This window comes from Rhodococcus sp. MEB041 (genome assembly GCF_030208955.1).
In the GTDB taxonomy this organism is placed as follows: domain Bacteria; phylum Actinomycetota; class Actinomycetes; order Mycobacteriales; family Mycobacteriaceae; genus Rhodococcoides.
Genome location: NZ_JARVSZ010000001.1, coordinates 276,959 through 334,629, shown reverse-complemented (window position 1 = coordinate 334,629; position 57,671 = coordinate 276,959). Strand labels below are relative to the sequence as shown.

29 protein-coding genes (2 of these 29 running past the window's edge) are annotated in these 57,671 nt (G+C 68.7%); 6 read left to right on the top strand and 23 right to left on the bottom strand.

All coding sequences use genetic code 11. From position 1 onward, the window contains the following. The 6 genes from QRN16_RS01615 to eat form a co-directional block, all read right to left on the bottom strand. A protein-coding gene (locus QRN16_RS01615) for a non-ribosomal peptide synthetase (RefSeq protein WP_285184394.1) crosses the window boundary here: on the bottom strand, positions 1–20,189 show its 5' portion. It extends 4 nt beyond the left edge of the window; 20,189 of the gene's 20,193 nt are visible here — the first part of the coding sequence; it begins with the start codon at positions 20,187–20,189; its stop codon lies beyond the left edge, outside the window. 211 nt (positions 20,190–20,400) lie between these two features. After that, positions 20,401–28,983, bottom strand: coding sequence for a non-ribosomal peptide synthetase (locus QRN16_RS01610; protein ID WP_285184393.1), 8,583 nt, complete (start codon positions 28,981–28,983; stop codon positions 20,401–20,403). A gap of 500 nt (positions 28,984–29,483) precedes the next feature. Further along, a complete protein-coding gene (locus QRN16_RS01605; RefSeq protein WP_285184392.1) occupies positions 29,484–30,971 on the bottom strand; it encodes an amidohydrolase in 1,488 nt (495 codons plus the stop codon). Positions 30,972–30,997: 26 nt separating this feature from the next. Beyond that, entirely contained in the window at positions 30,998–31,723 is a 726-nt protein-coding gene (eutC, locus tag QRN16_RS01600; RefSeq protein ID WP_056441804.1) for an ethanolamine ammonia-lyase subunit EutC, read from the bottom strand. Further along, complete coding sequence (locus tag QRN16_RS01595; RefSeq protein WP_285184391.1) at positions 31,720–33,132, bottom strand: ethanolamine ammonia-lyase subunit EutB; 1,413 nt, start codon at positions 33,130–33,132, stop codon at positions 31,720–31,722. The genes eutC and QRN16_RS01595 overlap by 4 nt, the downstream gene beginning before the upstream one ends. After that, the gene (gene eat / locus QRN16_RS01590) at positions 33,129–34,559 is read right to left on the bottom strand and encodes an ethanolamine permease (protein ID WP_027504632.1); all 1,431 of its coding nucleotides are present in this window, start codon (positions 34,557–34,559) and stop codon (positions 33,129–33,131) included. Before eat ends, QRN16_RS01595 begins: the two co-directional genes overlap by 4 nt. A gap of 166 nt (positions 34,560–34,725) precedes the next feature. Here eat and QRN16_RS01585 point away from each other — a divergent pair, with 166 nt between their 5' ends. After that, positions 34,726–35,589, top strand: coding sequence for a type IV toxin-antitoxin system AbiEi family antitoxin domain-containing protein (locus tag QRN16_RS01585; protein ID WP_285184390.1), 864 nt, complete (start codon positions 34,726–34,728; stop codon positions 35,587–35,589). Positions 35,590–35,610: 21 nt separating this feature from the next. Here the strand turns inward: QRN16_RS01585 and QRN16_RS01580 are convergent, their stop codons facing one another. The 4 genes from QRN16_RS01580 to mftF all read right to left on the bottom strand — a co-directional run bounded on the left by QRN16_RS01580 (position 35,611) and on the right by mftF (position 40,577). Then, the gene (locus QRN16_RS01580; RefSeq protein ID WP_037184728.1) at positions 35,611–36,105 is read right to left on the bottom strand and encodes a DUF779 domain-containing protein; all 495 of its coding nucleotides are present in this window, start codon (positions 36,103–36,105) and stop codon (positions 35,611–35,613) included. 56 nt (positions 36,106–36,161) lie between these two features. Then, positions 36,162–37,685, bottom strand: a complete 1,524-nt coding sequence (gene adh / locus QRN16_RS01575; protein WP_027504630.1) for an aldehyde dehydrogenase — start codon at positions 37,683–37,685, stop codon at positions 36,162–36,164. Positions 37,686–37,789: 104 nt separating this feature from the next. Next, on the bottom strand, positions 37,790–39,052 hold the full coding sequence (locus tag QRN16_RS01570; protein ID WP_285184679.1) for a sigma-54-dependent transcriptional regulator family protein: 1,263 nt from the start codon (positions 39,050–39,052) through the stop codon (positions 37,790–37,792). Positions 39,053–39,170: 118 nt separating this feature from the next. Next, complete coding sequence (gene mftF, locus QRN16_RS01565; RefSeq protein WP_285184389.1) at positions 39,171–40,577, bottom strand: mycofactocin biosynthesis glycosyltransferase MftF; 1,407 nt, start codon at positions 40,575–40,577, stop codon at positions 39,171–39,173. A 437-nt stretch (positions 40,578–41,014) separates the two neighbouring features. On the opposite strand from mftF, the gene QRN16_RS01560 reads away from it, so the two are divergent. Then, the gene (locus QRN16_RS01560) at positions 41,015–41,716 is read left to right on the top strand and encodes a GntR family transcriptional regulator (protein ID WP_285184388.1); all 702 of its coding nucleotides are present in this window, start codon (positions 41,015–41,017) and stop codon (positions 41,714–41,716) included. Between the two features lie 133 nt (positions 41,717–41,849). Continuing rightward, positions 41,850–43,436 (top strand): NCS1 family nucleobase:cation symporter-1, encoded by a 1,587-nt coding sequence (locus QRN16_RS01555; protein WP_056441786.1) that lies wholly within the window; start codon positions 41,850–41,852, stop codon positions 43,434–43,436. Here the strand turns inward: QRN16_RS01555 and QRN16_RS01550 are convergent. Both QRN16_RS01550 and QRN16_RS01545 read right to left on the bottom strand, forming a co-directional pair. Continuing rightward, positions 43,410–44,156, bottom strand: a complete 747-nt coding sequence (locus QRN16_RS01550) for a GTP pyrophosphokinase (protein ID WP_081821128.1) — start codon at positions 44,154–44,156, stop codon at positions 43,410–43,412. The two genes, QRN16_RS01555 and QRN16_RS01550, sit on opposite strands and share 27 nt — an antisense overlap. After that, on the bottom strand, positions 44,153–44,662 hold the full coding sequence (locus QRN16_RS01545; protein ID WP_197027738.1) for a GNAT family N-acetyltransferase: 510 nt from the start codon (positions 44,660–44,662) through the stop codon (positions 44,153–44,155). The genes QRN16_RS01550 and QRN16_RS01545 overlap by 4 nt, the downstream gene beginning before the upstream one ends. A gap of 65 nt (positions 44,663–44,727) precedes the next feature. Between QRN16_RS01545 and QRN16_RS01540 the strand changes: the two genes are divergently transcribed. Beyond that, positions 44,728–46,230, top strand: coding sequence for a UDP-N-acetylmuramoyl-L-alanyl-D-glutamate--2,6-diaminopimelate ligase (locus QRN16_RS01540; protein ID WP_285184387.1), 1,503 nt, complete (start codon positions 44,728–44,730; stop codon positions 46,228–46,230). A gap of 10 nt (positions 46,231–46,240) precedes the next feature. Here QRN16_RS01540 and nicT read toward each other — a convergent pair whose 3' ends face one another. The 3 genes from nicT to QRN16_RS01525 are packed head-to-tail and all read right to left on the bottom strand — an operon-like array spanning position 46,241 to position 49,418. Beyond that, positions 46,241–47,341, bottom strand: a complete 1,101-nt coding sequence (nicT, locus tag QRN16_RS01535; RefSeq protein ID WP_056441783.1) for a Nickel transporter NicT — start codon at positions 47,339–47,341, stop codon at positions 46,241–46,243. 44 nt (positions 47,342–47,385) lie between these two features. After that, positions 47,386–48,603, bottom strand: a complete 1,218-nt coding sequence (locus QRN16_RS01530; protein WP_285184386.1) for an MFS transporter — start codon at positions 48,601–48,603, stop codon at positions 47,386–47,388. Positions 48,604–48,653: 50 nt separating this feature from the next. Then, the gene (locus tag QRN16_RS01525; RefSeq protein WP_027504620.1) at positions 48,654–49,418 is read right to left on the bottom strand and encodes a glutamate racemase; all 765 of its coding nucleotides are present in this window, start codon (positions 49,416–49,418) and stop codon (positions 48,654–48,656) included. A 113-nt stretch (positions 49,419–49,531) separates the two neighbouring features. Here QRN16_RS01525 and QRN16_RS01520 point away from each other — a divergent pair, with 113 nt between their 5' ends. Together QRN16_RS01520 and QRN16_RS01515 are read left to right on the top strand one after the other, a co-directional pair. Beyond that, positions 49,532–49,816: a hypothetical protein gene (locus QRN16_RS01520; RefSeq protein WP_285184385.1), complete on the top strand. Its 285-nt coding sequence runs from the start codon at positions 49,532–49,534 to the stop codon at positions 49,814–49,816. A 100-nt stretch (positions 49,817–49,916) separates the two neighbouring features. Beyond that, the gene (locus tag QRN16_RS01515; protein WP_285184384.1) at positions 49,917–50,582 is read left to right on the top strand and encodes a hypothetical protein; all 666 of its coding nucleotides are present in this window, start codon (positions 49,917–49,919) and stop codon (positions 50,580–50,582) included. Between the two features lie 61 nt (positions 50,583–50,643). On the opposite strand, the gene tuf is transcribed toward QRN16_RS01515, so the two are convergent. From tuf to QRN16_RS01475, 8 genes are all read right to left on the bottom strand, one after another. Further along, a complete protein-coding gene (gene tuf, locus QRN16_RS01510; RefSeq protein ID WP_027504617.1) occupies positions 50,644–51,834 on the bottom strand; it encodes an elongation factor Tu in 1,191 nt (396 codons plus the stop codon). Between the two features lie 98 nt (positions 51,835–51,932). After that, positions 51,933–54,035 carry an elongation factor G gene (gene fusA, locus QRN16_RS01505; RefSeq protein WP_285184383.1) on the bottom strand — a complete coding sequence of 701 codons (2,103 nt, stop codon included), beginning with the start codon at positions 54,033–54,035 and terminating at the stop codon, positions 51,933–51,935. Positions 54,036–54,125: 90 nt separating this feature from the next. Beyond that, positions 54,126–54,596 carry a 30S ribosomal protein S7 gene (gene rpsG, locus QRN16_RS01500; RefSeq protein WP_027504615.1) on the bottom strand — a complete coding sequence of 157 codons (471 nt, stop codon included), beginning with the start codon at positions 54,594–54,596 and terminating at the stop codon, positions 54,126–54,128. A 1-nt stretch (position 54,597) separates the two neighbouring features. Beyond that, positions 54,598–54,972, bottom strand: a complete 375-nt coding sequence (gene rpsL / locus QRN16_RS01495) for a 30S ribosomal protein S12 (protein ID WP_027504614.1) — start codon at positions 54,970–54,972, stop codon at positions 54,598–54,600. Between the two features lie 291 nt (positions 54,973–55,263). Beyond that, a complete protein-coding gene (locus QRN16_RS01490) occupies positions 55,264–55,785 on the bottom strand; it encodes a DUF3558 domain-containing protein (protein ID WP_285184382.1) in 522 nt (173 codons plus the stop codon). Next, on the bottom strand, positions 55,782–56,315 hold the full coding sequence (locus tag QRN16_RS01485) for a DUF3558 domain-containing protein (RefSeq protein WP_285184381.1): 534 nt from the start codon (positions 56,313–56,315) through the stop codon (positions 55,782–55,784). The genes QRN16_RS01490 and QRN16_RS01485 overlap by 4 nt, the downstream gene beginning before the upstream one ends. A gap of 65 nt (positions 56,316–56,380) precedes the next feature. After that, positions 56,381–57,055: a TetR/AcrR family transcriptional regulator gene (locus QRN16_RS01480; protein ID WP_051613166.1), complete on the bottom strand. Its 675-nt coding sequence runs from the start codon at positions 57,053–57,055 to the stop codon at positions 56,381–56,383. A 5-nt stretch (positions 57,056–57,060) separates the two neighbouring features. After that, positions 57,061–57,671: the 3' portion of an enoyl-CoA hydratase family protein gene (locus tag QRN16_RS01475; RefSeq protein WP_285184380.1), read on the bottom strand. The gene runs 238 nt beyond the window's last position; only the last 611 of its 849 coding nucleotides appear in the window; its start codon lies beyond the right edge, outside the window; the stop codon is at positions 57,061–57,063.

Below are 57,671 nucleotides of genomic sequence, written 5' to 3'. Positions count from 1 at the left end.
CGGCGGACGAACACGTCCCTGAGTGCGGGGCCGATGATCGTCAGGGCTCGGTCGCTCGTCATCTGCCAGTGGCTCACATCGACGGGTATGTCCGTGACCACGTCCGCGAACGGCTCCCACGATGCAGCCGGACCCGCTTCGTCCCCACGCCCTTCCACTGCTGAGAACATCACGATCTCACCGTGGTACCTACCCGGATGATGCTCGGCACCCAGCGCACCGTTGACGGTCGCCGTCGTGATCACATTCCGAATGATCTGCGGATCCACCTGTCCCGCGAGAGCTGTGCTCGTCGAGAGATAGTCGACCAGGGCATCGGCCGACTCGGACGCGGACGCGACATCGTCGGGTGCTGTCAGGGACCCGTCGACGAGCCCGGATGCAGCCAGGAAATCGGTCAGATGATCCGCGTCCTCGGCGTCGTTCGTCGTGTCCAGCGAGTGGGCGTAGGAGTCCAGCATCACCAACGACTCGACGACCGCGCCACGCTGTTGCAGCTGAACAGCCATCTCGTGGGCGATCCTGCCACCGAGTGACCACCCGAGCAGACGGTACGGGCCCTCGGTCTGCACGGAGAGCATGGCGTCGACGTAGGTCCGGGCCAAGGCCGCGACAGAAGTTGCCTGAGCGTCGACGTCGAGTAGGCCGGGCGGCTGCAGTCCGTACAGCGGAACCTCGTCGAGGTGGGGTGCGAGAGCCCCGAAGCTCCAGGACAGACCGGACACAGGGTGCACGCAGAAGACCGGTCGCTCTTCCCCGCCGGCAAGTGGCAGCACGACTCCCAACATGTCCTGCAGCCCCGTGGTCGACGCGGTGGTCGAGCCGTCGCCGACGCTGCGGATGTGATCGGCGATGTCGGCCGGAGTCGGACCCAGGAAGATCTGCCGCAGCGGAATCTCCACGCCGAGGTCGCGTCGGAGTGCTGCGGTGAGCTCCATGACGCCCAGCGAGTTTCCTCCCAAGCCGAAGAAGCTGTCGTCCGGACCGACGGCGTCGGATTCGAGAACATCGGCCATCGCAGCGCAGATCCGGCGCTCGAGCTCGTCGCGTGGCTCCCGCGACGCGAACCTCTGCGTGGTCGGCTCCGGGAGTGCCCGCCTGTCGACCTTGCCACTGGCGTTCAGCGGCAATGCATCGAGCGCGACTATCCGGGCAGGGACAAGGAAGTCCGGGACCGTCTCCGACAACCGTCGTCTCATCTCGGTCTCGTCCGGGTTCGGCTCACTGGACACGACGTAGCCCAGTAGACGACTGCGCCCACCGGTTCTCCGCACCACGACCGCGGCATCGGTGATGCCGTCGAGACCGCGCAGAGCAGACTCCACCTCACCCAGTTCCACTCTGACACCGTTGACCTTGACCTGATCGTCGGTTCGGCCCGAGTAGATCAGCTCACCCTCACCGTCCCACCGCACGACATCGCCCGTGCGGTACATGCGCGAGCCCGGAGTGCCGCTCGGATCGGCAACGAACCTGGTGGCGGTGTCGCCGGGCCGCGAGGCGTATCCACGTGCGAGCTGAGGTCCCGCGAGGTACAGCTCGCCGTGCACCGAGGGTCCGACCAGTCGGAGTGTCGTGTTCCTCACCGTCGCCGCGGTCGTTCCCATGGGAGGACCGATCGGGACAGCACCGGATTCGGAGCCCGTCGAGCGGTGCCGAGCAACGGACAGTGTCGTCTCCGTGGGACCGTACTCGTTGGTCGGCCGCACGATCCCGAGCGCCGCGACCGAGGCCACCAGATCGGTCGGGAGTCGCTCACCTCCACTGACGAGCAGGCGAAGTGAACTGCACCTCCCCGGCGCGATCGCGTCGACGAAGAGACGCAGCACCGAGGGAACGAAGTGCATCACCGTGACCTGTCGTTCGTCCACGACGTCAGCGAGATACCGCATGTCGAGGTGGCCACCGGGTCGTGCGATCACCAGCCGGGCGCCGACCAGCAGCGGCCACCACAATTCCCTCACTGATGCGTCGAAGGTCATCGGCGTCTTGTGGAACACGACGTCGCTCGCGTCGAGCGAGTACTCGTTCTGACGCCATTCCATACTGGTCGACACAGCATCGTGAGGCACGACGACGCCTTTGGGACGACCGGTCGATCCCGAGGTGAACATGACGTAGGCGGGCGTCGAGGGGTGGATCTCGCGCTGGCGCCGCAGAACCTGAGCGAGCGCGGTGTCATCGTCCGTACCGGACATGGCATCGAGATCGAGACGGGTTCGCCCGTCCGCGACGGAATCCAGTCCGGACTCGTTCATCGATTCTCGGTCCGAGAGAAGGTAGCGCGCGCCACTGTCCAGCACCAGGACCTCGTTGCGGTCCACTGCGTGACTCGGGTCCACCGGAACGTACGCAGCACCGGCCGCCACCACGGCGTGGAACGCGACGAGCTGTCGTGCCGATCGTGGAAGGACGACCGCGACCGTCGATTCCGGGCCGACTCCCGCAGCCATCAGTTCGGACGCCACCGAGACGATCTCCTCGGAGAGCTGTCCGTAGGTCAGTGTGGTCTCGGAGGCGTCGCAGAAGACTGCGACGTCGTCAGGCGCGGCGAGCACGGTCCGACGGAACTGTTCGAACAGAGTCTCTGTACCGCCCGATCCTCGACGATCGAGCCCGCCGAACGCGGTGACCGTTCGGATGTCCTCCTCGGACGGAGCAATGAGGGAATCGATGCGGGCAGTGGGATCGCCGACCGCAGCGTCGAGGACGCTCGTGAACTCGTCCGCGATACGCCTGACCGTCTCCTCGTCGAACAGGTCGACGGCGTAGATGAACCGTGCGAGATATCCACCGATTCCGTCGGGATCGTCCGCCATGGTCAATTGCAGGTCGAACTTGGCGATGCCAGGGTCGATCTCGAGGCCCTCGACCGACAGCTCGGGGAGCGTCAGGCGCTCGTTCCTCAGGTTCTGGAACGCGAGCATGACCTGGAAGAGAGGGTGCCGTGACGTGGCCCTGGGCAGGTCCATCATCTCGACCACCTGCTCGAACGGGACGTCGGCATGAGCGAACGCACCGAGTGCACGCTCCTTCGCGTGACCGAGAACGTCCGCGAAGGTGGCCGACGGTGCCATCTCGGTTCGCAGAACGAGTGTGTTCACGAACATGCCGATCATCTGATCCAGCTCGGCGAGGCCTCGTCCCGCGTACGGAGTGCCGATCGCCACGTCGTTCTCCCCGGTGAGACGGTGGAGAGTCACAGCGAGGGCTGCGTGCACGACCATGAACGGGGTGGCATTGGCGGCCCGCGCCAGATCCCGCACTCGCGATCCCGTGCCGGCGTCCACTCGCACGTCCACGGTCGAGCCGCGGTTCGACGGTGTGGCAGTGCGAGGACGGTCGAAGGGCAATCCGATCTCGTCCACGAGGCCCTCGAGTACAGATGTCCAGTAGACACCCTGCGAGGCCAACAACGAGGACGGGTCGTCGGGCGCCCCCAACACAGCACGCTGCCACAGCGTGTAGTCGACGTACTGCACATCGAGCGGTTGCCACGTCGGACTGTTCCCCAGCGCTCTCGAGACGTAGGCGACAGCGATGTCACGAGCGAGCGGACCGGCACTGAATCCGTCCGCAGCGATGTGGTGCACCACGACCACCAGGACGTGCGACCTCGAGTCGACGGTGAGCACCGCCACCCGCAGCGGCGGAGCAGTCGTGACGTCGAAGGGTGTCGAGGCCATCGACGTGACCATTCGAACGACCGCACTCTCGGCGTCGTCCTCGGTCCGCAGGTCGACCTCCGTCACGTCGACGCCTCGACCTGCAGGCAGCACGACCTGTTCGGGCGCCCCACTGTCGGCGGGATACACGGTCCTGAGGCTCTCGTGTCGGTCGACGACGTCGTCGATGGCATCGCGAAGCGCGTCCACGTTCAGATCGCCTGTGAAGCGCACCGCGATCGGAATGTTGTACGAGGACGACTCCGGCTCCAGACGGTTGAGGAACCACATGCGCGACTGCGCGAGCGAGAGTGGCACGTGGGCAGGACGTTCGACGGGCACCAGCGGTGCACGGGTGTCCGACGTCGACGCCGACTCGGCGCGCGCCGCGAACGTCGCGACGTCGGCCGACTCGAACATCTCGCGGATGCCGATGCGGGTGTTCAGCCGGGCGTTGACCCGCGCCACCACCTGCGTCGCCGACAGCGAGTTGCCACCGAGCTCGAAGAAGTTGTCGTCCATGCCGACTCGCTCGACACCGAGCACCGCGGCGTACGCGGCGGCGACGATCTCCTCGACCGGGGTGGACGGCGCGCGGTACTCCCGCGCCACGTCCAGATCGATCGACGGCAACCGGCGACGGTCGAGCTTGCCGTTGACGCTCAGCGGCAACTCCTCGATCACCACGATGCGCGCGGGAACCATGTAGCCCGGAACCGCTTCGGCCGCAGCAGATCGCACCGCGTCGACGTCGAGGGTGACGTCTTTCTCGGGCACCACGTAGCCCACCAGCAGCTCGCCGCCGGCGGTACGGGCGACGGTGGCGGCCGATGCGGCGACACCGTCGGCGGTGGTCAGCGCGGCCTCGACCTCGCCGAGTTCGATACGGAAACCGCGCACCTTGACCTGGTCGTCGGTGCGGGCGACGAACTCGAGCACCCGCGCGTCTCCGCGGGTGACCCAGCGGACCGCGTCACCGGTGCGGTAGAGCCTGCCGGACCCGAACGGATCGGCGACGAAGCGCTCCGCCGTCAGGGTGGTGTTGCCGAAGTAGCCGAGCGCCAGCTGATCGCCCGCGAGGTAGAGCTCACCCGCGACACCGACGGGTACCGGCCGCAGTCGGGAATCGAGAACGTAGACCTGCACGTTCGCCTCGGGTCCACCGATGGACACCGGACCCGTCTCGTCGGACGCGATGTGGTGCACGGTGACCGAGACCGCAGCCTCCGTCGGTCCGTAGAGGTTCACCACCGGAGCGTCGGACAGTCGGCCGAACGCGGTGACCACATCGCGCGGCAGCGCCTCGCCGATGCACAGGACCGCTCGCAGTGACGCGACGTCCTCGGCCGACGCCACCGAGGCGAACGCACCGAGGAGCGACGGCACGAAGTCGGCGACGGTGACGTTCTGCTCGCGCATCAGTCGCGCGAGTTCGGCGGGGTCCCGGTTCGCCTCGGGCGAACCGATCACCAACCGGGCGCCCGCGGTCAGCGGCCACCACAGCTCCCACACCGACAGGTCGAACGTGGACGGTGTCTTCTGCACCATCGCGTCGTCCGCCGTGAGTTCGAACTCGTTCTGGATCCACCAGAGCTGGTTCGCCACTGCGCGATGCGGCAGCGCGACGCCCTTGGGACGTCCGGTCGACCCCGAGGTGTAGATGACGTACACGGGGTCCTCGGCCGACAGCGGGCGGCTGCGCTCGTCGTCGGTGACGGGAGCGTCGGAGAATTCCGAGAGCTCCGCCGTGAGCACGTCGATCGTCGGGACGTCCGAGGGCGCCGACAGAGCTCGCCCGCCCAGCAGGATCAGCGACGGCCGGGCATCACCCAGCACGTACTCCGTGCGCTCGGCCGGGTGGTCGAGGTCGATCGGCAGGTAGGCCGCACCGGCCTGGACCACCGCGTACATCGCGACCATCGACTCGGTCGACCGCGGCATCGCCACGGCGACGAGATCACCGGTCCGCACGCCGTCGGCGAGCAACCTGCGCGCCAGACGTGCGACGCGAGAGCCGAACTCGCCGTACGTGAGTGAGACGTCACCCTCGGTCAGGGCCGCGACGCCGGGACGCTCGGCGACGCGGTCGGCGAACATCCGTGCGACGGAGGTGGGCGAGCCGACGACACGAGTGTCGTTGATGTCCACCAGGATCGACCGACGCTCGTCCGCACTCAGGACGTCCGCGGTGTGCACCGGTGCGTCCGGACGGGCGATCAGCGCGTCGACCACGCGGCAGAAGCGCTCGGTGAACGACTCGGCCGTGGCGCGGTCGAACAGCGCCTCGGCGAAGGTGAGCACCGACTGCAGCGAGCCGTCCTCGGCTCCCTCACTGACGATGAGGTGCAGATCGAACTGCGAGACCGCGGCCTCGAGTCCGACGTCCCCGACGGTGAGGTCGGGGAGCTCGAACGTCACCGGCGCGAGGTTCTGGAACGAGAAGCCCACCTGGAAGATCGGGTGGTACGCGGTGGATCGACGCGGATCGACGGCCTCGACGAGCTGCTCGAAGGGCACGTCCGCATGACCGAACGCGGCCAGATCGACCGAGCGCGCGGCCGCGACCAGATCGGCGAACGACGCATCCGGGTCGACGTCGAGACGCAGTGCCAGCGTGTTGACGAACATGCCGACCATGTCGTCCAGTTCGCGCTCACCACGTCCGGCAATGGGGGTTCCGACGGCGATGTCGCGCGAGCCGGACAAGGCGCCGAGCAGCACGGACCACGCCGCGTGCACGGCCATGAACACCGTGCCCTGACGCGAGGCGGCGACGGCGCGCAGGCCGGCCGTCTGCTCGGGGGTCAGCGCGAACTGCACCGAGTGGCCGAGCATGGACTGCACCGCGGGTCGCGGCCTGTCGGTCGGCAGCTCGATCGGATCGTCCAGACCGGCGAGCTGCTGCTTCCAGTACGCGATCTGCTGGGCGGTCAACGACTCCGGGTCGCTCTCCGATCCCAGCACCTCGCGCTGCCACAGCGCGTAGTCGGCGTACTGCACGGGCAGGGGTGCCCACTCCGGGATCGCTCCGGCGACGCGCGCCGAGTAGGCGACCATGACGTCACGTGCCAGCGGGCCGAGCGAGAATCCGTCCGCGGAGATGTGGTGCACGACGATGGACAGCACGTACTCCGCCGCGTCGCCGGCCGGGTCGACGACCTCGAGCAGCAGACCGCGCACGGGCACGGCGGCAGTGACGTCGAACCCGGACGCGATGAACTCGAACAACGCGCCGGGCACACCGGCGGTCTCGACCGGACGTGGCGCCAGGTCGAGGGGAACGTCGTCCACACCCAGGATGACCTGGTAGGGACCTTCTTCCGACCCGGGGTACACCGTGCGCAGCGTCTCGTGCCGGGCGAGGACGTCGCGGACGGCCTCCTCCAGCGCGGCGACGTCGAGCGTGCCGGTGAGGCGCACCGCCAGCGGGATGTTGTACGCGGGCGAGCTGGTGTCGAACTGGTTGAGGAACCACATGCGGCGCTGTGCGAGCGACAGCGGCACCGGATCGGGCCGCTCGCCCGCGACGAGCGCGGGGCGACGACCGACTCCACCCGAGAGTGCGCGCGCCGCGAGTTCGCCCACGGTCGACGCGTCGAAGATGTCGCGCACGCCGATGTGGGTGTCCAGTGCCGCGTTGATACGCGCGACGGCCTGGGTGGCCACGAGCGAGTTGCCGCCGAGATCGAAGAAGCTGTCGTCGACACCGACCCGCTCCACGCCGAGAAGATCGGCGAACACCTCGGCGACGGCCTGGTCCTCGGGCGTCTCCGGGGCGCGGTACTCGGCCTGCTGCCGCACCAGGGTGGGCTCCGGCAACGCGGCGCGGTCGAGCTTGCCGACCGGGTTCAGCGGCACGGAGGTGAGCGGCATGATCACCGCGGGCACCATGTGCGCGGGCAGGCTCTCCTTGACGGAGGCGTGCACGGCCGCGACGTCCAGGGTCGCGCCCGCCTCGAGCAGGGACGCCGCCGGCAGGACGTAGGACACGAGATCGGTGACGCCACCGACGGATCGGTGGCCGACCGTCACGGCGAAGTCCACGTCCGGGTGCGCCGCGAGCGCGGCGTCGATCTCGCCGAGCTCGATGCGCTGGCCCCGGATCTTGACCTGGAAGTCGCTGCGGCCGATGTACTCGACGGTGCCGGCCTCGGTCCAGCGGACCACGTCGCCGGTGCGGTACAGACGGCTCCCCGCGGGACCGTACGGATCGGCGACGAAGCGCTCGGAGGTGAGCGTCGGGCGGCCGAAGTAGCCGCGCGCGACACCCGGACCTCCGGCGTAGAGCTCACCGGAAACGCCGACGGGCACGGGCCGCAGTCGGCCGTCCAGCACGTACTCGCGAGTGCCCTTGCTGGGACCGCCCACCGTGATCGGATCGCCTGCGGAGAGGGGCACCGACGCGTTGATCATGATCGTCGTCTCGGCGGGTCCGTACCCGTTGACGACGGTGCGGCCGGACGTCGCCCACGCCGCCATCAGATCCGGCGGAAGAGCCTCGCCGACGGGCATGACGGCGCGCACGGACGGCACCGCGTCCGGCTCGACGGTCGCCAGCGCGGACGGCGTGATCACCATGTGGGTGACACCCTCGTCGGTGACGAAGCGCGCCAGATCGGGTCCGCCGTAGAACCCGGCGGGCGCCGGTGCGAGCGGAACCGCGTTGCCGGCGGCCAGCAGGATCTCGAAGATCGACGCGTCGAAGCTCGTCGACGCCACGGCCAGAATGATCGACGCGTGATCGATCCCCAGCGAGTCCGTCTGTGCGGCGACCAGATTGGCGAGACCGGTGTGCGGGACGACGACACCCTTGGGACGGCCGGTCGATCCGGACGTGTAGATCATGTACGCCGCGTTGCTCATGCGTACTGTGCCGAGACGCTCACCGTCGGTGAGGCGCTCGGGCGAGCGGGAGTCGACGTCGGCCGCGAACTGCTCGTCGTCGAGGACGAGCCACCGCAGCCCGTCGACGTCGGCGGGGCGGTCGGCGACCGTCGTGATGCCGAGCGCCGCCGTCGAGTCGTGCACCATGTAGTCGATGCGCTCGGCAGGGTGTGCCGGGTCGACGGGCACCACGTAACCGCCCGCCTTGGCGACCGCCCAGACGCAGAGCACGAACTCGGGCGACCGCGGAACCGCCACGGCCACCACGACGTCCGGTCCGACACCCGCGTCGACGAGGACGCGCGCGAGGCGCGTGGCACGAGCGTCGAGCTCCTCGTACGTCCACTGCACCGATCCCTGGCGGACGGCGAGTCTGCTGGGAGCGTGATCCGCGGCGTCCTCGAGGATCCGGACGAGCGTGCGCTCGTCGACGTCGGCGGATCCGCGGCGCGACAGCAGGTCGGTGCGCTCGTCGGCGAGCAGCGTCTCGATGCGGCCGACGGGTGCACCCGGTGACGTGGCGAACGCCGCGAACACGGCCTGCAGGCGACTGCCCAGTGCGGACACGTACTCGTCGGAGAACAGGTCGCGCAGGTAGCGCAGCGTCATGCGGATCTGCGTGTCCGCGAACGTGACCACGTTGATCGGGTAGTGCGTCGCGTCGAGCACCTGAGCGCCGGTGACGGCCATGCCGTCGATGGACGCGGCGGCCTTCAGGCCCTCCTCGTCCACCGGGTAGGACTCGAGAACGGTGATCGAGTCGAACACCGCGCCCGGGCCGACAGCGGTGGTGATGTCCGCCAGCCCCAGGTAGTGGTGGTCGAGCAACGCCGTCTGCTCCTCCTGCAACCGGAGCAGGAAGGACTCGATGCTGTCGGACTCGTCGATGCGCACGCGGACGGGCAGCGTGTTGATGAACAGGCCGACCATGGTCTCGACGCCCTCGAGGTCGGCGGGGCGACCGGAGACCGTCCCACCGAACGCGACGTCGTCGCGGCCCAGCTGGCGCGCGAGCACGAGGCCCCACGCCGCCTGCACGATCGTGCTGAGCGTGACACCGAGACGCGACCCCAGATCGGTCAGCTCGGACGTGACCTTCTCGTCCATGACGACCTCGACCCGACCCGTGTCGGTCGAGACCCCGGACGTATCGGTGATGCCCGACAACAGTGTCGGCTCTTCCGCCCCGGCGAAAGCCGTGGTCCACGCCTTGACCGAGACGGCGCGGTCGCGGACCGACAGCCACTCCAGGAAGGAACGGTAGGACCGGACCTCGGGAAGCAGCGACGCATCTCCGCGCAGCGCGTACAGCGTGAGGAGATCCTTGAGCACCAGCGGCATCGACCATCCGTCGATGACGATGTGGTGCGCCATGAACGACAGCGTGACCGCGTCGTCGGCGGTGCGGATCATCCGGAAGCGCACCAGCGGCGCGCTGTCCATCGCGAACCGGCGGTCCCGCTCGGTCTCGAGCTCGACGCGCAGGTCGCCCTCGATGTCGTCGTGGCCGCGCAGGTCGACGTCGACCCACGGGACCTCAGCGGAACTCGGAACCAGTTGCACCGCACGACCGTCCGCGGTGGTGCGGAACGAGGTCCGCAGCCCGTCGTAGCGCGCGAGCAGCGCACCGGCCGCGGCGACGAACCGGTCCCGGTCGACGTCGCCGGTCAGGTCCATCACGACCTGCATGACGTAGACGTCGGGAGCGCCGGCCGGCTGCATCGACGAGTGGAACAGCAGACCCGCCTGCAGCGGAGCAAGGGACCAGACGTCCTCGAGATGGGACCCGGCATCGGACATCTCGTTCTCGAAGACCTCGATGTCCTTCTGCGACAACGGCACCAGCGGTACGTCCGACGGCGTGAGGCCGCCGACATCGCCGCTCCCGACGTGCTGAGCGAGCGCCGTGAGTGCCTCGACCCAGTAGGTGCCGAGCGCGGACACGTCCTCCGACGACAGGATGCCGCGGGGGAAGGCGAACGTGGCACCGAGCTGCTCGTCCGCGAGGACTGCGTTGATGTCGAGCACGGCGATCGCCGGCATGTCGGCATCGAGAGGCACGTCCGCGAGGGTGGTGATGTCGGACGACGGGAGGAAGCCCAGACCCTCCGCACCCTCGGGCAGCTCGCCCGCGGACAGGCGGCCCAGGTAGTTGAAGCTGATCTGGCCGACGGATCGCGCGAGAACCGAGCGTCCCGTCTCGTCGAGGTAGCGCAGCATGCCGTAGCCCATACCGCGATCGGGCACCGCGAGCAGCTGTTCCTTGACGACCTTGACAGCTCGGCCGGCCGCGGCGCCACCGGCGAACGCGTCGTCGAGGTCGACGTCGGTGAGGTCGAGCAGCACGGGGAAGATCGACGTGAACCAGCCGACGGTCCGCGACAGATCCGCGAGTCCGGCGTCACCGAGCACGTCCTCCTCGCGGCCGTGGCCCTCGAGGCGCAGCAGCAGCGACGACGTCTCGGTGCCGCAATCACGGCGCCACTTCGCCACGGCCAGAGCCAGTGCGGACAACAGTCCGTCGTTCACGCCGCCCCGGAACACCTGCGGCAGAGCGGTGACGACGGCGGTCGTGACGTCCGCCGGAACGGTGACGCGCACCTTGTCGAGCGTGGCCTGCACGTCGACGGCGGGGTCGAGATCGCGGTCGCCGAGCAGTACGTCCTCGGACCGCACGACGGAACTCCAGAACGGCAGTTCCGAGCGACGCGACGGCGCCTGGTCCACGAGCGCGTGCGCCCAGGTACGCATCGACGTGCCCACCGGTTGCAGAGTCGGCTCGGTCCCGGAAGACACGCCGAACCACGCGGTGACCAGGTCCGGCACGATGATGCGCCACGAGACACCGTCTACGGCGAGGTGATGGCCGGCGACGACGAGGTGGCCGCCGGTCGACGGCCCCCGGTCCAGCCAGACGAACTGCACGAGACGACCGTCGGCCGTCGAGAGGCGGTCCAGTGCCGAGTCGAGTGCCGTGCGGGCCACCTTCTCGAGGTCGTCGCCCGTGACGTCGGCATCGACGTCGACTCGGGTGAGCAGCGACGCGGCGTCCACCGAACCCGGTGCCGCGGTGACGATCTCGAAGCCGTCGTCGAGCGACCCGGTGAGGCGCGCGCGGAACATGTCGTGACGGTCCAGCACGGCCTGCAGTGTCGCGGTGATTTCGGCCTCGTCGATACCTGTCGGCAGGTCCAGTACGACGCTCTGCGAGAAGCGCTCGTAGGCGCCGCCGCGGCGGGTCATGAAGTGCTCCACCGGGGTCAGCGGACGCGATCCGACGCCGCCACCTTCGAGCTCGGGCAGCATGCGGACGGCGTTCTCCCCCGACGACACGACGGCCGCCAGCGCGGCGACGGTGCGCCGCTCGAAGACGTCACGCGGGCTGAGGGACAGTCCGGCGGCGCGAGCACGCGATACCAGCTGGATGGAGACGATGGAGTCGCCGCCCAGGGCGAAGAAGTCGTCGTCCGCGCTGACCCGATCGACGCCGAGCACGTCGGCGAAGACCGCTGCCAGCGCGCGCTCGGTCTCTGTGGCCGGCTCGCGGTAGGTGTCGGTGTCGGTACCGAACTCGGGCATCGGCAGAGCCCGTCGGTCGACCTTGCCGGTGGCACCCAGCGGCACCTCGCCCATGACGACCACGGCGGACGGGACCATGTGCGCGGGAAGTGATTCCGCTGCCCACTCGGTGACGTCCGATTCCCGCAGACGAGATCCGGGAGTGAGCGTGACGTACGTGACCAGCACCGTCGCCCCCGCTGCCGTGGTGAACGGCGTGGTCAGCGCGAACTGCACCTCGGGGTGCGAGGACACGACGGCGTCGATCTCGCCGGGCTCGATGCGGAACCCGCGGATCTTGATCTGCGAGTCACCTCGGCCGACGTACTCGAGTTCGAGCTCGTCCGTCCCCGGACGTCGCCACCAGCGCACGACATCGCCGGTCCGGTACATGCGGGTTCCGGGCTGACCGTACGGGTCGGCGACGAAGCGCTCGGACGAGAGTGCCCGGCGCTCGTGGTAGTGCTGCGCCACACCGGGTCCCGCGGTGTAGAGCTCACCCGGAACACCGACCGGAACGGGGCCCAGTCGACTGTCGAGCACCATGGCACGACCGCCGCGGATCGGGCCACCCATGGACACCGGGCCGTCCGGACTCAGCGGGCCGCCCAGGTGCGAGACGATCGTGGTCTCGGTGGGGCCGTACGCGTTCAACATCCGACGGCCCGGCGCGAACCGAGCCACGAGATTCCGATCGAAGGATTCTCCACCCACCGCCACCGTCTGCAGCGACGGAAGGCCCTGGTGATCCATCGACGTCAACGCCGCCGGGGTGATGAACGCGTGCGTCACCTCGTGTCGGCGGATGAACTGTGCGAAGTCCTCTCCACCGTAGATCGACGTCGGTGCGACCACCATCGCCGCGGACGACGAGAACGACAACAGCACTTCCAGCAGGGAGGCGTCGAAGCTCGGAGAGGCGAAGTGCAGTACCCGAGAGTGCCGATCGACCCGATACGTCTCCGCCTGGGTGGCTGCGAGATTCGCCAGTCCACGATGGGACACCGAGACGCCCTTGGGCAGACCGGTGGAACCGGAGGTGTAGATGATGTACGCGCGGTCGGCCGGCGTGACTGCCGTCCGACCGTCGGCGTCGGTGATCGCATCCGCCGGAGCGGCCGAGACCTGAGCCCGGATCTCCTCGGAATCGACGACGAGCCAGTCGATCTCGCCGGGCAGGGACGCCCGGTGCACGCCGAGCGTCAGGCCGACACGGACGCCCGAGTCGGTCACCATGTGTTCGATGCGATCGGCCGGGTAGTTGGGGTCGATCGGGACGAAGGCCGCACCCGTACGGGTCACCGCCCACATCAACGCGACCGACTCCGCGGAGCGCGGGACCGACAGCGCCACGGCGGATCCGGCCCCGATGCCACGGTCGATCAACACTCGGGCGAGTCGAGCCGAGAACTCGCCGAGTTCGCGGTAGGACACCGACGTCCCGTCGAACAGGACCGCGGAGTCGAAGACCAGCGCCGGACCGTCGGGGTTGGTCGCGACGGCATCGACGAGGAGGTCGCCGAGCGTCCGCTCCGCCACCGCGTCGTCCCCGGTGACGGGTGCCAACGACGCCGCCTCCTCGGAGTCGAGCAGTGGGATGTCGCCGACGGCGCGGTCGGGCGTCTCGATCGCCGCGGCCAGCACGCGCTCGAAGCGCTCGCAGAACAGCGTGACGGTCTCCGCATCGAACAGGTCGGTCGAGAACGTCACCTCCATCGTCATGCCCGCGGCCTGTACGTCACCCGACCGGCCTCCGGCCTGCCCGCCGTCCTCCACCGTTTCCGTGATCTCGATGGACAGGTCGAACTTCGCGGAGTGGATGCCGGCGTCGTACCGGGCGACCTCGAGGCCGCCGAGTTCGAACGTCGTGCGCTCGAGGTTCTGGAACGCCAGCGCCACCTGGAAGAGCGGGTTGTGCGATGTCGAGCGCTCCGGAGCGAGGACCTCGACGAGCCGCTCGAAGGGGATGTCCGCGTTGCCGAAGGCGCCGAGGTCCACGGTCTTCGTCTCGGCCAGCAGCTCGGTGAACGTGGCGTGCGGCGAGACATGCGTGCGCAGCACGAGCGTGTTGACGAACATGCCGACGAGGTCGTCGAGCGCTTCCTCGCCGCGACCGGCGATGGGGGCACCGACGGCGATGTCGGTGGTGTTCGACAGTCGGGCGAGTACGACGGCGAGCGCACTGTGCACGACCATGAAGAGGCTCGCGTCGTGGGCGCGTGCGAAGTCTGCCGCGCGAGTGTGGATCTCGGCATCGATCGTGTGGTGGACCGCGGACCCGGCCCCGGTGGACACCGCGGGACGCGGGCGGTCCGACGGGAGCGTGAGCACCTCCGGCAGATCGTCGAGCTGCGTCACCCAGTACGACTCCTGCTGCGACGCCAGTGATTCCGGGTCGGACTCGGAGCCCAGCATCTCGCGCTGCCACAGGGAGAAGTCGGCGTACTGCACGGTCAGCGGACGAAGCGGGCCGTTCTCGGACCACGCCGGCGTGCCGGCCTGACGTGCCGCGTAGGCGGTCATGACGTCGCGGGCGAGCGGGCCCATCGAGAATCCGTCGGCACTGACGTGGTGCACGACGAACGCCAGCACGGCCTCGGTGTCCGACGTCCGCAGCAGTGCGCCGCGCAGCGGCACCTCCGCGGTGACGTCGAAGCCGGAGGTCACCATGTCGAGGACGCGCGCCTGCACGTCGTCCGCGGCGACCTCGGTCACGGCGAATTGTCCGGCGACCCGGTCGGCGGGCAGGATCACCTGGTACGGCGTGCCGTCCACCTGCGGGTAGAGCGTACGCAGAGACTCGTGGCGCTCGAGCACGTCGCCGACGGCCGCGCGCAGCACGTCCACGTCGAGCGCACCGCGCAGCGTGATGACGAGCGGGATGTTGTAGGCCGCCGACTCGGTGTCGAACTGGTTGACGAACCACATGCGGGACTGCGCGAGCGACAGCGGAATTCGCTCCGGGCGCTCCCTCGGCGCCAGCACGGGCCGGGTACGGCCGGTGTGTGCCGCGGCGTCGATCCGGGCGGCGAGCGCGGCCACCGTGGGCTTCTCGAACAGATCGCGGACGCCGATGGAGCTGGACAGCGCCTCGTTGACCCGCGCGACGGCGCGCATGCCGACCAGCGAGTTGCCGCCGAGCTCGAAGAACGAGTCGTCGATGCCGACGCGCGGGGCATCGAGCAGTGCGGAGAAGACGTCCGCGACGACCTTCTCGGACACCGTCTCCGGAGCCCGGTACTCCCGCGGTCCGGACACGTCCACGGGCTCGGGCAGAGCGCGGCGGTCGAGCTTGCCGCTGGGGCTGAGCGGGATCTCGTCGAGCACCGTCAGGTGTGACGGCACCATGTACGCGGGGACGCGCTCGGCGACCAGGTCGAGGACACTCGCCAGTTCCGGTGCGCGCCCGGCCTCCGGCACGATGTACGCCACCAGAGCTTCGCCGGTGCGCTCGTCGGAGTGCACGATGGCCACGGCGCGGGCCACGTCCGGGTGCGCGGTGAGAGCGGACTCGATCTCGCCGAGCTCGATGCGCAGACCACGGAGCTTGACCTGAAAGTCGGTGCGGCCGAGGAACTCCAGCTCACCCGACGCGGTGACCGAGACGAGGTCGCCGGTCCGGTACATCCGCTCACCGGTCGTGCGGGGATCGGCGACGAAGCGATCGGCGGTGAGGTCGGGCCGACCGAAGTACCCACGAGCCAGCTGCGCGCCCGTGAGATAGAGCTCTCCCGGGACACCGACCGGAACGTCGTGCAGACGCGAGTCCAGCACGCGCGCACCGGTGTTACGGATCGGGCGACCGATGGGCACGGTACGGACGTCGGCGTCGGTGGTCCGGTGCAGCGTGGACGTGACCGTCGCCTCGGTGGGGCCGTACGTGTTGTCGAGCTCGGCGGCCGACGAGGCCGCGAACCGACGCACCAGATCGGCGGACAACGCCTCGCCGCCCACCGACAGGTAGCGCAGCGATCCCGGCAGGGCCAGACCGGCATCGGACATGAAGAGCTCGAGCATGGACGGTACGAACTCGAGGATCGCGATGCCGTGCGAGCGCGCCTGGTCGAGCAGGTACTGCACGTCGAGGTGGCCGTCCGGACGCGCGACGACGAGGGTGGCGCCGAGCTGGAAGGGCAGGAAGAGTTCCCACACCGACGCGTCGAACGTCACCGGCGTCTTCTGCAGCATCGTGTCGCCGACCGTGAGGTCGTACGTCTCGTGCATCCAGAGCATCTGGTTCAGGACGGAGCGGTGCGAGACCGCCACGCCCTTGGGGCGGCCGGTCGAGCCCGATGTGTAGATGATGTAGGCGATGTTGGACGGCACGAGCGTGCCCGTCCGCTCCGCGTCCGTCAGCGGCTCCGCGGACACGTCGGCGAGATCGACCGTGTCGACGTCGATCACGTTGTGGTGCTCGGGCAGGTCCCGGTGATCGCGCGTGGTGGTCAGCACGACGACGGGTGCGGCGCTGGACAGGACGTACTCGGTGCGCTCGTGCGGGTGGTCCGGATCCACCGGCACGTAGGCGCCACCGGCCTCGAGCACCGCGTAGATCCCGATCATCATCTCGAGCGAGCGGCGCATGCCGACGGCCACGCGGGCGTCGGGACCGACCCCCAGTGCGACGAGGTGCCGTGCCAACCGGTTCACCCGCGTGGAGAACTCGGCATACGTGAGAGAGGTCCCCTCGTACACGAGCGCGGTCCGACTCGGATCCTGTGCGGCGCCGCGGCGGAACGCGTCGACGAGGGTCTCGGCGGGCAGCGGAGCGTCGATGCCGCGCAGCGCGGCGAGCTGCGTCTGCTCGCCGGAGGTGGTCAGCGGGAGATCGCCGACGGCGGTGGCGGAATCGGCCACGACGGCGGCGAGGATGCCGACGTAGCGTTCCGCGATGGTGCGTGCGGTGGGTTCGTCGAACAGATCCGTGGCGTACAGCAGCGATCCGTCGATGGGACCGGGCGACCCGTCGGGGTTCACCTGCTCCATGAGCGTCAGCGTCAGGTCGAGCTTCGCGACCGGCACGTCCGAGTCGAGGAGACCGATGGTGACGTCGGGCAGCTCGATCTCGGTGCGTTCGAAGTTCTGCAGCATGAGCAGTACCTGGAACAGCGGCGCGTAGGCGAGCGAGCGCTGGGGTCGCAGGATCTCGACCAGCCGGTCCAGCGGCAGGTCCGAGTTGCCCAGTGCATCGAGGTCCGCGGTGCGGGTGCGGAGCAGGAAGTCCTCGAACGACTCCCCCGGCTCCAGATGCGATCGCAGGACCAGCGTGTTGCCGAACATGCCGACGAGCGGATCGAGCGCCTGCTCGCCGCGGCCCGCGATCTGCGTGCCGACGGACACGTCGTCGGTCGCGGCCATGCGCGAGAGCAGCACGGCCAGGGCGGCGTGCACCACCATGAACAGCGTCGAGTTGGTGCGTCGCGCGAGGTCGTTCAGACCCTCGACGACGTCCGACTCGAGTCGGAACGGCACCGTCGCACCGCGGGACGACGGCTGCGCCGGTCGCGGCCGGTCGGTGGGGAGTTCGATGACCTCGGGAGTGCCGGCGAGGGCGCGCGTCCAGAAGTCGATCTGCTTGGCGCTCAACGACTCCGGGTCGCTCTCGTCGCCGAGGAGCTCACGGTGCCACATCGCGTAGTCCGCGTACTGCACCTCGAGCTCGGGCAGCTCGGGAGCCGCACCGGCGCTGCGCGCCACGTAGGCCGTGGTGAGGTCGCGCACCAGCGGGGCGAGCGATCCACCGTCACTGGCGATGTGGTGCATGACCACGGCGAGGACGTAGTCCTGGTCCGCGATCTGGAACAGCTTGGCACGGAAGGGCACCGAGGACGACACGTCGAAGCCGTCGAGCACCACCGGGGTCAGTCGCTCGTACACCGAGCTCTCGTCGATCCGCTCCGGATCGAGCACCACCGACACCGACGACGCGGGCTCGATGCGCTGCACCGGACCACTGTCGGTCTGCGGGTAGACGGTGCGCAGCGTCTCGTGCCGCGTGATGAGATCCTCGAACGCGTGGCCGAGCGCCTCGAGATCCAGCGCACCCGTCATCCGCAGCACGACAGGCTGGTTGTACGCGGGCGACGTCACGTCGTACTGGTTGGTGAGCCACATCCGCTGCTGGGCGTAGGACAGCGGCAGGTCGCCCGAGCGATCACGACGCACGAGCGGCGGCCGCTCCGGGGCACCGAGCGAGAGATCCACCCGCGCAGCGAGATCCGCGACGGAGGTCGCCTCGAACACGTCCCGCACCGCGATGCGGGACTGCGCCGCCTGGTTGATCCGGGCGACCACCTGGGTCGCGAGCAGCGAGTTGCCACCGAGTTCGAAGAAGGTGTCGTCCAGACCCACGCGCTCGGCCGACAACAGGTCCGCCAGCACCTCGGACACCGTGATCTCGGTCCGGGTCTCCGGAGCCCGGTACTCCTTCGTCGACGTGCCGATGGTCGGCTGCGGCAGCGCCGCGCGATCGAGCTTGCCGACGGGTGTGAGGGGCACGGCGTCGATGACGATGATCTCGGACGGCACCATGTACGCGGTGAGGCTCCGGCCGACGAAGGCCGTGACGTCGTCGACGTCGATCTCGTGGCCCGGCTCGGGCTGCACGTAGGCCACGAGCACCGTCGAGCCGTCGGGCAGCTGATGACCGGCCGCCGCGGCGAAGCGGACGTCCGGGTGCGCCGTCAGGGCGGCGTCGATCTCGCCGAGTTCGATGCGGAACCCGCGGACCTTCACCTGGAAGTCGGAGCGACCCAGGTAGTCGACCGCGCCGCCGCTGCGCACGCGGGCGAGGTCGCCGGTGCGGTACACGCGCGAACCCGGTTCACCGAAGGGATCCGCGACGAAACGCTCCGCGGTGAGCGACGGCCGACCGTGATACCCGCGGGCCAGACCGGGGCCGGCCGCGTACAGCTCACCGGCGACACCGGCCGGGACGTCGCGCAGGCGGCCGTCGAGCACGGGCGTGCGGAAGTCGCGGATCGCGCCGCCGATGGAGACGGGCGCGTCCGGGAACAGCTCCGCGCAGTTGGTCATGATGGTGGCCTCGGTCGGACCGAAGCCGTTGAACATGCGGCGGGTGTCGGTCACGAAGCGGGACACCAGTTCCGGCGGGCACGCCTCACCGGCGGTGACCACGACCCGCAGGTCGGGCAACTCCGACGGCGTGACCGAGGCCAGCACGGACGGGGTGATGACGGCATGGGTCACCCGCTGCTCGCGCAGCAGAGCCGTCAGATCGTCGCCACCGAAGACGTCGGGCGGCGAGACGACCATCGTCGCTCCGGACCCCACGGCCATGAGCAGTTCGAAGACCGAGGCGTCAAAGCTCGGGGACGCGACGGCGAGGGTGCGGGCGGACGCGTCGATACCGAAGCGCTCACGCTGCTCGGCGACCAGGCTCGAGAGGCCGGCGTGCGTCACCTCGACGCCCTTGGGTCGACCCGTCGATCCGGACGTGTAGATCATGTAGGCCGTGTTCGCGGGGCCGAGCACCCGCACGCGATCGGCGTAGGTGACCGGCTCGGCGGACCGTGCGTCGACGGCGGCGTCCAGGTCGGCGTCGCCCAGGACGAGCCAGCTGGGGCCCACTCCCTCCGGCAGGGTCTCGCGGTGCTCCGTGGTGGTGATCCCGAGGGTGGCCCCCGAATCGGTGAGCATGTACTCGATGCGGTCCGCGGGGTACTTCGGATCGACCGGCACGTATGCCGCACCGGTCTTGGCGACCGCCCAGATCGACAGGATCGACTCGGCGGACCGCGTGACGGCCAGCGCCACCACGTCCTCGGCGCCGATGCCGCGCGCGATCAGCTCGCGCGCCAGCTTCGACGACGCCGCGTCGAGCTCGCGGTAGGTCCACTCGGTGGTCGCGCCGGACTCGTCGCGGAACACGAGAGCCACACCGTCGGCGTTCGCCTCCACGGCGGCCGCGAGGATCTGCGGCAGGGTGGCCGCGCGAGGACGCTGCCGGCGACGCGGGCGCTCCCTGGTCGGACGCTCGCGGCGGGGTGCACCCGCGCGTCCCGGACGTTCCGCCCGCGACCGGTCCTCGTTCGAGGTCTCGTCGGGAGTGCCATCCGTCATCGTCGTGCTCCTCGTGAATCGATACCGAGCCTCGCCCGTGGTTGCCCACCGACGATCCCGCTGCGTACTCGCGACACTCCCCGCGGATGCGCGCACGCGTGCCTCATGGGGCGTCGCCCCATCTGATCCACCCTATCGAGCAGGGCGGCGCGCACGCCGCTCACCCGGGTGGTGTGAACGGCGCCTGCCACCGTGGTGTGGACGGATCCCGTCATGAGCTCCGCATGGCGAGTCCGATACCCGTCGAGGTCAACGGCACGACGTCGATCTCGGTGCCGTCGGCGAAGCCGTCGCACGACTCGCTGTCGCCCCGGCCCGCGTCGGTGACCACCACGGCGAGATCCTCGAACTCCCCGGCGTCCACCGCCGACAGGTCCGACGGGGTGGCGAACAGGTGCGTCACCCACTGATCGAGCAGCACGTCCGTCAGCGACTCCGCCGCACCGTCCTGCACCAGCACAGCGGCACCCGCGACACCGGCGACCAGCGCCCGCAGCGCCTGCGACACGGTCGAGACCGCCGCCGTCGCGAACAACCGGGACTCGTAGTCCACGGCGAGTCGATCGAGTTCGGCGGACACGATGCCGGAGAGCTCGTCGAACGTGAGCACGCCGACCGAGCCCGTCCCGGTCGGCAGGACCAGCGCCGGATCGGCTCCGTTCTGCGGGCGTGCCCGATCCGCGTACGTGACGGGGCGCGCGGAGAACTGCGCCACGTCGTCGGCGGCGTCGTCCACCGACAGGATCAGCGGCGCCCGACTCCCGTTGCGGGAGGCGCCGGACAGCACGATCACGTCGGGTGCGACTCGGCCGATGTCCAACGCCGCGCCTGCCTTGAGGATCCCCCACCACAGGGCCAGGGTGTCCGTGTCGAGGCCGGAGTCGCCGGACCGGACCGCGACCGTCGACCCGGCACCGACTCCTGCCCCCGCGAGCCAGCGCGCCAGGCGGTTGGACCGAGCGTCGAGGTCGGCGTAGCTGACCTCGTTCTCGCCGATCACGACGGCGGGGGCGTCCGGATCCGATTCCACGGCCGACGCGAACGACGTGACCACCGAGGGTCCCGAGTACGCCGCGGGAGTCGTGGGCTCCACCACGGGCGCCGCGGTGACCACCTCGGCGAGCGGCAGATCGGCGACGACGCGCGTGGGTTCGGTGACCCCGGCCCGCAGCACCGACGCCAGATGCCGGCCGAAGGTCTCCACCGTCTCCTCGTCGAACAGCTCGGTCGAGTACGTGAACATCATCGTCATGTCGCCGCCCGGCTTCCGCGAGCCGTCGTCGTCGACCGTGAGCAACAGATCGAAGTTGGCGGGCTCGAACGGATTCTCCAGTTCGGACACGGTGATCTCGGGCAGCTCCACCCGCGCCGGCGTGATGTTGCGGAACGCCAGTGCGGTCTGGAAGAGCGGCGGCACCGATCCCGTGCGCTGCGGCGCGACGGCGTCGACGACGGTCTCGAACGGCACCTCCGAGTGCGCGAACGCGTCGACGTCCACGCGACGGGCTGCGGCCACCAGTTCGGCGAAGCTCACATCCTCGTCGACCCGCAGACGCAGGGCCACCGTGTTGACGAGCATGCCGACCAGGTTGTCGAGCGCCGGATCTCCGCGGCCCGCCAGAGCGGTGCCGATCGCGATGTCCGTCGATCCGGACAGGCGGGAGAGGACGACGGCGAGTGCCGCGTGCACCACCATGAATCGCGTCGCGTTGTGGTCGCGCGCCAGTGCCTCCACCCGGTCCGCCGCGAACCCGTCCACGGCGAAGTGGACGGACCCACCCTCGCGGGTGGGCGACGCCGGCCGCTCCCGGTCACGCGGCAGGTCCAGCTCCGGGGGCAGGCCGTCGAGAGCCTGCTTCCAGTAGGCGATCTGGGCGGACGCGACCGACTCGGCGTCGCGGGGCGAGCCGATGACGTCGCGCTGCCACACCGCGTAGTCCGCGTACTGGACGGGGAGCGGAGCCCACGCGGGGTCGGCGCCCTCGGTGTGTGCGAGGTAGGCGGTGACGAGGTCGCGGGTCAGCGCCACGCGGCTCACGCCGTCCGCGGCGATGTGGTGCACGACGATCGCGAGCACGGCCTCGGTGGAGACCTCCGGATCACGGAAGACCGCGAGCCGCAGCGGGACCGCCGTGGTGACGTCGAAGCCGCGCGTCGCGAGGGCGACGAACTCGTCGATCCACCGCGCGGACGGAACATCCTGGACGGCGAGCTCGACGCCCGCCTCGTCGACCGTCAGGATCTCCTGCCGCGGTACGCCGTCCGTCTGCGGGTACACGGTGCGGAGGATCTCGTGTCTCGTGACGAGGTCACGAACAGCACGACGCAGTGCCATGAGATCGAGACGGCCTTCGAGCCGGATACCCAACGGCAGGTTGTACATCGGCGACGACGGGTCGAGCCGGTTGCTCAGCCACATGCGCTGCTGTGCGAGTGCCAGCGGAATCACATCGGGACGGGGACCCGCGACGAGCGCGGGTCGATCGGACGCACCGAGCTCGGCGACGACCGCCGCGAGACGCGAGACGGTGGTCGCATCGAACACGGCGCGGACCGGAACGTGCACGCCCAGTTCGGTACCGATGCGGGACGCGACCTGGGTCGCGACGAGCGAGTTGCCGCCGAGTCCGAAGAAATCGTCGTCCAGGCCGACGGGTGTGACGTCGAGGATGTCCTCGAAGACACCCGCGATCGCCTTCTCCACCCGCGTCTCGGGTGCGCGGTACGTGCGATCGGAGTCCTCGGTGACCTCGGGCAGCGCCTTGCGGTCGAGCTTGCCGTTCACGGTCAGCGGCAGACGGTCCAGCTCGACGATGCGCGCGGGAACCATGTACGCCGGCAACAGCGAGGCGACGTGTTCGGTGACTGCCACCGCGTCGACCGTAGAGCCCGATTCGGGCACCACGAACGCGACCAGGACGTCGCCGGCCGGGCGCCGCACCACCGACGCGGCGGCGCCCGCGACACCGGGCGTGGACGCCACGACGGTCTCGATCTCGCCCAGTTCGACGCGGAATCCGCGGATCTGCACCTGGGCGTCCGCACGTGCGAGGTACTCCAGCGCGCCGTCGCGGTTCCACCGCACGACGTCGCCGGAGCGGTACATCCGCTGACCCGCCAGGTACGGGTTGGCCACGAAACGCGTCGCGTTCAGGTCGGGGCGACCGACGTAGCCCTGCGCCAACTGATCACCCAGGACGTAGAGCTCACCTGGAACCCCGACGGGTACGGGCCGCAGGGCGTCGTCGAGCACAATGCCGCCGAGACCCGGGACGGGAACGCCGATCACGCTGCCCTGGGCCGCGGCCGCGAATGCCGCCGTCAACTCCTGGTAGGTGACGTGCACCGTCGTCTCGGTGATGCCGTACATGTTCACGAGCCGGGGACTGTCGTCCGCGTGCCGCGCGTACCAGCGCTGCAGCTGCGACAGATCCAGCGCCTCACCGCCGAAGACGACGTGGCGCAGGGACAGCTCGGTGCCCGCACGGTCGCGCTCGGCCTCGGCGAGTTGATAGAACGCCGACGGTGTCTGGTTGAGCACCGTCACGCCCCGGTCGGCGAGCATGTCGAGGAAGTCGCCCGGCGAGCGAGCGGTCCAGTGGTCCACCACGACGACGCTGCCGCCCGTGGTGAGCGCGCCCCACAACTCCCACACCGAGAAGTCGAAGGCGTAGGAGTGGAACATCGTCCAGACGTCGTCGGGTCCGAAGCCGAAGTACTGCTCGGTGTTCGTCAGCAACGTCACCACGTTGGTGTGCGGGATCGCCACACCCTTGGGGTTACCGGTGGATCCGGAGGTGTAGATGATGTACGCGACGTCGTCCGGCCGCGCCACGGGCAGCAGCGCGGTGGACCCCGACTCCGAATCCGATTCCGCCGCCACGACATCGGTGTCCACGACGACGGTCAGGCCGTCGCGCCGCACCTGGTCCTCGAGCCGAGCGGAGACCACGGCGAAGCGCGCACCGGAGTCGGCCACGACGTAGTCGACCCGGTCGCCCGGATACTCGGGGTCGATCGGCACGTAGGTCGCGCCTGCCCTCATGACGGAGAACAGCACGGCGACCAGATCCACCGACCGGTCGCACACCACCGCGACCCGATCGCCGGACCGCACCCCCAGCGCGTACAGCCTCGCTGCAGCGGCGCGCGAACGAGAGTCCAACTCGCCGTAAGTGATCGACACCTCGCCGAACCGCACTGCACTCGCTTCGGGGTGGCTCGCCGCGTGATCGAGCACCCGCGAGACGATGGTGTCGTCGCCCACGGGACGGCCCTCGGACACTCGCTGGATCGACCTCTCGGCGACCACGCGGTCACTGGCGTCGAGCACGTCGATGTCGGCGACAGACACACTGGGATCGTCGACGATCGTGGTCAGCACCTGCACGAACCGGCGTGTGACGGCCCCGATGGTCGAGGCGTCGAACAGTGTCGACGCGTACGAGAACGTGGCCGGCATACCGGCCGGACGGCCCGCGTCGTCGGTGCGGTCGGTCATGGTCAGCTGCAGATCGAATTTGACCACCTGCAGATCGAGATCGACCGTGGACAGGCGCAGTCCGGTGAGTTCCACCGTCGAGTGACCCATGTTCTCGAACGCCAGCATCACCTGGAAGATCGGGTGGCGCGACTCCGACCGCGCCGGGGACAGCACCTCCACGAGGCGCTCGAACGGCACGTCGCTGTTGGCGAACGCCTGCAGGTCACGCTCGCGGACGTGGTCCAGCAGCGCGTCGAACGGCTGGCGGCTGCCCACGGTGGTGCGCAGCGCCAACGTGTTGACGAACATGCCGACGAGGTCGTCGATCGCCGCGTCGCCGCGTCCCGCGACCGGGGTGCCGATGACGATGTCGTCGGTCGAGCTGATCTTGGCGAGCGTCACGGCCAGCGCCGCGTGCACCACCATGAAGAGCGTGGTGCGATGGCGGCCGGCCAGGTCGATCATCTTCGCGTGGAGCTCGGCGTCGATCTCGAACGCGTGCGCTCCTCCGCTGAGCGACGACCGGGACGGACGAGCACGGTCGATCGGGAGCGGCAGCAGATCCGGTGCGTCGCGCAGGGTCTCGACCCAGTAGCGCTCCTGCTGCGCGATGAGCGACGTGGGATCGTCCTCGGACCCCAGCACCTCCCGCTGCCACAACGTGTAGTCGACGTACTGCACGGGCAGCGGGGTCCACGTGGGCGCATAGAACGCGATGCGGGCGCTGTAGGCCGCCATCAGGTCGCGCGCGAGGGGCGTCAGAGACGCACCGTCTGCGGAGATGTGGTGCACCACGATCGCGAGCACGTGATCGGTCTCGCTGATCTGGAACAAACGACCGACCAGCGGGACGTGCTCCGTGACCTGGAAGGTGGTCATCGCGAAGGAGATCAGCACGCCGTGCAGGTCGTCCGCGTCGACCGGTACGGGTGTCAGATCCGGTACCACGGCCTCGGGCTCGTGGGTGACCTGGACCGGTCCGTTCTCGGTGTCCGGGTAGGACGTCCGGAGCGCTTCGTGACGGTCGACCACGTCCATGATCGCGACCTGCAGCGCGGCGATGTCGAGATCGCCCTCCAGACGCAGGGCCAGCGGGATGTTGTAGGCGACGGACGACGGGTCGAACTGATTGAGGAACCACATACGCCGCTGTGCGAGCGACAAGGGCACAGGACCGGTCCGTTCACGGCGCACGAGCGGCATGCGGGTCTCGCCGCGCGCACCCTGCTGCAACCGGGACGCGAGCGACTCGACGGTGGGCGCTTCGAAGAGGGTGCGCACCGAGACCTGGGTTCCCAGAGCGGCGCCGAGGCGGGAGACGGCGCGCGTCGCGATGAGCGAGTTGCCGCCGAGAGCGAAGAAGTCGTCGTCGAGTCCGACCCGCTCGACGCCCATCAACTGCGTGAACACTGTCGCGACGATCTCCTCCACGACAGTCGTCGGCGCGCGAAATTCGCGTGTCGCCAGCACCGGCTCGGGCAGACGGCGGTGATCGATCTTGCCGTTGACGGTGACCGGCAGATGATCGAGCACCACCACCGCGGCGGGGATCATGTGCGACGGTAGATGCTGCGCGGCGTGGCGGAGCAGTTCCGAGTGCTCGAGCGTGATGTCCGGGCGCAGCACGATGTACGCCGCGAGCACCGTGGCCCCGGACGACTGCTTGTGCGCCACGGTGACGGCGGTACGGACACTGGGATGCTCCGCGAGCACCGCGTCGATCTCGCCCAGTTCGATGCGGAAGCCGCGAATCTTCACCTGCGAGTCGGCGCGACCGACGTAGATCAGGTCCCGATCCTCGGTCCACCGAACCAGGTCGCCCGTGCGGTACATGCGCCCGCCCGACTCGGCCCACGGCCCGGCCACGAAGCGCGTGGCGGTGAGGGCGAAGCGGTTGGCGTAGCCGCGGGCGAGATCCACCCCGGCGAGATACAGTTCGCCCACCACACCCACGGGTACTGGCCGAAGTCGGTTGTCCAACACCACCTGTCGCGTTCCACGGATAGGGGAACCGATGGTCACGGGCGCACCGGGCTCCAGTGGGTCCGAGATCGACCCGATCATGGTGGTCTCGGTGGGGCCGTAGGCGTTCCGCAGCGCGGTGCGGGAAACCCAGCGTGCCGCCACCTCGGACGGCAGTGCCTCACCGGCGCTGATGATGGACTCGATCTGCTCCAGCCCCTCCGGCTCGAGTGATCCCAGTGCCGCAGGCGTGATCACGACGTGCGTGACTCTCTTCTCGCGGATGTAGTCCGCCAGGTCCTCGCCGCCGAACACTCCCGACGGAGCCAACGCCAGCGTCGTGCCGGCGGACAGAGCCATCAACTGCTCGAAGATCGACGCATCGAAGCTCGGGGAGGCGACACCGAGGACGACGGACTTCGTCGACACACCGTACGTCACCGTCATCTCGCCGATGATGTTCGACAGACCGTCGTGACCGACCGTCACGCCCTTCGGCAGACCGGTGGAACCCGAGGTGTAGATCATCCATGCTGCCGTGAACGATCGCACCGGCGCCGTGCGGTCGGCGTCGGTCAGCCGTGCGGGCGAGCAGACGGCCAGATCGTCGCCGAACTCCGGATCGTCCACGACGAGCCACTCGATCGTGTCCGGGAGGTCCTTCACGTGTCTGCGTGTGGTCAGCCCGATCCGTGCGCCGGAATCACCCAACATGTGCGCGATGCGTTCGACGGGATAGGCCGGGTCGATCGGGAGGAACGCGCCACCGGATGCCACGATCGACCACGTCGCGTGGATCATCTCGACCGATCGACCGAGTGCGACCGCGACGACGCTTTCCGGTCCGACGCCCCGCGAGATCAGCAACCGGGCCAGGCGGTTGGAGCGCGCGTCGAGTTCGGCGTACGTGACCGATTCCGACCCGCACGTGACGGCCACCGTGTCGGGGGCGGCGTCGACGGCGCGGGCGATGATGGCGCCGAAGGTGACCTGCGGGAAGCTTTCGCCGCCCAGCGCGGGAACGAAACGCTGCCGCTCGTCGTCGGTCAGCACCTCGAGTGATCCGAGCGGAGCATCGGGTTCGGCACCGATCAGGGCGTCGAGGAAGCGCAAGAAGCGGGCACGATGCGCGTTCAGCTGGTCCTGCGTGTACCGCAGCGGGTTCGCCTCGAAGTCGATCCGCAGCTCCCGACTGTCCGCGCCGGGATAGATGTTCAGCGCCAGATCCTCCACCGGACCGGTGGTCAGCACGTTGTACGAACCGTTGACGGCGCCGAGCCGCAATTCGTCGTGGAACAGCATGATGTTGATCGACGGACCGAACAGTCCACGCTGGGTGGCCGACTCACCGCTGTCTCGGCGGATGTCCTCGTGGCGGTATCGCTGACGACGCAGGGCGCCGGTGAGTTCGAGTTGCGCCTGGGATGCGGACTCGGCGACCGTGCAGCTCGGCGGCAGTGCCAGACGCAGCGGCACGACGTTGGAGACCATGCCACCCGACCGACGCATGACCGCGGTCGTGCGCGCTGACACCGGGAGGCTCAGGACCGTGTCCTCGGCTCCGGTCATGCGGGAGACGAACGCTGCGAAGGCAGCGACGACGAAGGGAGCCGAGGCGGTCCCGAGCGAGGTCACGCGCGCGTCGAGCCGTTCGGCCAGATCGGTGGACACGAAACCACCGGCGATCAACGCGGGCGACGTCGGCGGCGCTGTGACGGATGACAGCGACGGCGGGTCCGGGAGGCTGCGTACCTTCTCGGCCCAATACGCGGCGTCCTTCTCGAAGCGGTCCGACGATCGGTACTTGGCGTCGTCGACGTACAGGTTGTGAAGATCGACGGCCTTGGACGGTTCGGGCTCCACGCCGTCCATCGCAGCCGTGTACAGCGCAGCCGTACGTTGGATCATCGTCATCGCGCCGAAACCGTCCAGCGCGACGTGATGGATGCGGGAGTACCAGAACCAGCGCTCATCGCTCAACCGAAGGACGTGGGAGACCACCAGTCGGTCGACCAGCATGTCCACGGGTGCGCTGTACTCGCGTGTCATCCACTCCATCGCCGCTGCTTCCGGATCGGACTCGGAGCGCAGATCGAAATAGGAGATGTGGTCGCGCATGCTCAGATCGACGTACTGGTACGGCTCGCCGTCCACCTCGGTGAGACGCAGGTAGCCCGATCCGAACTCGCGCCCGGCCCGGTCGAGAGCGTACTCGAGAACGTCCAGGTCGAGGCTTCCGTTCAGTTCGACATAGTGCGCGATGGAAATCGGGACGTCACCGGCGAGTTGCTGGGAGAACCAGATACCGCGCTGCGCTCCGGACAGCGGGAACGCACCGTCCGGAAGCACCGTTCCATCACTCGTCAGGGGACCTTCGCCGGCCGGTCCGCCATCGAACCGTGCACCGTCATCCACTCGTCTACTCCCCGTGATCTCTCGTGGCCCCGTGTTGACACACGGCACCCCGGCAGACCGAGTCCGCCTTCATGGCCGTCCAGACGACGATTCCCCCGTTTCGTCGTCCGCGCTCGACGTCGTGCCCGTCGCTCTCACCCGGTCGTTCGTTACACATCAGAGGTGCCGTCACGACCCCGCCAGCTGCCACGGCTGTGAACAGCGGCGATGAAAATGCGTGATCGATGACGATCCTCTCGTTGTCGGGCAGCCTTTCATGTTAGTTGACGGTGACGAGTCCCACCCAATCACTCGCGGCGATGGGCTCTGCTGTCCACGCCGCCGTGAACGACATCGCGGCGTACTCATACCTCACACATCGACACTACCGCCGGGTAGCGACACGGGTCGGGTTGCTCGGCCACCGCGTGTGTCTCCGACACGGTGGCGAAGGCTCAGGACACGTGGGTCGCGCGCCCACCGCTGATCGTGGCGATCACCGGAACGGACCGCAGGTCGGCGTTCGACAGGACGTACGGGGACTCGCCGAGCACGACGAGATCGGCGGCGGATCCGACGTCGACACCTGCGCGACCACCCGATGCCGCCCGCAGTGCGACGTCCATCGGCACCGCCTCGCCCGGATGCCAGGACGGTCGCTCGTCGTCGGTGCGGAACACGGCGTCGGCGACAGCCGACCGCGGATCGGGCGGGGAGACGGGAGCGTCGGACCCGAACTGCAGCAGCGCGCCGTGGCGGTGCAGCGAGTGGTAGCCGTACGCGATCGATCGTCGGCCGGACCACAGCACGTCGGCGACGTCGCGGTCGGTCACCGCGTGCTGAGGCTGGACCGAGGCGACGACGCCCAGCGCCGCGAACCGGTCCAGGTCTTCCGGGCGGACCTGCTGCGCGTGCTCGACGCGTCCACCGACGACGGGGAGAGCACCCGAGTCCATGAGCGCGCGCACGGTCTCGAAGGCGTCGAGCACGACGGTGTTGGCGCGGTCACCGATGGCGTGCACCGCGGCGGCGATCCCACCGCCCGCCGCGCGCGAGATCAATCGCACCAGCTCCGGATGGTCGACGAGCAGCAGCCCGTGTGCCTCGGCGTCGTGCCCCGCGTCGGGATAGGGGTCGTGGCAGCAGGCCGTCCGCGTGTTGAGCGACCCGTCGGCCATGATCTTCAGCGGCCCCATGCGGAGCATGCGGCCCGTGTCCGCGGCGACGTCGCCGGTCCGGTGTCCGGCCGCCAGAGTCTCCTCGAGCCACGTCGGCCACGTCGACGCGCTCACCCGCACCGCCGGACGACCGGAGGCGAAGCGCCGCGTCCACGCGGTGAGGTTGTCGTCGAACTCGAAGTCGAGGACCTCGGTCACGCCCCGCGCGGCGAGATCCTCGGTCGCCTCGCACACGTACTCGTCGAGCACGCCCGTACCGACACGCGCGTCGACGGCACTCGCGATCGCGATGGCGTCGTGATCGCGGAAGACACCGGTGGGGTGATCGACCGCGAGCTCGCGCAGCAACGCCGGGGAGAGCCAGACGGTGTGCAGATCCATGCTCGTCACCGCGACGGACACACCCGGCAGCGCGGCCTCGAGCATGTCCTTGTGCGGTGCGTCCGGCCAGAGGGCACCCCGGAAGCCCTGTGCACGAACGTCGCCGGTGAGGCCCGACGCCACCAGCAGGTCGACGAGGTGCCGTGCACTGGTGGCCGCGCCGACGTCCAGTCGGCGGCGCGCGAGTGCCCACTGCGCCATGTGCAGGTGCCCGTCGACGAACCCGGGCAGCACCACTCCCCCGCGCCCGTCGACGACGGTCTCGGCGGAGGCGGGAGTCAGGCGCTCCCCGGGTGCCGAGATCTCGCTCACCAGGTCGTCGACGATGCGGACGTCCGAGAGGTCGTCCCGCGCGGGATCGACGCGCACACGTTGCAGCAGCACGATGTCAGACCCTAACGGTGCGCGGGTCAGGTCAGTTCGCGAGAGGAGTCCTTGAGATCGACGCCGGACCGCCCGAGCGTGCGCGCACCCGCGACCAACGATGCCGTCACCCGCGCCGCGTGGTCGTAGTGCATGCCGCCGGGCGGGTGGATGTTCGAGATGCAGTTGCGCTCGGAATCGTTGCGGCCCGGCTTCGGACCGTGCGTCAGATAGATGCCGAGGCTGTCCGCCACCGAGAGACCGGGACGCTCGCCGATGACGACGATCAGCGTGGACACCCCGAGCGCAGCGCCCACGTGGTCACCCAGCGCCACCCTGGCCTGGGTCGCGATCACCGGAGGCGCAATGGTGAACGTACCCAGCGACTCCTTCAGCGCAGCGAGCAGACCCGCACCGTGATCCATCAGCGCCCGCGGGGACAGACCGTCGCACAACACGATTCCGATGTCCGCGTCGACAGTGTCGACACCGGACAGGTCCTCGGGCTGCCGTCCCAGATCGGGACGACGCAGATACTCGCTGCGGGTGGACGCCTTGCTGGACACGACCACCGGATCCCCGAGTCCGACCGCGGCGATCTCCCGAGCGAAGCTGTCGGTGTCGAGCGGCATGTGGACCGCGTCCCGCGCCGCGGCGTGGGCGGCCCGGAACTCGAGCACCCGCGTCGTCGGAAGGGCGTCCCCCGCCCGGCCGAGCCCGATGCGCGCCTGCGTCGTGACACGCAGGTCGGTCCAGAAGTCCGGTGTGCTCATGCCGGCGTCGTCAGTGCTCGCAGCGGCGACGACGCGGCGTCGACGGGCAGGACCCGCCCCGCGTCGTCGGTCATCCCCAGCCGGTGCATCCACGCCTCGAACTCGGGAGCGGGCTTGAGGCCCAACACCTGCCGGACGTAGAGGGCATCGTGGAAGGACAGGCTCTGGTAGCCGAGCATGATGTCGTCGGCACCCGGCACGGCGATGACGAAGGCGGCGCCCGCGGCACCGAGCAGCGTCAACAACGTGTCCATGTCGTCCTGGTCCGCTTCGGCATGGTTGGTGTAGCAGACGTCGACACCCATGGGCAGGCCGAGAATCTTGCCGCAGAAGTGGTCCTCGAGGCCGGCGCGGATGATCTGCTTGCCGTCGTAGAGGTACTCGGGTCCGATGAAGCCCACGACGGTGTTGACCAACAGCGGATCGAGCGCCCGCGCCAACCCGTACGCGCGGGTCTCGAGCGTCTGCTGATCGACCGGCTTGCCCCCGGTACCGACGTGCGAGTTCGCGGACAGCGCCGAACCCTGGCCCGTCTCCAGGTACATGACGTTGTTCCCGACGGTGCCGCGGTGCAACGACTTTCCCGCCTCGTTCGCCTCGAGGAGCATCGGCACCGTCACCCCGAAACTGGAGTTGGCACCCTCGGTTCCCGCGATGGACTGGAACACGAGATCCACCGGGACACCCTTGCCGATCAGGTCCACGGTGGTGGTGACGTGGGAGAGCACACACGACTGCACCGGAATCTCGAAACGCTGGCGGATCTCGTCGAGCAGGTACAGCAGATCGGCTGTCGCAGCAGGTGAGTCGGTCGCCGGGTTGATGCCGATGACGGCGTCGCCCGAGCCCATCAGCAGACCGTCGAGCGTCGCCGCGGCGATTCCGTGCGGGTCGTCCGTCGGATGATTGGGCTGCAGGCGTGTGGCCATCGTTCCGGGCAGACCGATGGTGGTGCGGAACGCCGAGATCACCGTCGCCGCCCGCGCCACCGCGATGAGATCCTGGTTGCGCATGATCTTGCTCGTCGCGGCCACCATCTCCGGGGTGAGGCCCGGCGCGACGTCCCGCAGTGTCCGGGCGCTGTCGGGTTCCGCTGCGACCGTGAGCAACCAGTCCCGCAGGCCACCCACCGTCAGGTGCGAGACCGCGTCGAACGCCTGCGCGTCGTGGCTGTCGATGATGAGACGGGTGACCTCGTCGCTCTCGTACGGCACCACCTGCTCGTCCAAGAACGTCTGCAGCGGGAGATCCGCCAGAACCCAGGCGGCGGCGGCACGTTCGGCGTCCGACTCCGCCGCGCAGCCTGCGAGTTGATCGCCCGATCGCGCCGGGGTGGCCTTCGCCATGACCTCGACGAGACCGTTGAAGGTATAGGTCGATCCCGAGATCTGCTGGTGGTAGGTGCTCACCCGAGTTCGTCCTCGGCAGCGGCGAGCGCCGCGAACTCCTCGTCCGGAGAATTGGCCACCAGGTGATGGCGGCTGTAGACGCCGAAGTAGACCATGAAGAGCGCGAAGACGACCAGGCACCACAGCGCCGCCTGGCTGTCCACGAGGAACGTCGCGATCACGGCGAAGGCCGCGATGACGAGCGCGAATCCGGTCGTGACCGTGCCGCCCGGCGTGCGGTACGGGCGCGGCATGTCGGGCTCGCGGCGACGCAGCACGATGTGGCTCACCATCATCAGAACGTAGCTCAGCGCTGCCCCGAAGACGGCCATGTTCAACAACATCGAGCCCTTGCCGGTGAACGTCAGGGCAAAGCCGATGATGCCGGGCACGATCAGCGCCAGCGTCGGCGCCTTCCGGCTGTTGACCACCGACATCGACTTCGGCAGGTAGCCGGCGCGGCTCAGCGCGAACAGCTGCCGGGAGTAGGCGTACATGATGGAGAAGAAGCTGGCGATCAGACCGGCGAGGCCGATGTAGTTGACCACCGTCGCGGCGCCGCTGTCTCCCAGCGCCTCCACCAACGGGTTGCCCGACGCCTGCATCGCGTCGGCTCCGCCGGCGCCCGTCACGAGGATCAGCATGGCGGTGGCGGTCACCAGCAGCACCGCCATGGCGGCGATGATGCCGCGTGGCACGTTGCGCGCCGGATCCTTCGCTTCCTCGGCCGCGAGCGGCACGCCCTCGATCGCGAGGAAGAACCAGATCGCGAACGGCACCGCGGCCCAGATCCCCAGGTACCCCATCGGCAGGAAACTCGAGGCGCCCGCGGCATCCGTCGGGGCGATGTCGGTGAGGTTGGAGGCGTCGAACTGGAAGATCGCGGCGACAGCGAAGATGACGAGGCCTACGAGAGCGATGCCGGTGATGACGAACATGACCTTCAGCGCTTCACCGACACCGGCGAGGTGCACGCCGATGAAGATGGCGTAGACGGCGAGGTACACCCACCACCCGTCGGTGATCCCGAACAGGCCGAGCGACTCGACGTAGGCGCCGATGAAGGTCGCGATGGCCGCGGGGGCGATGGCATACTCGATGAGAATGGCTGTGCCGGTGGCGAATCCGCCCCACGGTCCGAGCGCGCGCCGGGCGAACGTGTATCCGCCGCCCGCTGCCGGGAGCGCAGACGACATCTCCGCCATGCCCAGCACCATCGCCAGGTACATGCCGGCGATCAGGATGCCCGCGATCAGCAGACCACCGAAACCACCCTGCTCGAGCCCGAAGTTCCACCCCGAATAGTCACCCGAGATGACGTAGCTGACGCCCAACCCTGCCAGCAGCACCCACCCCGCGCTGCCGGTCTTGAGCGTGCGCTTGGCCAGGTAGTCGGACGATTCTGCCTGAGAATCGGACGCCACGGGGCGCGGTTCCTTCACGGCCATGGGTGAGCCTCTTTCGGAGTGTGAGCGGGTGGTGAGGTGAGGCTAGGACTGCCGTGTTGCGGGGACGTTGCGATTGTTTTTCCACTGGACGGTGCGCTGACCCGCGGTAACCGCGGCCCCGCGCACCCGGCGGAACCAGGAGAGCCGACGCGGCCGTCCAACGCCTGTGATCGATCGACTTCTCGCGCTCCACGACGGTGTCATCACCGCGACGCAGGCTCACGACGCCGGGATGAGCCAGGACGCGATCGATCGGCGCGTCCGAGCGGGCCATTGGCGCCGGGTCACGCGCGGTGTCTACGTCGCCTGCGACAGACCGTGGACGGACGCCGCTCGGGTGCGGTGCGCCGCGTACTGGGCCGGCGACGGGGCCGTCGTGACATCGGTGAGTGCCGCGTACTGGCACGGACTCGTTTCGGTTGCACCACGCATCGTCGATGTCACGGTCCCGCGCGGAGGACGGAGCAGGGCACCGTCGGGTGTCCGGGTGCGGCGACGGAACCTCGACCCCGCCGATGTGGTGGCGATGCGCGGAATCCGAGTCACGGCCTCGGGTCTCACGGTTCTCGAAGCGTCCGAGGAGATGGGGATGGGCATCGTCGACGTCGCCTTGCGCGGGCGGATGTCGCCGGCGGTGCTCCGGCGCGCACACGATCGGAACCCTCGGCGACGGGGCGCCCCCGCGGCCGAGAAGCTTCTCGTGGCAGCGGAAGGAGGAACTCGGTCGGAGGCCGAGCGCCTCTTCGTCATCGTGATGCGCACCGGACGCATCACAGGGTTCCTGGTCAACTTTCCGTGGCGCGACTACGTGCTGGACTTCGTGTTCCTCGACGAACGCGTCTGCATCGAAGTCGACGGATGGGCCTTCCATTCGGACCCCACCGCCTTTCACCGAGACCGAACTCGGCAGAACGTCGTCGTCCAGGAGTGGACGGTGCTGCGGTACACCTGGCGCGACCTCACGCAGAGACCCGACGAGGTGATCGCCGAGGTCCGAGCGACGCTCCGACGGTGCGCTGAACCGCGGTGACCGCGGCTCAGCGCACCCGACTCAACCCTGTATCGCCATCCCCGGCACCGGGCAGGCGTCGACGGCCTCGGCGACCACGATGGACTCGGTGGGGACGGGCGGGCGAGCGCCCTCCTCCCACTGCGCGCCGGTGATGGGGTCCTGCGACTCAAGTTCCGCGTTCTCCTCGGGGGTGTAGGCCCGGCCACGACTGAGGAACCGCAGCCCCTCCGGCGTCTCGAGGGAGAAGCCGCTGCCCCGACCCGGCACCACGTCGAGCACCATCTGGGTGTGCTTCCACGCCTGGAACTGCGACCCCGAGATCCACACCGGAACGGCGTCGCCGTCGCTCGGCAGGTCGTCCGCGACGGTGCCGACCTCCGCGCGCAGGTCGAGGAGCCCGAGCAGGACGTCGCGGTCCCCGACGATGAATTCGCCTGCGGGGTAACACATCGGCGACGACCCGTCGCAGCATCCGCCGCTCTGATGCATCATCAGCGCGCCGTGGAGCCCGCCGAGGCGACGGAGAAGCTCCATCGCCCCGGCGGTTGCTTTGAGCCTCGGAGGCGGTGCCGACCCGTGGTTCGGCTGCATCAGAAGAAGCCCTGAGCCTTCGGGGCGTAGCTCACCAGCAGGTTCTTGGTCTGCTGGTAGTGGTCGAGCATCATCTTGTGGTTCTCGCGGCCGATGCCCGACTGCTTGTAGCCACCGAAGGCCGCGTGGGCCGGGTACTGGTGGTACGTGTTGGTCCACACACGACCGGCCTGGATGTCGCGGCCGGCGCGGTAGGCGACGCCGCCGTCACGCGACCAGACACCGGCGCCGAGGCCGTAGAGCGTGTCGTTGGCGATCTCGATGGCGTTGGCGTAGTCGGTGAACGACGTGACCGAGACGACGGGTCCGAAGATCTCCTCCTGGAAGATGCGCATGTTGTTCTTGCCGGTGAAGATGGTGGGCTGCACGTAGTAGCCACCGTTCAGGTCGCCGCCGAGCTGCGCGCGCTCGCCGCCCGTGACGATCTTGGCGCCCTCGCCCTTGCCGATCTCGATGTAGGACAGGATCTTCTCGAGCTGGTCGTTCGAGGCCTGGGCGCCGATCATCGTCTCGGTGTCCAGCGGATCACCCTGGCGGACGGCCTTGGTGCGGATCGCGGCGAGTGCAAGGAAGTCGTCGTAGATGTCCTGCTGGATCAGCGAACGCGACGGGCAGGTGCAGACCTCGCCCTGGTTGAGGGCGAACATCGTGAAGCCCTCGAGGGCCTTGTCCTGGTAGTCGTCGTTCTGCGACAGCACGTCGGAGAAGAAGATGTTGGGGCTCTTGCCACCGAGCTCGAGCGTCACCGGGATGAGGTTCTGCGAGGCGTACTGCATGATCAGGCGCCCGGTCGTGGTCTCACCGGTGAAGGCGATCTTCTTGATGCGCGGGCTCGACGCGAGGGGCTTGCCTGCCTCGGTGCCGAAGCCGTTGACGATGTTGAGCACGCCCGGAGGCAGCAGGTCACCGATGACGCTGATCAGGTACATGATCGACGCGGGTGTCTGCTCGGCCGGCTTGAGGACGACGGCGTTGCCGGCGGCGAGTGCGGGGGCGAGCTTCCACACGGCCATCAGGATCGGGAAGTTCCACGGGATGATCTGGCCGACGACGCCGAGCGGCTCGTGGAAGTGGTACGCGACGGTGTCACTGTCGATCTCGGACAGCGAACCCTCTTGCGCACGAATGCATCCGGCAAAGTAGCGGAAGTGATCGATCGCGAGCGGGATGTCGGCGTTGAGCGTCTCGCGGATCGGCTTGCCGTTGTCCCACGACTCGGCGAGCGCGATGGAGTCGAGGTTCTCGGCGATGCGGTCGGCGATCTTGTTCAGGATGACGGCGCGCTCGGCAGGCGAGGTCTTGCCCCACGCCGGCGCGGCCTTGTGTGCGGCGTCCAGGGCGAGGTCGATGTCCTCGGCGGTGGAGCGCGCGATCTCGCAGAAGTTCTGTCCCGTGACGGGCGTCGGGTTCTCGAAGTACTGACCCTTGACCGGAGCGACCCACTCGTTGCCGATCCAGTTGTCGTAGCGGGCCTCGAAAGACATGGCGGCGTCGGGCGTACCCGGGCGAGCGAAGACAGTCATCGAACATGCTCCTTCATCGGTGATCCACCCCCACGGCCATCGGGGGCTGTGATGCAGGACACTAGAACGACGACGGTTGCATGACCGTTGCAGAGCCGACTCGGTCAGCCCAGCAGGGCGAGGCGAGCCTGGACCTGCCCGTACAGCGCCGAGGACGGGCTGAGCGTGGCGAGGTAGGCCGACCACGCGGTGGCGTCCTCGCGGCCGTGCAGCGACGCCGTCCACCGCGCGAGCAGCACCGGGTCACCGGACCGCAGCAGCGCCGCCTGGACGCGCACTCGCAACTCCTCGCGGATCTCCGCGATACCCGGGGCGTACGACGACGGGAGCACCACGCCGGAGTAGAGCCGCAGCGCCGCGTCGACGTCCCCGCGGTCGAGAGCCGCCCGCACGTCCTCGACGTCCGACGACAGTTCCGCCACCAGTCGATAGGGCCGCGAGGCCACGCCGTCGGCACCGAAAACCTTGCGCAGGCGCGACATCTCGGCTCGGACGGTGACCGAGTCCAGCTCGTTCTCGTCGAGCAGCACGGCGAGATGGTCGGAGCTCAGCCCCTCGGGATGCGCCCGCAACAGCAGCAGCATCTCGGCGTGCCGTCCGGACAGGGCGACGCGTTCACCGCCGCGGACCAACGACGGGCGCCCGGCTCCGAGCACCTCCAGACGGACTCCGGTGTCGAGATCGGGGCGCGGGGACTCGAGTAGATGCAGTCGCAGTTCGGACTCGGCGGCCGCCACCGTCGCGCGGACCAACGAGAGCACCTCGGGCACCGCGACGCGCGGACCGCCCGTGATGTCGATGGCCCCCAGGATGCGGCCGGTGACGGGGTGGTGGACGGGGGCTGCACTGCAACTCCACTCGTGCACGGGCCGCGAGAAGTGCTCGGCGGCGAAGATCTGCACGCAGTGATCGATGGCCAGCGCGGTGCCGGGGGCGTTGGTGCCCATCCGCCCCTCGCTCCAGTCGGCGCCCTCGGTGAAGTTCATGGCGTTCGCGCGATCCTTCGCCGCGGTGTCGCCCTCGACCCACAACAGCCGGCCCGACGCGTCGGTGATGGCCACGAGAAGGCCGGTGTCGGCGGCGTCCTCGACGAGGAGTTTGCGCACCACGGGTCGGATGACGGACATCGGGTGATCGGCGCGGTACTGCGCGAGCGTGACGTCGTCGAGGAGATCGTCCGCACCACGATCGGGGTCGACGCCCATGTCGCGGCTACGCAGCCAGGAGTCGAGAACGACGGACCGCACGGGCGACTGGGGGTCGACGGGACGGGCGAGTCCCACGGTCGACAGGCCCGGCCCGACGAAGGTCTCGTGAGCGCGGGAGACGGAGCGTGCGAGCGTGGCGGCGTCGTCCCCGGGCCTCATCGCGACCCACGGATTGACCGTCACCACAGACCCCGCTTCCGTCAACAGCCTCGCCCGGCAGATCGGCACACTCGACCGGCCTCCACTGTAACCCAGCTCACAGAGCGGGTGGTGGGGACTACTGGTTGCCGAGACGCAGCACCAGAGCACGGGGGTCGCGGTGCGACACGGCACCCACCCAGAGTCCGGTGCCGTAGGCGACGTCGTCGATGCGCTTGTACGCCGCGTAGCGCACCGGACCGAGGCCGCCCGGCTCCCGGTGCTCGACCCAGTCCCGCACACCCTCCGCCACCGCGATGGCCAGCGCCAGACGTCGGATGCGCCGGGAGAACAGCACGGCCACCAGCGTGACCGGCCAGTAGTGCCGCACCGCCGCGGAGGCCAACTGCCAAGCACCCCCGACGGTTCCGCGTGCCGCGAACACAGCGGCGAGGCGGGTGGGGTGATCCAGATCGACGAACAGGCGCCGTAGGCGGACCACCGTGGTGATCAGCGTGACCAGCGCACCGACCATGCCCGCACGCGTCCCCGAGGCGGCCAGCAGCAGTGCGAGCAGGGTCGACCGCGCCATGGCCACGGGCGGCACCTTCCCGTGGTGGCGGGAGGCCAGCTCGGTGGCACCGGTACCGTAGAACAGCTTGCGGCCGAACCACTTTCGCAGAGTGACGCGGTGATCGTGGGCGACGCGGGCCACCGGCTCGTACCGCAGACGCCATCCCGCGTCCTGCAGTCGCCAGCACAGATCGACGTCCTCGGCCACGTGCATCGCCTCGTCGAAGCCTCCGCAGTCGAGCACGGCCCGTCGCCGGGCGACGACCGCCGCACTGGGGACGTACGACACCGGGCCACCCGCGAACACCGGGGCCTCCCGGCGACCGAGATCGAGGGAGGACCGTGCGCGCTCGTAGCGGGCGAGCGCACTGCCCTCCGGCTCGAGCGCCACGATGCGCGGAGCGACCAGCCCGACGGAGGGGTCGGAGAAATGACTGAGGACGACTTCGAGCCAGCCCTTGCGCGGCACCACGTCGGAGTCGAGGAACGCGACGAAGTCGGTCGTGGCCGCGGCGAGGCCGGCGTTGCGCGCCGCGGACGGTCCCCTCGGGGCGTCGTGCCGCACCACCGCGACCGAGGCACACAGATCGTCCACGGCGATCTCGGCGTGCCGGACGGGAACGCGGGACCCGTCGTCCACGACGATCACGCGGAGTCCACGCAGCGCGCGCATCAGCCGCAGCAGTCCCTCGTGGTTGTCGCGGACCGGGATCACGACCGTCACGTCCGCGGCGGACGGAGTGCTCATCGGCCGGGGGTTCGCGACACCGGAGTCGAGCAGTCGACGCGCCACCGTGGCGGAGTCGGGATCGGACACCCGCAGGAATCCGTCGCCGATCATCGCGGCCGCGGCGGGTGCCAGCATCACCATCCTGGTGGGCGATCCGCCGAGGAGAACTCGACCGTTCGAGAGAGTCCGCACTCGAGGATCGATACGCACTCCGAATCCATCGGGAAGACGACCGTCGCGCATCGGGTCATCGTAAGGGCCTCTCTCGGTATTTGTCATAAGTCGGGCAGGATCGGCCCGAACACCCGCCGACGCGGGAATCGCGCTGTGGTCCGTTCGAGGGACACCCGCCCCGCGCGCACCGTGCATCGGCGCTGCTCGGCGCGCCGTGACCCCGACCGGTCGGCGTGCCTGGTCTCGACTGTCAAGCGAGACTTGAGGTTCGCTCGGATCGAGCGGCCGCCGACCGGATCGTCCACGGCAGATCGACGTGCACCGGGGAGCCCGCGCCGCGAGCTCGGGCAGGCGAGCCGACTGCCCGGCAGCGGATCGATCGACCGGCGTCCGCCGACGTGAACGTTCACCAACTCTCGTCGCACCGATGCGGCGACACGCGAGCGTCCGACGACTCCCCCGGTTAGAGTCGCCATGTCCCGTCCCGGTTCGCAGAAGGGGTCACGATGCCGCCGCGTCGCCGCTCGGCCCTGCTCGCGAAACTGTCCCGCGACGTCGCGGGTGGTTCACAGGAGGAGATCCTCACCGAACTCCGCCGGGTCATCCTGTCGGGTGACGCCCCGCCGGGAACGCCCATTCCCCCGGGCGACGTCGCCGACGTGTTCGGAGTCAGCCGCATCCCGGTGCGCGAATCGCTGAAGACCCTCATCGGCGAGAATCTGGTGTCGCATCGACCCAACCTCGGATACACGGTCGCGCAGTTGACGTCTCAGGAACTGCGCGAGATGTACATCGTTCGGGAGGTGCTCGAGAACGCCGCCCTCGCGGTGGCGGCCGAGGCCGCCACCGACGGGGAACGGCGTCGTGCCGAACAGATCGAGCGAGACCTCCGATCCTCGATCGCGGACGACGATCCCCAGCGCTACCACCGGTTGAGCCGCGAGTTCCACGTCGCCCTCACCGCGCCGTCCCGGATGTACCGCCTGCTCCACATGCTCGACGTCGCGTGGAACGTCACGGAGCCGGTCCAACCGATGGTGCACGTGAAGGGTGCGGACCGCGCGGCGTTGAACGACGATCACAGCGTCATGGTCCGCGCGTTCGTCGACCGCGACTCGGCGGCACTCCTGGCGGCGGCAGGGCACCACAACGAGCGGCTGAACGACGTCATCGCGACGCTTCCGGCGGGTTCCGGCCTGCTCTCCTGAGCCGGAACCGGACAGACCGGACCCGGAAACCTGCCGGTAAAGAGATATATCGGTTTCGTCACGACACGGAAATACAACGGGCTCAGACTTCTCCGCAGCACCGACCACGGTCCGCACCAGCGACGGAGACACGATGACCGACACCATTCCGCACACCGGCCCGTTCGACCCGCCTCCCGGGTCCCGCTCCGGTGTGAACGATCTGATCGAGGCACACGGGTACGCCGGAGGCGGGTCGACAGCAGAGGGACATCCGGTGGGGGGTGGAGTGATCAAGGAGGGGTACGACCCGAGGCTCACCAACGAGGACCTCGCCCCGCTGCGGAAGCAGACCTGGTCGTCCTACAACATCTTCGCGTTCTGGATGTCCGACGTGCACTCCGTGGGCGGATACGTCACCGCGGGCAGCCTTTTCGCGCTGGGACTGGCCAGTTGGCAGGTGCTCGTCTGTCTCCTCGTCGGCATCTCGATCGTCTACGTCTTCTGCAACCTGGTGGCCAAGCCCAGTCAGGTCGCAGGTGTCCCGTACCCGGTGATCTGTCGATCGGTCTTCGGCGTCCTCGGGGCCAACGTTCCCGCCATCATCCGAGGACTGATCGCGGTGGCGTGGTACGGGATCCAGACCTTCCTGGCCTCCGCCGCGCTCGACATCGTGTTGATCAAGCTGTTCCCGGCGCTCGGTCCGTGGGCGGACCGAGACCTCCACGGCTTCGCGGGACTGTCCACTCTGGGGTGGGGCAGCTTCATGCTCCTGTGGGTCCTGCAGGCGGCGGTCTTCTGGCGCGGCATGGAGTCCATCCGCAAGTTCATCGACTTCTGCGGCCCGGCCGTCTACGTCGTCATGTTCCTGTTGTGCGGCTACTTGATTCACGAAGCCGGCTGGAGCGCCATCGACCTGAACCTCGGCGACGTCACCTACACGGGGTTCGCCGCGGTGCCCGTCATGCTCGGCGCGATCGCGCTCGTCGTCTCCTACTTCTCGGGTCCGATGCTCAACTTCGGCGACTTCTCGCGCTACGGAAAGAGCTACGCCGCCGTGAAGCGCGGCAACTTCCTGGGCCTGCCCGTCAACTTCCTGCTCTTCTCGATCCTCGTCGTCGTCACCGCGTCCCTCACCGTTCCCGTCTTCGGCGAGCTCATCACCGACCCCGTCACGACGGTGGCGCGCATCGACAGCACCTTCGCGATCGTGTTGGGCGCGTTGACCTTCACGATCGCCACGATCGGTATCAACATCGTCGCGAACTTCATCTCGCCGGCCTTCGACTTCTCCAACGTCAGCCCGCAGAAGATCAGCTGGCGCGCCGGCGGCATGATCGCCGCCGTCGGCTCCGTGCTCATCACGCCGTGGAACCTCTACAACAATCCCGACGTCATCCACTACACGCTCGAGACCCTGGGAGCGTTCATCGGACCGCTGTTCGGCATCCTCATCGCGGACTACTACCTCATCCGCAAGCAGAAGGTCATCGTCGACGACCTGTTCACCATGGACGAGAGCGGCACGTACCACTACGCCAAGGGCTACAACCCGGCCGCGCTGATCGCCACCGCCGTCGGTGCCGTCTTCGCGATGTTCCCCGTGCTCACGGGCGGCACCCTCACCGGAATGCACACCGCGGCGCAGTACAGCTGGTTCATCGGCTGCGGCATCGGCTTCGCCCTCTACTGGGTGCTGGCCACGAAGACCTCGCTACGGGTGCGGAACGTCCCCGCCTGACCGCGGATCCGGCGCCAGTCCCGGCATGAGCGAGCGCAGGAACAGCTCCTCGTAGTCGGGGCCGGCGTCGGTGCGGGCGTCGCCGAGACGGACCACCTCGGCGTGCAGTCGCTCCATCGTGATGTCGAGCGTGCCCGCGGCCATCGCCGCCTCGCGCAACTCGTCCCTAAGGCGTTGCGGCACCTCACCGTCGTACTTGTAGAAGATCTTGTGTTCGAGACTCGCCCAGAAGTCCATCGCGATGGTCCGGATCTGCAGCTCCACGAAGACGTGCTCCGTGCGGTCGGACAGGAACACCGGAATCTCGATGGTGAGGTGGAGACTGCGGTACCCGTTGGGCTTCGGATTCGCGATGTAGTCCTCGAACTCGAGCACTCGGATGTCGCTCTGCGACGCCAGCATCTCCTTCACCGCATAGGTGTCGGCGATGAAACTACAGGTGATCCGGACGCCGGCGATGTCGAACAGACCGGCGCGAATCGCCTGGAACGTCAACGGAATCCCCTTGCGCACGGCCTTCTCGGCGATGCTGCGCGGCGTCTTCAGCCGCGACACCACGTGCTCGATGGGGCTGTAGGAATGCAGGTGCGTGAACTCGTCCTTCAGGATGTCGATCTTGGTGGTGAGCTCCTGCATGCCGAAGCGGTAGGACATCATGAAGCGGGTGAACTCGTCGCGCGCCGCGGTGAGGTCGAACACCACCGGCTCGTCCACGCTCATCGCGCGTCCTTCCGGAGAACCTTCTGCATCCGGAGGGACGCGGTGTCGTACCCCAGCGACTCGTACAGCCGACGCGCCGCCGTGTTGAAGCCGAAGACGTTGAGCCCGAGTACCGTTCCGCCGTTCTCCCGCACGGCGTCCTCCGCCAGGAGCATCGCCGCCCGGCCGAGACCGCGACCCCGGTACCGCTCGTCGATGGCGACGTCCCAGACCCACCAGTCGGTCGTGGTCGCGATCGACTGGGGCCCGATCCACAGTGACCCCACCACGGTCTCGCCGTCCAGCACGTCGTACACCTGATGATGCGGTGCCGGACGACCGTCGGGGAAGTAGGCGGAGAAACTCTGCTCGGCGTTGTCGGTCGCCTGTTCGAGGGTGTCACCCGCCCGGACGCGATCCGCGCGGTAGTCACCGCGGCTGCGCTCGACCCATTCGGGAAGTCGATCGTCGGGCATGGTCCTCAGCACCACTCGGGCCTGCGTGGAGTCTCCGTCGGCTGCGCTCACCCCTCCAGTGTCCCGGGTGCCGCACAGAGGTGGTTGAGCGTTCTACTTTCGGGTACCGCATCCTGGTGAGTGTCGTGTCCCGCCGTCCGATCCGGCATGCCGGTGGCCAGGGGGCGAGGTCCCTCGTCGACGTCGCCGACCGCGCGGGCGGATCGGTCACAGGTCCCGCCGAGCCGGTCACGGTGGACGATCTCTGTGACGATTCGCGTGCGGTGCGGCCCGGCGATCTGTATGTCGCGCTCCCCGGAACACGCTGGCACGGTCTCGATTTCGAGGAGGACGCCCAGCGCGCCGGCGCGGTGGCCGTGCTCAGCGATCGGCCCGGCACCCGGTTGCCGAGCATCGTGGTCGCGGATCCGCGGGTCGTCGTCGGTCCGCTGGCCGCATGGTTCCACGGGAGCCCGTCCTCGTCGATGGCCGTGTTCGGAGCGACGGGCACCAACGGCAAGACCAGCACGACGCACTTCCACCACGCCGGCCTGCGCGCCGCGGGTCATCGTGCGGGGATGATCTCCGGGGTCGCGGTCAGCGGCGCCGGCAGCGACGAGGCCCCGGTGCGCACCACTCCCGAGGCGACGGTGCTCCAACGCACGCTGTCGACGTTCGTCCACAACGGATGCACGGCCGCCGCCCTCGAGGTGTCCTCGCACGCCATCGCCCAGCACCGCGTCGACGGGGTGGAGTTCGCCGTCACCGCCTTCACCAATCTCGGCCGGGACCACCTCGACTTCCACGGCTCGATGGAGGAGTACTACCGGACCAAGGCCTCACTGTTCACCCCTGACCGCACCGGACGGGCCGTCGTCATGATCGACGACGAGTACGGGCGGCGGCTCGCGTCGGAGTGCGCGGTGCCGACGGTGACGTGCTCGGTGTCCGATCCTTCGGCGGACTTCCGCGCCGATCGCATCGACTGCACGACGCATCGCACCCGATTCCTCGCCCGGACCCCGGTGGGCGACATCCCGCTCTCACTGCAGGTTCTCGGCCCCCACCAGGTGGCGAACGCTCTGGTCGCACTCGCCTCCCTCGTCTCCGGTGGGGTGGACGCGGAGCGTGCGGCCGCCGGCATCTCGGCGCTGCACAACATTCCCGGCCGATGCGAGACCGTGTCGGCCGGCCAGGACTTCACCGCCCTCGTCGACTACATGCACAACGTGTCCGGCCAGCGCGCGATCCTGCCGTACCTGCGGCGCATCACCCCGGGGCGCCTGATCCTGGTCATCGGGGCGACCGGTGACCGTGACGTGGGCAAGCGCGTCGAGCTGGGCACGGTCGCCGCGGCCTATGCGAACGACATCGTCGTCACGGACGAGAGTGCCAACGGCGAGGATCCGCACTCGATTCGCGCCGACGTCGTCCGCGGCGCCCGGTCCGGTGATCGGGGCGTCCGCGTGGTGGAGATCGCGGACCGGCGCGCAGCATTCCACCACGCCGTGGCGGACGCGGCGGCCGGGGACACCATCGTCGTGGCGGGGCGAGGCAGCGACACCTGGCAGCACTTCGGCACCCGAACCGTGTACTTCGACGATCATGCCGAACTGCACGACGCGATCGTCGCCCGATGACTCCCGCGGGTCAGCTCGCCGGCGTCTCCCGCTCGAACCGGTCGTCGATGCGCGCCGCCTTGTAGTAGACGATCGAGCCGATCCAGACCACCACGAACACGACCACCACGATCTGGCCCGCCAGGGTGAGATCCACTGCGGCCACCGCGTCCCAGATGCCGCCGGACAGTCCGAGTTCCTCACCGAGCAACGACAGGATCTGCACGGTGCCCACCACGAGGGCGAGGAAGATCGACAGGCCCGTCATCGTGATGTTGTAGTAGATCTTCCGGACCGGCGTGACGAAGGCCCAGCCGTACGCCTTGGACATGAAGACGCCGTCGAGCGTGTCCATCGTCGACATGCCGGCCGCGAACAGCACCGGCAGCGCGATGATGGCCATCGGCGGCAGGCCACCGGCGATGGCGCTGGTGCCCGCCACGGCGAGCAGACCGACCTGCGTGGCGGTGTCGAACCCCAGGCCGAAGAGCAGCCCCAGCGGATACATCTGCCACGAGTGGCTGATCATCCGGTCGTAGCGGCCGCGGAAGATCCGATTGAGCAGTCCTCTGCGTGCGAGGAGATCGTCGAGCGTCTCGTCGGAGAACTGTCCGCGCCGCGCGGCACGCCACATGCGCACGATGCCGACGAGGACGACCAGGTTCAGGGCCGCGATGAGGTAGAGGAACGTGCCGGAGACGAGGGTGCCGATGATGCCGCCGGTGTCCGCGAAAGCGTCCCGGAAGTCCGTCGCGCGCGATGCGGCGAACGCGATCGCGGCGACGAACGCGAACACGACCGTCGAGTGCCCGAGCGAGAAGAACAGTCCGACCGCCAGGGGCCGCCTGCCCTTCTGCAGCAACAGTCGGGTGGTGTCGTCGATGGCCGCGATGTGGTCGGCGTCGAAGGCGTGCCGCATGCCCAACGTGTAGGCCAACACCCCGGCGCCCGCGTAGACGAGAGTGCCGTCCGCGCCGGTGAGGCCGTGGATCGCCGGGATCGAGTCGTAGTGCAGGAACAGGCCCCACCCGACGACGTGCAGCGCCACGAGCACTGCTGCCAGGCCCAGGAGCCGGGGGATCTCGTCGCGCGTGAAACGCGCACGTCCGGTCACGGTGTCGGCAGACGTCATGGGACACCAATATTCCTCATGGAGCCCGTCCGCGCAGTGCTGGGTCAGACGCGCACGGGTGAGCGGAGCACCGTCGTCGTGACGGCAACCGACGCCAGCGCCACGACGACCGCTCCGTAGACCGTCGCGGTGACGAGGAGACCGGCCGAGTGGATCGCCACACCCGCGACGATGGCCGGCACGCTGAAGGCGAGGTAACTCAGCACGAGCGTCGTGGCGAAGACACTGCCGCGATGCTCCGGCGGTGCGAGAGCGCCGATGATGCTCATCGCGCCGAGGAACGTCGCGCCCCAGCCGAACCCGGACACCGCGGTCCCGACGAAGTACAGCGGCGCCGACGCGATGTGCAGCCCGACGAGATTCACCACGATGCCCGCGGCGAGAGTGAGTGCACCGGCGGTCATGGCCGTGCGCGGGAGAAGAGTACGAGCGGACGCGGCACCGATCGCTCCGGCCGTGAACATCGTGAAGATGTCCAGCCCGCCCACGACGGCGCCGCGGAGATCGAAGACCGTGCCCATGATGGACGGCCCCAGCGACAGGTGGAACCCGCCCAGCGACCACGTCGCGACGAGCGCGGGGACGACCGGCCAGAAGTGGGCACGGATCGACACGGGCAGACCGAGGGTCGGCGTCAGCACCCGCACGACGTGTCGACGGTCGTCGAAGCCTGCCCGGACCGCGGATTCCGGCACCGCCATGACGAGCGCCGTGAGGACGACCAGCGCGACGATCATCACGACGTACACGAGCGTGGTGGGGAACGGCGCGAACTGCACCAGCAGTCCGGCCGCGATACCGCCTGCTCCCAGCCCGAAGGCCGGTGCGACCGAGCTCACCAGGGGGCCGAGACGGTCGGTCGGCTGCAGATCGATGATCGCAGCGGTCAGGGCACCCATGGCCGCGCCGGCCGCCAGGCCCTGCACGACGCGCGCGGCGATGAGCCAGCCGACCCCGTCGGCGAACACGAAGACGACCTGGCTGGCGATCAGCACGAGCAGCGACGTCACGATCACGGGCTTACGGCCGAGGTGGTCGGACAGCGACCCGACGGTCAACAGGGCGGCGAGTAGTGCGAAGACGTACACGGCGAAGACGATGGTCAGCGTCGACGCGCCGAATCCCCATCGGGACTGGTACACGGGGTACAGCGGGGACGGCGCCGCCGACGATCCCATGACGGTGAAGAACACGAGGGCCACCACCCAGAACGAGCGAACGGGGGTCATCCAGGACTGGGGTCGCACCTCGGTCGTCGTCACCGTGGGTCCAACTCCCCCCGCCGACTCCTCATTCCCGCACGGTGACGGCGTCAGAGCGTCGCGGGCACCGCGAGCGACCGCCCGGCCGCGAAGCGCAACGCACTGTCGGGGAGGGAACCGTCGCGCCCCGACAGGGTCACCGACACGCTCCCGTGTCCCTCACGCGGCGACGACACCTCGTCGAGGCGGCGCAGAGTCTGGGCCGCGACGGCCTCGGCGCTGTCGAACATCCGCACACCCGGCGGCAGCGCTGCCATGATCTCGTCCGCCACCAGCGGATAGTGGGTGCACCCCAGGACGATGCCCTGCACGTCGTCCGGCGTCCGCGCCGCTGCCGACGCGATGGCCGCGCTGACGGCCGCGAGATCACCGCGGTCGATGGCATCCGCGAGCCCGTGGCACGCGACGGCCGACACCGTGCGACCCGACGCGAACTCCGCGATCAAGCGCGCCTGATACGACGACGCGGTGGTCGCCGCCGTCGCCCACACCGTGATCGAGTCACACTGCAGTGCAGCGGGTTTGATGGCCGGAACCGTCCCGACCACGGGGGTGGACCCCAGGGCCGCACGGGTCGCGTCGAGCGCGATGACGCTGGCGGTGTTGCACGGCAGCACCACCACCTCGGCTCCACCGTCGACGGCGCGCCGCGCCGTCTCCACGACGTGCGCCTCCGTCCACGCAGTGGGCTTGGGTCCCCACGGCGCGTTGTCCGGGTCGAGGTACAGATGAAGGTCGAGCGACGGGCGCAGTCGACGCAGGCGGGCTGCCGTGGGCAACGACCCCAGGCCCGAGTCGATCAGCGCGACGTTCACGGTGACAATCTACCGCCCCGGCACCGGCCGACCTCCGGACGTCGGCGCGCGGCCACGATGGATGCGGGAAGGCCGGAGGCCGGTCGGAATGTGACAGAGCGCAGACTGAGCGGATGACCGCTCCGCTCGAGCCCGATGAGGCCGACCTCATCGCCGCGGCGGTGCTCGCGGTCCCCGGTGTGGCCGGCCTGCACTCCGGCCTCTTCGGTGAGGCCGTGACGCTGCTGCCGGGTCGACGCATCGAGGGCGTGGTGGTGGGGCACGAGTCCTGCGCCGTGCACATCACGGTCCGCTGTCCGGGAGATCCCCACTCCGTCGTCCACGCCGTCCAGGAGACGCTCGCGCGTGTCGTCCGGATTCCCGTTGTGGTCACGGTGGAGGATTTCGCCGTCGAGTGAGTCGGCGTCACAACGCTTTTCGGCACGGTTGCCGTCGCGACCCGAGAGGACGAGGGTTGCGCGCGCGCCGACGCGGGATCGGCGCGGAAACGGAACTCACATGATGCGCACGATCCTTCGCCGCACTGTCGGCACGACCCTCACCGCCCTCGTGGCACTCACGCTCGGAGCGTCCCCTGCATCGGCCGCTCCGGGCGGTGCTCCGCCCATCGCTCAGGTGCGCACTCTCTCCGCCGGCGACACGGTCACCGTGGTCGGCACGGTCACCACACCGCCCGGCGCCTTCGCATCGAGCTTCCTCGACGTCGGGTTCGGGATCCAGGACCGCACCGCCGGCATCTACATCAGCGCCTCGGCTCCCACCGACGTCGTGCCGGGTACATCGGTGCGTGTCACGGGGTCGCTCGCGGACCAGTCCGGACTTCTGGTGGTGCGACCGACGAGCATCGTGTCGCTGGGACCGGTCGATGCGGTGGCACCCAGACCGGTGGTGGTCCGCGTGGTCGGCGAGTCCACCGAGGCGTCGCTGGTGACGGTCGTCGGACGCGTCACGAGCGCCGTGGTGGACGATCTGCCGTACGGATACAAGTTCACGATCGCGGACCGGACCGGGGAGACCACCGTCTTCGTCAACACGCAGACGGGCATCGACGTGAGCGCGATCCGCGCGGGGCAGACACTGCGCGTCACCGGCATGAGCAGCCAGTACGAGGACCACTACGAGATCGATCCGCGCTCTCCCGCGGACGTCGTCGTGCTGCCCTGACCCCACACACGCCGAACGGCGCCCACCCCGCAGGGTGAGCGCCGTTCGGTGTGAGGCGGTCTTACTTGTTGATCTTCGTGACGCGACCGGCGCCGACGGTGCGGCCACCCTCGCGGATCGCGAAGCGCAGGCCCTCGTCCATGGCGACCGGCTGGATCAGCACGACGGACATCTCGGTGTTGTCACCGGGCATGACCATCTCGGTGCCCTCGGGGAGGGTCACGACGCCCGTCACGTCCGTGGTACGGAAGTAGAACTGCGGGCGGTAGTTGTTGAAGAACGGGGTGTGGCGACCGCCCTCGTCCTTCGACAGGATGTATGCCTGGCCCTCGAACTCCGTGTGGGGAGTGGTGGTGCCGGGCTTGACGACGACCTGTCCACGCTCGACATCTTCGCGCTTGATGCCGCGGACGAGGAGGCCGACGTTGTCGCCCGCCTGGCCCGAGTCGAGCAGCTTGCGGAACATCTCGATGCCGGTGACCGTGGTCTTGGTCGACTTCTCCTTGATGCCGACGATCTCGACATCCTCGTTGACGTTGACCGAGCCACGCTCGATACGGCCGGTGACGACGGTGCCGCGACCGGTGATGGTGAAGACGTCCTCGACGGGCATGAGGAAGGGCTTCTCGGTCTCACGGACGGGGTCCGGAACCGAGTCGTCCACTGCCTGCATGAGCTCGAGAACCGACTCGGCCCACTTCTCGTCGCCCTCGAGTGCCTTGAGAGCGGAGACCTTGACGACGGGAGCGTCCTCGTCGAACTCCTGTGCGGCGAGGAGCTCGCGCACCTCCATCTCGACGAGCTCGATGATCTCGTCGTCGTCCACCATGTCGGCCTTGTTCAGCGCGACGAGGATGTACGGCACGCCGACCTGGCGAGCGAGCAGGACATGCTCGCGCGTCTGGGGCATGGGGCCGTCGGTCGCTGCGACGACGAGGATCGCGCCGTCCATCTGTGCCGCGCCGGTGATCATGTTCTTGATGTAGTCGGCGTGGCCGGGAGCGTCGACGTGTGCGTAGTGACGCTTCTCGGTCTGGTACTCGACGTGGGAGATGTTGATCGTGATACCACGAGCCTTCTCCTCCGGAGCCTTGTCGATCTGGTCGAAGGCCGACGCCTCGTTCAGGTCCGGGAACTTGTCGTGCAGAACCTTGGTGATTGCAGCCGTCAGCGTCGTCTTACCGTGGTCAACGTGACCGATGGTGCCGATGTTGACGTGCGGCTTGGTCCGATCGAACTTCGCCTTGGCCACTGTGTCCTCCTGGACTGTTATTGCCTGCGTTATGCAGCATTACGGATGTACTTACGGGTGGTGCGGTGTGACGGTGGTACCGGGTCCAGCTTCGGAGACTATTCTCCGGTGGCCTTCGCGATGATCTCCTTCGAGACGTTCGAGGGAACCTCTGCGTAGGAGTCGAAGACCATGGAGTAGTTCGCTCGGCCCTGGGTGCGAGACCGCAGGTCACCGATGTAACCGAACATCTCCGACAGCGGAACCAGCGCCTTGACGACACGGGCACCACTGCGTTCCTCCATGGCCTGGATCTGGCCACGGCGGGAGTTCACATCGCCGATCACGTCGCCCATGTACTCCTCGGGCGTGATCACCTCGACCGCCATGAGCGGTTCGAGGATGACCGGACCGGCCTTGCGGGCAGCTTCCTTGAAGGCCTGCGAACCCGCGATCTTGAACGCCATCTCGGACGAGTCGACGTCGTGGTACGCGCCGTCGAGCAGGATCAGCTTGACGTTCACCAGCGGGTAGCCGGCGAGAACGCCGTACTGCATCGCGTCCTGCGCGCCGGCATCCACGGACGGGATGTACTCGCGCGGGATACGACCGCCGGAGACCTTGTTCTCGAACTCGTAGGTCGCGCCGTCCTCGCCGATGAAGGGCTCGAGGCCGATGATGACCTTCGCGAACTGGCCGGAGCCACCCGTCTGCTTCTTGTGGGTGAACTCCTGCTTCTCGACGATCTTGGTGATCGTCTCGCGGTAGGCCACCTGCGGCTTGCCGACGTTGGCCTCGACCTTGAACTCGCGACGCATGCGGTCGACGAGGATGTCGAGGTGGAGCTCGCCCATGCCGCCGATGACGGTCTGGCCGGTCTCCTCGTCGAGCTTGACCGAGAAGGTCGGGTCCTCTTCGGCCAGCTTCTGGATGGCCGTGCCGAGCTTCTCCTGGTCGGACTTCGTCTTCGGCTCGATCGACACCTGGATGACCGGGTCCGGGAACGTCATCGACTCGAGGATGATCTGGTTCTGCGGATCGCAGAGCGTGTCACCCGTCGTCGTGTCCTTCAGACCGATCACGGCGTAGATGTGGCCGGCGCTGGCGGTCGCGACCGGGTTCTCCTTGTTGGAGTGCATCTGGAAGAGCTTGCCCAGACGCTCCTTCTTGCCCTTGGTCGAGTTGATGACCTGCGAGCCGGAGTCGACCTTGCCCGAGTACACGCGCACGTACGTCAGCTTGCCGAAGAACGGGTGCGTCGCGATCTTGAACGCGAGCGCCGCGAACGGCTCGTCGGCGGACGGCTTGCGGGTGAGTTCCTTCTCCTCGTCGCCCACGGCGTGACCGATGGTCTCGGCGACGTCGAGCGGGGACGGGAGGTAGTCGATGACCGCGTCGAGCATGGGCTGGACGCCCTTGTTCTTGAACGCGGAACCGCACAGGATCGGGTACAGCTCGGAGTTGACCGTCATCTTGCGAATCGCGGTCTTGACCTCGTCGATGGTCAGCTCGTCACCGCTGAAGTGCTTCTCCAGCAGTGCCTCGTCGGACTCGGCGACGGTCTCGAGCAGCTCGGTGCGGTACTGATCGGCCCGCTCCTTCAGCTCCTCGGGGATCTCGACGGTCTCGTAGGTCTCGCCGAGCTTCGTCTCTCCGCGCCAGACCTTCGCGTTCATCTCGATCAGGTCGACGATGCCCTCGAAGCTGTCCTCTGCGCCGATCGGCAACTGGATGACCAGCGGCTTGGCGCCGAGGCGATCCTTGATGGTCTGCACGGTGAAGTAGAAGTCCGCACCGAGCTTGTCCATCTTGTTGACGAAACAGATGCGCGGCACGTCGTACTTGTCGGCCTGACGCCACACCTGCTCGGACTGGGGCTCGACGCCCTCCTTGCCGTCGAACACGGCGACGGCACCGTCGAGGACGCGGAGCGAACGCTCCACCTCGACCGTGAAGTCGACGTGCCCGGGGGTGTCGATGATGTTGATCTGGTTGTCGTTCCAGAAGCACGTCGTGGCAGCAGACGTGATGGTGATGCCACGCTCCTGCTCCTGCTCCATCCAGTCCATGGTGGCTGCGCCGTCATGGACCTCACCGATCTTGTACGAGATACCGGTGTAGAAGAGGATGCGCTCGGTAGTGGTGGTCTTACCGGCATCGATGTGGGCCATGATGCCGATGTTGCGGACCTTGTTCAGGTCGGTCAGCACGTCCTGTGCCACGAATTCATCCCGCCTTGGTGTTGGAAGAAGTGAGTCGAAGGTTCAACGCTCGGGTGGCGCCGGATGTTTCCCGGCGCCCCCGAGACGCGATCACCAGCGGTAGTGCGCGAATGCCTTGTTGGCTTCCGCCATCTTGTGCGTGTCCTCGCGACGCTTGACTGCTGCGCCGAGACCGTTGCTGGCATCGAGGAGTTCGTTGGCCAGACGCTCGACCATCGTCTTCTCGCGACGAGCGCGGGAGAACGAGACGAGCCAGCGCAGAGCCAGCGTGGTGGAGCGACCCGGACGAACCTCGACCGGAACCTGGTAGGTGGCGCCACCGACACGACGGCTGCGGACCTCGAGGGCCGGCTTGACGTTGTCCAGTGCGCGCTTGAGCGTCACGACGGGATCGGTGCCCGTCTTCTCGCGTGCCTGCTCGAGAGCCTGGTACACGATGCGCTCCGCGGTCGACTTCTTGCCGTCCAGCAGGATCTTGTTGACCAGCTGGGTGACCAGCGGCGAACCGTAGACGGGATCGTTGATCAGCGGGCGCTTGGGTGCTGGGCCTTTACGTGGCATGTCAGCTCTTCTCCTTCTTGGCGCCGTACTTGCTGCGAGCCTGCTTGCGGTTCTTCACGCCCTGCGTGTCGAGCGAGCCACGGATGATCTTGTAACGGACACCCGGGAGGTCCTTCACGCGACCACCGCGCACGAGCACCATGGAGTGCTCCTGCAGGTTGTGGCCCTCACCGGGGATGTAGGCGGTGACCTCGACGGACGTGGTCAGGCGGACGCGAGCGACCTTACGAAGCGCGGAGTTCGGCTTCTTCGGGGTGGTGGTGTACACGCGAGTGCACACACCACGGCGCTGCGGGCTGCCCTTCAGGGCAGCGGTCTTCAGCTTCGCGACCTTGTCGGTGCGACCCTTGCGGACCAGCTGGTTGATTGTTGGCATGAACCGGCTTTCTTCGTGTCGAGAAACAGGGATCTAGCAGTTGGGGCAAGAGAACGCTGCCCCTCACCCAGTAGTGCTTCCGCGGGCTTCGTGCACCCCGCGGTCGGGTGTGTCGCATACCCCCACACGGCAGCCGCGGTTCTTGCTCGATGGTGAACTCGAACACGGCTGTACCTCGCATAGGCACACAGACGTACCGGCTGGGCCGGGCACGACCTGTAACGGTACCCGGCGGCGCGCCTGATGGTCAAAACGCCCCTGCATCGGGTACAGGAGTTCACCCTTCCGTCGTCACGCCGACAGATTGAGCGAGAGCTGCATCAACCGCGTGGCCGACTCACAGGGATCGGTCGGGTTCCCCGGCCGATACTGCACCCACCAGCCGATGACCCCGGAATCGGGCGACTGCGCCGTAACGCCGCACGATGCCGGGTCGTCCGGTTGACGGATCTCGAGGGCCTTCCGCGAGGACACCTCGACGTCGCTCACCGTCCACCCCATACGTTCGTTCGCCTCGCGCTCGGCCGCGAGCGACCCCGTCTCGAACCAGTCGAACGTCACCTTGACCGCGCCGCCCGGGCCGGTCAGGTCCCACCGGCAGATGGCCCCGATGAAGCCCTGGTCGATGGCGTCGCCGCCCACGACGTCGGCGATCTGCTCCGGCGTCACGGTGTCGCACTCCTCGAGGAGCGAGCGGAACTCGCTGTCCGCGCCACTCACGCCCGCTGCCACGGGCGTGCCCTCGATGGTCGACCCGCATCCGGCGAGCACCGCGGTGACCGACAGCGCCGCCAGAACGCGTCCGGCCCTCACTGCGCACGCTCCGCGACGAGCGTCATCAGACTCTCGGCGACGGCGCACGGATCCGCGGTGGGAGCGCTGTCGGCATACATGACGGAGAAGTGGACGAAGTCGTCGCCGTACTGCAGACCGTTCTCGCAGAGGTACGTCACGCCCGTCGCGTTCTCGGATCGCGCCTCGAACCCCGGTCGACCCTCGATCTCGATGTCCACGGCCGGTCGGCCGATCAGTTCCGACCCCATGCGCTCACGCCCGATCGGGCTCCCGCGGTACCAGGAGAAGCTGACCGACGGGCCGGTCGGACCCGACACCTCCCACTCGCAGCCCACCGAGTTGCGGGTCACGATCGCGAACGACGGCACGGCGAACGCAGTGCGGACCTCCTCGTCCGACAGACCGCCGCAGACGCCGAAGAACGGGCCGGGTCCCTGCGACGCGGACGTGGACGGCGCGTCGTCGGTGGCGGCATCGGAGTCGGATCCGCAACCGGTGAGCCCGAGCAGCACCACTGCTGCCGCGCCGGCCCACCGCACGGAGTTCATGGCGGCAGCCTATCGGAGTGCGGACTGTCGCGAGTACGCCGAAAGTGCCGTGATGCGAGCGCCGATCACGACAGTTCGGACGTACTCGCGGGGGTGCTGGTGCTTGTGGTGGGGGTATCGAGGGCCAGGGACGCGTCGAGCACCGAGGCCCACACCTTCACGATCTCGGCGCGGCGGCGCGAGTCGTCGCTGAGCACGTCGGCGAGACCGAGCCCGCGGGCCAGGTCGAGGGTGGCCTGCACGAGTCGGTGGGTGCGCGGATCACTGTCGTCGGCGCCGAGGTGATCGACCGCCGTGCGGTGCGCCACGCGACCGAACTTCTCCTCGAGAGGCAGGACCCGGGCACGCATCTCGGGATCCGCGGCCGCGGCGGTCCAGACCTGCAGCGCGGCGCGGAAGATGGGGCTCGTGTAGTAGTCGACCAGCCGGGTGACCACGGCCTCGGTCCGCCCGGCGCCCTGCGGGAGCGCACTGCTCTCGGCTCGCGCCTCCCCCATGCGCGTGTCGAACATGTACTCGAGCGCCGCGGTGATGAGGTCCTCCCGCGTCGGGAAGTGGTGCTGGGTGGCACCGCGAGAGACGCCGGCCCGCTCGGCCACGACGGCGACCGTCGTCGCCGCCCATCCCTCGGTGGCGAGCGCGTCGATCGTGGACTCGAGCAGACGCAGTCGCGTGGCGCGGCTGCGATCCTGCTTCGGGCTGCGGGTGTCACCGACCCGGTGACGAGTGGGCACGGTCATGGCCGTCACGTCTCCTTCCCCACAGCGGCGCCGGACGACTCCGCCGGTGCGGCCCACGACGGGCTGCGCTTCTGCAGAAAGGCCATCATCCCCTCCCGCGCCTCGTCCGATGCGAACAGCCTCGCGGACTCCTCCGCCAGGTCCGCGCCCCGGCGGTCGAACTCCTCGAGCATCGCGGCGGTGGTGAGGCGTTTCGACGCCGCGAGACCCTGCGGTGACGATGGACGGATCGCCGCGACGAGTTCGGCCACCGTGGCCCCGGTGTCGGCCGCAGCCTCGGTGACGAGCCCGATGGCCTCCGCCTCGTGCGCGCCGAACGTCTCCGTCGTCAGGAAGTACCGGCTCGCCGCACGCGAGGTCATCCTCGGCACCACCGTCAAGGAGACGATGGACGCGGCCAACCCCAGCCGCGCCTCCGTCAGCGCGAACGAACTCTTCGGCCCGGCCACCACCAGATCGCACGCGCCCACGAGGCCCATACCGCCGGCACGCACATGCCCGTCGATCCTGCCGATCACCGGCTTCGGCGTCTCGAGGATCGCCCGCAGCAGCGTCAGCATCTGCTCGGTGCGCGAGGAGACCGAACTGCCCGCCTCCGTGAGATCGGCACCTGCAC

What these genes read in the sequence shown, in the direction of transcription:
- rpsL (WP_027504614.1), bottom strand. Translation starts at nt 54,972, where the DNA reads ATGCCAACAATCAACCAGCTGGTCCGCAAGGGTCGCACCGACAAGGTC.
- QRN16_RS01520 (WP_285184385.1), top strand. Translation starts at nt 49,532, where the DNA reads ATGACCGCTCCGCTCGAGCCCGATGAGGCCGACCTCATCGCCGCGGCG.
- QRN16_RS01555 (WP_056441786.1), top strand. Translation starts at nt 41,850, where the DNA reads ATGACCGACACCATTCCGCACACCGGCCCGTTCGACCCGCCTCCCGGG.
- QRN16_RS01480 (WP_051613166.1), bottom strand. Translation starts at nt 57,055, where the DNA reads ATGACCGTGCCCACTCGTCACCGGGTCGGTGACACCCGCAGCCCGAAG.
- QRN16_RS01485 (WP_285184381.1), bottom strand. Translation starts at nt 56,315, where the DNA reads ATGAACTCCGTGCGGTGGGCCGGCGCGGCAGCAGTGGTGCTGCTCGGG.
- mftF (WP_285184389.1), bottom strand. Translation starts at nt 40,577, where the DNA reads ATGCGCGACGGTCGTCTTCCCGATGGATTCGGAGTGCGTATCGATCCT.
- eutC (WP_056441804.1), bottom strand. Translation starts at nt 31,723, where the DNA reads ATGAGCACACCGGACTTCTGGACCGACCTGCGTGTCACGACGCAGGCG.
- eat (WP_027504632.1), bottom strand. Translation starts at nt 34,559, where the DNA reads ATGGCCGTGAAGGAACCGCGCCCCGTGGCGTCCGATTCTCAGGCAGAA.
- rpsG (WP_027504615.1), bottom strand. Translation starts at nt 54,596, where the DNA reads ATGCCACGTAAAGGCCCAGCACCCAAGCGCCCGCTGATCAACGATCCC.
- QRN16_RS01580 (WP_037184728.1), bottom strand. Translation starts at nt 36,105, where the DNA reads ATGGAGCTTCTCCGTCGCCTCGGCGGGCTCCACGGCGCGCTGATGATG.
- nicT (WP_056441783.1), bottom strand. Translation starts at nt 47,341, where the DNA reads ATGACGTCTGCCGACACCGTGACCGGACGTGCGCGTTTCACGCGCGAC.
- QRN16_RS01570 (WP_285184679.1), bottom strand. Translation starts at nt 39,052, where the DNA reads ATGAGGCCCGGGGACGACGCCGCCACGCTCGCACGCTCCGTCTCCCGC.
- adh (WP_027504630.1), bottom strand. Translation starts at nt 37,685, where the DNA reads ATGACTGTCTTCGCTCGCCCGGGTACGCCCGACGCCGCCATGTCTTTC.
- QRN16_RS01560 (WP_285184388.1), top strand. Translation starts at nt 41,015, where the DNA reads ATGCCGCCGCGTCGCCGCTCGGCCCTGCTCGCGAAACTGTCCCGCGAC.
- QRN16_RS01550 (WP_081821128.1), bottom strand. Translation starts at nt 44,156, where the DNA reads ATGAGCGTGGACGAGCCGGTGGTGTTCGACCTCACCGCGGCGCGCGAC.
- QRN16_RS01515 (WP_285184384.1), top strand. Translation starts at nt 49,917, where the DNA reads ATGATGCGCACGATCCTTCGCCGCACTGTCGGCACGACCCTCACCGCC.